Origin of the sequence: Pectobacterium cacticida, from assembly GCF_036885195.1 — a bacterium.
In the GTDB taxonomy this organism is placed as follows: domain Bacteria; phylum Pseudomonadota; class Gammaproteobacteria; order Enterobacterales; family Enterobacteriaceae; genus Pectobacterium; species Pectobacterium cacticida.
The window spans coordinates 1,614,802-1,672,472 of sequence record NZ_CP133656.1 but is presented as its reverse complement, the minus strand read 5'-3'; the positions used below and the strand labels follow the sequence as shown (position 1 = coordinate 1,672,472).

Below are 57,671 nucleotides of genomic sequence, written 5' to 3'. Positions count from 1 at the left end.
GAACGGCGGACTGTTAATCCGTATGTCACTGGTTCGAGTCCAGTCAGAGGAGCCAATTTAGAGAAAGCAGACGTTCGCTGACGTCTGCTTTTTTGCTTTTTATCAATTGGTTATCCCCTTCTTCAGGTTCGCCCTCGTCCACTAAAAAACACTCGAAGCCATACCCTTTTGCTGGTAAAAATACTGGTAAAATCGGTTTACCGTGTGGTATCGAAAGCCGCGGCGGAAACCGCACTGGATGAACTGGAAGCCCGCTGGGGTCAGCAGTATCCGGGGGTTATCCAGTCGTGGCGTCGGAAAGGGGAAAATCTGTCGGCGTACTTCCGCTATCCCGCAGATATCCGCAAGGTTATTTACACAACCAATGCCATTGAGTCGGTGCACCGTCAGTTCAGGAAACTGACGAAAACCAAAGGCGCGTTCCCTAATGAAAACAGCCTGTTGAAGCTGCTTTATCTGGGGCTGCTGAATGCGCAGGAGAAGTGGACAATGCCTATCCAGAACTGGAATTTGACATTGTCGCAGTTAGCCATCTATTTTGACGGGCGGCTGAATAGCGTGATTACGCTGTAATATTTTTACCGTGACACAGAATTCTGAACGCTCCCTACGGTGGCAGTTAGTCGGATAAGAGAGCCGCATTTCTGCGACTCCCTCTCCTCAGAACCGTGCGTGCAAGTTTCCCCGCACACGGCTCAGCCCTTCATAAAGCCAGATTACTCTGACCCGGCAACCTCCTGCTGTGGAGGATATTTCCGCATTCGCTCTTTAAAGTAATCAAGGTATTCCACATCGTAGGGATTGGCGGCTGAACGGATTTGTCGGTGACGTCGTACTGGCGTTGCTGAGGCTTGTTTCAGGCTAATTATCCTGCTTTCGCCACTCTTCACCTGATAGACCGAGTGAAATATCCAGCGACGCATCCCTCTGTTACCGTAATACTTTCGGTAAAGCCAGCCCTTTGATTTCCTGCTATGTTTTCGCCTTATCATGCGATAAAGAGCCCAAAAGATGGCGGTGTCGATTTTACTGAAGACCGCTTTTGCCACCACATGATGATAATAGTTTACCCAGCCTGTTATTTTACGGTTGAGCAAGCCTATTAACGAAGCTGTAGGTAGCGCAATGCCTGCTCTGATCTCTTTTCTGATAACATCAAGGAAGGATTTGATACTGCTTTTCGCAGGTTTAATCAACAATTTACTGCCGTACTTGCGTACATTAAACCCCAGAAAATCGAATCCCTGAGTGATCGATACGATCGCCGTTTTCTCTTCAGATAGCGTCAGCCCTCTTTCCCTGAGGAAGCCTGTTACCGCCGGTTTGATGATGTTTTCCAGTTGCTCTTTCGAGCTACCGGTTATCACAAAATCATCGGCGTACCTGACCAGGTGCACTTTGTCTGTGGGTTTTGTGATGCTTTTCAGCATCAATTCCATACCGTCCAATACACCATTAGCCAGACAGGGGGAGATGATGCCACCCTGTGGCGTTCCTGCTACGGTGGAGAAAAGCTGTCCTTTCTCGACAAAGCCTGCCTTCAGCCATTGCGCAAGTATCTTACGCTCGATGCGAAGATGCCTTAACATCCAGTCGTGGCTGATGTTATCAAAGCAGCCTTTAATATCCCCTTCGAGGATCCATTGTGCTGATGATCTTTGTACCAGCACAACAAAACACCGCTCTATTGCGTCTGCGGCTGAGCGTTTTGGTCGAAAACCATACGAATGGTGATCGGCTGTGCTTTCCGCCACGGGCTCTGTTGCTAACAGAAAGAGTGCCTGCATGGCGCGATCGTGCATAGTAGGGATCCCCAACGGCCTTGTTTTGCCGTTCTTTTTGGGAATATGGATACGTCTTAGAGGCTGAGCCTGATAACCCCGACAGGACAATGCCAGAGCGGCCTGCCACTTTTGTTGCGGGTTTATCCATCGCGTTCCGTCGATGCCCGACGTGTTACGTCCCCGGTTAGACGTCACGCGCCTTACAGCCAGCAGCTTCGCCTGATGGGATCGGGTAAGAAGTCGCTGGAGCACACGCACTTTATTCCAGCGTTGTGCTTTGGTTGCCTTGGCGATACGCATCTGAAATCGAAATACATTATCTTCGACCTGTCGCCAGTCGATCGATGACCACAGAGATGATGCTGAAGGCGCACCGCACTGGCTTGTGGCCTGCGTCATTTGCGTTCCCTCATAACGTCGATATTCCAGACTTTCTCGCCAGAGAAGACCCACTGGACGTCAGCTCCTTTTCAGGTCGGTAAAAAAAACCGTATATCAGCCATTACAACCGATCATTCGCTTCTTCCGGCGTCCCATTCCCGCACAACCATGGCTTGTCCTCATGAACTCACTACCTGACGGAGTTGTACGGGGTTACCACGTTCCGTTCCTGTAACTCAAGGGGTTAGGTCCCCCGTTAACACCGGCGATATAACGCTCACGATGCCCCATCTGTGAGAGGACATACCTGATCGCGTGCCTTTTGGCTGAAGCCTGACAGCCGCTTTGGCTCCTTAAGTATTACGATGCTTATCGGGGTTTGCTTATGCTGACCATACCCTTATCCCTTGCGCCTTGCGCCTTCACCACCTGCGGCTGGCAGTTTCAGATTGAACCTCACGATTCGCTCTTACGGATAATCCGTGGCTACGTTGTCCCCGACGCTTTGCACCCTGAAATTACTCTCAACGCACAGTCGGGTAGGGAACTGCTGGTGAGACAGCAGGTTTCTTTGCACTTAATTACTACATACTGGCTGAAACAATCACAGGAACAGCCTCGTGTCGCACCACAGAATTATTTACAGGGTCGAAACTTTGCTTATAGACATTAATTATGCACACAGCTATTTAACCTTTACATCTGACAAGTACGAAAACTAAATTTCAAGAATTAAATAGTCCAAACAGTTCACTTCCAGAAATTTTCCTATATATTGATGACATCCATATGAGGAGATAGCCACCATCATTTTTTCTGATTAGTTCTATCGTAGTAATGGGCATTTTCCCATATTATGTCCCCATCCTCTCTTTGTTAACGATTAATACGCAATGCCTAACTTTATTATTAGAGGTTTGTTATTATGCTGCATTGTTCTCCAACCATAAAAAACAACTCTTATTTAACACGCCAAACACTGAGTGATGTTTTTAGTCGTTATGGATTTGTTGAATGCCATACAATGAGAGTCTTTCTTGAATTGGTTTGTGATGCCACCCTGGGGGAGTGTGAAATGGCCTATATTAGAGATAAAACAGAAGAATGTTTAAGAGTACATGATAACAAAAGTGACTATTTTGCGGAGTTAAGGAAAGTCGCTATGGATATTAACTACTTTCTAGCATCTCAACGTTAATTATTTTTATCTTATTGTAATCGTACTCACCTTATCAAGGTAGAAAACGTATTCATTATTTATCGCATTAGCACCCCTAATTCGGTAATGCATCCAATTAGTAGAACATGTAATTTTCGATAAACGTTCCGATCACTTTTTCATGAAGCTCAACTGAGCGTGAGAAGCAGATTGTTTTACGAGCCAACCGCTTAATGCGGGTGCGGAGCGTCAGGCTATTACGCTCAATACGTTGGGTGAATATTTTATCGGTCAGATGCTTATCCTTCGGCACCTCCCGTCCATAGCTGCCCCAGTCGCGGGTGATCATGCCGATGTTGAATGGTGTAAACCGTGCCAGCAACTCCCGGCAGGTTTCATCGGTTCGGGGACCAAACGTGTAGGCCCGTACACCGCCAGTTTTGGTGTTTTACGCGTACCAGAGCCAGTGCTGCCGGGCTTTACTGCCAACGAAACTCCATCGCTCATCAAGTTCGCAGATAAGCGCCACCTCAGCATGGGCAACAGGCGAAGACGTTATTCGCTTTGGCGCGAGTTTTTTAAAGCCCAGATGACGGTGTTGATGCCAATTTTCAGTGTTCTGGCGGTATCGCGAACCCCGGCACCATTGAAGGCCATTTCAGCGATCTGCTCTTTAATCTATTGACCGCGGCAGCGTATGCCACAATAGAAGCGGGGATGAGCCGTAACATAAAGCCTCCGCAAAAGCGGAGGCGTCCCTTTTCGTGACAAGGCATACTAAGCAATTACCGCCCTATCCTCCATGGCTTTGCGCCAGCCTCCCAACCAGTGAGACCGAGCATTGATTGACTGATAAGGGCAGAATTCTTTCGGTCTACCGACAATACCCGCTTGATAACCCCGAGAATGCGCCCGTTCCAGGCGATCGCGTTTCTGTCTTTTCATGCCTTATTTCCCTCATTATTTGTCTGGTGGAAAGGAAACAATGATTACTTTATAAGCAATCACAGGCTATCAATACCTATTCTGTCAACGAAGGTCAAGGCACAAGACTCACGCCAGAGTCATATTTGTGATCCATCATCGATATTTTTTCAACCTAAAGCTCAAAAAGGCATAATTGTTTGAAAAACAAGGGAATGATAAATTGGTAACACGGTTATCGTATTACCAATTTAGGAATTTGACGTGTCAGTAAGCGGTATTCCGCCACCCGTTTTAGCGTAAACGGGTGAGGACTGGGTGATAAAACGATTATTTCAGCAACAAGATCTGCTGTGCGATCGACTGAGAGACGTGTTGCCACCCCTGCGCCAACGCTTTTACCAGCGCATCATAGCCATCGTCTTTCTGTGGTAACGCCACGTTAAAAGCGCGTTTAACGACATTCCCCTGATAGCTCATCACCCATTCGCCACGCACGATAGCATAGCCATCATAACGGCCATGAAAACCGGTAACGACCACACTCAATGTGGCCTGATCGCGCCCCTGCGGCTGCGCGGTTACCAGCCAACCAGGAAGTTGGTTCCCAAGACGGGTTACCAACGTCTGTTGCAATTGTTGATCCAACGCGCTCGCCCATAGGTTGTTACTGGCAATCACATACTGCACATCATTAGTTTGGTAGACCAATCCTGCATTACTAAGATAATCCGCCACGCTGATATGTTCCACCCATAACGAACGCGCCTGGTTTGGCGCAGAATGCGCCACGCTAACGTCCACGTCTGTTGGAAGTTGGTAATAGGTTTTCTGCGTAGTGCTACTGCTACAGGCGCTCAATACCAAGGCCAGAACCAGTATCCATGCTTTTGTCATTGTTTTGCCCTCTTGGGTTGAGGATCCGGATTCCCTGAGGCTTCGAAAACCAAGGCATTACTTTTCTCATTCAGGGTTCGTAGCACAGGCTGTAACTCCCGTAAAACCTGATCCAACCGCTGCATATCCGCCACCATTTTATTATAGGCGGGTGAACCCGGCTGGAAACCTTTCATACTGCGATTCAGTTCAAGCAGCGTTTTTTGCATATCTGCCGGCAAATCCTGCATCGCTTTGCTGGATGTCAATTTATTGAGCGTTGCCAACGTTTTTTGCATTTCGCGCAACGTCGCCTGACTTTCCGTCAGCGTCTTCGTTGTGGCATTAAGCAGCGGATTCAACGGCAGATTATTGACCTTATCCAGCACCGCCATGAGCTTCTGCTGAATCTGTGACAGACCGCCGTCAATCGTGGGGAGAACAGGATAACCATCAAGAACATAGAGCTTTTTATCTACTTTCTCTTTAGGATAAAAATCGAGATCGATATAAAGCGCGCCCGTCAGGATATTCGCCGTTTTCATTGAGGCACGCAGCCCCAGTGATTGGGCCTGAACGAGATAACGTTCAAAGTCAAATGACCCACCTATTTTCTTTTCGAACCTATCGGGTTCAATACGAATCAGCACCGGAATACGGTAATCATTGGCCAGATCCTGCTTCATATTTTTCGGGAAGAATGGCGCTTCAGCCACCGTCCCCAACCGAATACCCCTGAATTCAACGGGTGCTCCGGCCTGTAAACCCCGAATTGATTCGCTGAAGAATAACAAATACTCTTTATACTCCGTATACAACGAATCCTGGATGCTGCGCTGACTATCAAAAAGTCTATACTGCGCCATTGTCTTGGCCGCTTCGCCCAAATCCCAACCTGTTGGCACATCGAAGCTGACACCACCGCTGAATAACGTGGCTAACGACCCCATTTCGACGCGCATTCCCTGCGCCGACATTTCAAACGACACCCCGCTTTCCTTCCAGAAACGGACGTTCGTCGTGACCAAACCGTCATAAGGGGCGGAGATAAACAATTGATAGCGCATCCTGCGCGCTTTTGGATCGAATTCGCTGGTTTCCACCGACCCCACACGATAGCCACGAAACAGAACAGGATCACCTGCATTCAACTGCCCGGATTGCTCGCTATCGAGTATGACTCTAATGCCCTTCGCATCCGGCGAGGCCAGCGGCGGCGCGTCCAATAGCCTAAATTCACGCTGCTCTCCATTATGAACGCCGGGTTGCAGCTCGATATAAGCACCTGAAAGTAGTGTCCCCAGGCCAGAAACCCCTTCCCGACCGATCTGCGGTTTTACCACCCAGAAGGCGGTGTCCTGCTTTAGGAGTTTCTCCATACCGTCATGCAGGCGAGCCTTGATTTCCACCTGATGGAGGTCGTCACTGAGCACGACACTCTCGACGACACCGACATCAACGCTACGGCTCTTGATCGCGGTCTTTCCCGCCTCAATACTTTCAGCGTTGCTGGTAATCAGCGTAATTTGCGGCCCTTGATGGCTAAAATGGTAAAACAGTATCCAGGCGCCGATCAGCACCGTAACAATGGGTACAATCCAGACTGGCGACCAGCGTTTGATCGTTTCTACCTTCGCAACAGCATGGTTATCGTTCGCCAACGGCCGACTCCTTATGAAGAACATCATTGCGACGATCCCACAATAAACGGGGATCAAACATCATTGCGGCAATCATGGTCAATATCACCACGGCCGCGAACAGAACCGCGCCAATAGCGGGGTAAATACTCATTAGGTGGCCAATTCGTACCATCGCGGACAGAACGGCAATCACAAACACATCAATCATCGACCAACGCCCAACAAACTCAACCATTTCATAGATGACGTGCATCCGTCCACTGTCTGCTTGTTTTGAACTTTTCCCGTTTGCCTGCCAGCATAGCCAGCCCAGCGCAAGCATTTTTAGCGATGGCACCATCACGCTGGCAATAAAAATCACCAGCGCGACAGGGTAAGATCCCATCCCCCAGAGCAGAATCACCCCCGACATGATGGTCGACCCCATCCGATCGCCAAAAGCTTCGGTCACCATAATCGGTAGCAGATTTGAAGGGATATAGAGCATGACGGATGTCAACAGCAAAGCCAGTGTCCATTGCAGACTCTGCTTCTTACGCGCATATCCTCGCGAGTGACAACGCGGGCATACCAACTGATTGACGGGCAGGATCGCGGTACAACATGAGCATGAACGTAAGCCTTGCGAAAGCCCGCTCGCGCCCAGAGTCGGCGACGCGGGTAATGCTGGGGGCGGCACAATGTCATTCCATAACCAGCGTCGATCGAGACTTTGGAATGCCAGCAATTGCAGCAGACAGAACAAGATAAAAGGTATGAAACTGTCACCGATGCCAATGTCGCCATAAGCCATCAGTTTGACGAAGCTGACCAGCACCCCAGCCAGAAAAATCTCCGCCATTCCCCAGCTTTTTAAATGGAACAGTATGTTCCCCATGCCCTTCCTCAATGCCAACGGCAGCGAGACGTGCAGACAGAGCAGAATTAGCATCACCATGCTAAGAGCCGGAACCAACTGGACAAACAGCACAAACAGCGTGGCAACGCTGGCATAATTTTCCGCCACCATTACCTTTGGGATCTGCATCAGGGTAATTTCGCTGGAGATCCCCGCCACACGCATCGAAACGAAGGGGAAAAGGTTAGCCAGCAATAACATGAATAGCGCACTCGCCGCATAACCGACGGGCCGCCTGCGTGGTTCGGCCTGTCGACTGGTAAGCGCCGTATGGCAGCGTGGGCAGGTCGCCTTTTGTCCGTGCAACAATGTCGGCAATTCCACCAAAAGATCACATTGCGGGCAAAGCATATAGTCATCATGATGATGCTCATGCTCTTGGTCGTGCCTATGAACAGGTTTATGACGCTCGTGATGGGAACACACGCATATTCTCCTTCGAAGTCGTCAGCATCTGACCTAAATCCCCCAAATACAGGGGGAACACGCTTCTATTAAAACGGCAATATTAACGCTTGAATCAGCTGTTTTTCTGGGCTTCCAGCGCTTCCCAGCGAGCAAAACAGCTTTCCAGCGTATTTTCCGCTTCCGCCAGAGCCGCCATAACCGGCTGTGTTTCATCATATGGGCGGCTAAAGAAATCAGCGTCACTCATCTTCGCTTGCAGCAACGCAATCTCTTGCTCTAGCTGCTCAATTCGCAACGGTAACTGCTCTAGCTCGCGCTGCTGGTTATAACTTAACTTCACGACATGACGTTTAGCGGGCGGTGCGATATTTGCCGCTGCCGCCTGAGGGGTTACCGCCGACGCAGCCACCGTCTTCAGCGGCGTTGCCGCGGCACGCTGCTGCTGCGCGTCGAAATAGCCACCAACAAAGCGAGAAATCTTCCCCTCACCTTCAAAGATCCAACATTCGGTTACTGAATTATCAACGAACTGGCGGTCATGGCTGACCAGCAAAACGGTTCCCTGATAGTTTTCGATGAGTTCTTCCAGCAACTCCAGCGTTTCTACGTCCAGATCGTTGGTCGGTTCATCAAGAATCAGCAGGTTGCTCGGCTTGAGGAATAAACGCGCCAGCAACAGGCGGTTACGTTCTCCTCCCGATAATGCTTTTACCGGCGTCATTGCCCGTTTGGGATGGAACAGGAAATCCTGCAAATAGCCCAACACATGGCGAGAACGGCCGTTCACCATCACTTCCTGTTTACCCTCGGCCAAATTGTCCATGACGGTGCGTTCGGGATCGAGCTCGGCGCGATGCTGATCGAAATAGGCCACCTCCAGCTTCGTACCACAATGCACACGTCCACTGGCGGGTTTTAATTCTCCTAACATCAATTTTAGCAGCGTGGTTTTACCACAGCCATTCGGCCCGACTAGCGCGATCTTGTCTCCGCGTTGCACCTGGGCAGAAAAGTGGCGCACCAGTGTTTTATTATCCACCTGATAGTTAATATCTTCCAGTTCAAACACTATCTTGCCGGAACGCGTCGCCTCTTCCACCTGCATTTTCGCCGATCCCAATACCTCTCGACGTTGCGCCCGCTCTTGACGCATCGCTTTCAACGCCCGCACGCGGCCTTCATTACGAGTACGGCGTGCTTTAATCCCCTGACGGATCCACACTTCTTCCTGCGCCAGCTTACGATCGAACTCCGCGTTTTGCAGATCTTCCACCCGCAGCGCTTCTTCTTTTCCTGCCAGATATTTATCGTAGTTGCCCGGCCAGGAAACCAGCTTGCCGCGATCGAGGTCGACAATGCGGGTCGCCATATTGCGAATAAACGATCGGTCATGGGAGATGAAAACGATGCTACCCTGAAACGTTTTCAGAAAGGTTTCCAACCAATCAATCGTCTCAATATCCAAATGGTTGGTCGGTTCATCTAACAACAACACGCGTGGCGAGCTTACCAGCGCCCTGCCGAGAGCCGCTTTACGCAGCCAACCGCCAGAGAGCGACGCCAGCGGCGCATTAGCGGACAAGCCCAGTTGTTCCAGCACTTCATGAATGCGGCTTTCCAGTTGCCACAGCCCCTGATGTTCGAGAACCTCTTGCAATGCCGCCAACTGGTTCAGGTGTTTTTCGCTGGGGTCACTTTCAACCAAACGCAGCATGGCGTGATAGTTCTTCAGGTAATCCGCTTGCGCGGCAACGCCTTCGGCGACAAAGTCAAAAACGCTACCGGCAACATTACGCGGAGGATCCTGCTGCAGGCGCGCGACGATCAGATCCTGCTCATAGGTAATTCTTCCATCATCAAGAGGGATCTCTTTGGCCAGAATTTTTAGCAGGGTCGATTTACCCGCACCGTTGCGACCAACCAGACAAACGCGCTCATTCTCTTCGATATGAAGTTCGGTGTTATCCAACAGCGGCGCATCGCTAAACGACAGCCATGCACCTGAAACACTGATTAAAGACATCGGTTACTTTTCCTCGTTGGCATGAGTGAGCAGCCAACAGTTATGAATCTGACGATTTCGGGCAAAATCCGGAGATTGGGTTTGGGCGGTAATTTCTTTGGCGCTGAGCCCTAGCGCAGCCAGGCCGTCTCTATCCATCTGGAAACCGCGTTTGTTATTCGAAAACATGATAGTACCGCCACGACGCAATAAGTGTTTGAGATCTTTCATCAACGCTAAGTGATCGCGCTGGACATCAAATGAGGCGTCCATCCGTTTTGAATTAGAGAAGGTCGGCGGATCGATGAAGATAACATCAAACTGTTCATTCGCATTGCGCAGCCATGATAAGCAATCCGCCTGAATCAGGCGATGTTGGCGCCCTGTCAGGCCATTCACCCGCAGGTTTTTTTCTGCCCATTCCAGATACGTTCGCGACATATCGACGGTGGTCGTTGAGCGCGCGCCGCCGAGTCCCGCGTGCACACTCGCCGTACCCGTATAGGCAAACAGGTTAAGAAAATCTTTACCGCGGCTTATCTCACTCAGCATTTTGCGAGCGATACGATGGTCAAGGAATAACCCCGTATCGAGGTAGTCGGTCAAATTAACCCACAGTTTGGCCCCAAACTCTTCCATCAGAAGGAAGTCGCCTTTTTGGGCCAGTTTTTCATACTGATTTTTACCTTTCTGACGCTCACGCGTTTTCAGCACCAGACGGTTCGACGGTAATTCCAGCACGCTCAGCGTGGCATTGATCACATCAAATAGCCGCTGGCGAGCTTTTTGCGCATCAACCGTTTTCGGCGGCGCATATTCCTGAACCACGACCCAACTGCCGTAGCGGTCAACCGCCACATTATATTCAGGCAGGTCGGCATCATAGAGGCGATAGCATTCAATCCCCTGCTGCCGCGCCCATTTCTCTAGCTTGCGCAAGTTCTTACGCAGGCGGTTGGCGAAGTCTTCGGCGATTTGCCCAGCGGATTCGCCCTGCGTTTCTGCCAATTGATAATTTTTCTGTACACAGTCCAGTGGGCCATTTTTTGCCTTGAATTGGCGTTCAGCACGCAGTTGCAGGCAGCTTAGCAGCGCCGGCGATGCGCTGAACAACGAGAGCTGCCAACCGCCAAAGTCGCTTTTCATTTTTCGGCCCAGCATATTATACAAGGCGATTAGCGCAGGCTCGCTCTCAAGGCGTTCGCCGTATGGCGGGTTGCTGACGACCGTTCCTTTTGGCCCATCCGGTAAGGGATTCTGCAACTGCGCCGCATCTTTTACACCAAAGGAGATCAGCTCAGCGACGCCAGCGCGACGGGCATTCGCTTTAGCAATCTCAATCACACGACGGTCATTATCCGAGCCGAAGAAACGGGACGTGGCCGCCTGTAAGCCCTCACGCGCACGTTGCTGTGCTTCGCTGGTGAGTTCATGCCACAGTCCCGCATCGTGCTTTAACCAGGCGTTAAATCCCCAGCGTGTTCGATGCAAACCGGGCGCGCGATCGGAAGCTATCATCGCCGCTTCAATCAGTAGCGTGCCAGAACCGCACATCGGATCGACCAACGGCGTGCCGTTTTGCCAGCCGGATCGCAGCACAATCGCCGCCGCCAGATTTTCTTTTAGCGGCGCCAGCCCAGCCAGATCGCGGTAACCCCGCTGATGTAAGCCATCTCCGCTCAGATCCAGCGCAACGCTGGCCATATCGCGTTGCAGGAAAACATTAACGCGGATATCCGGCAGCTGTTTCGCCACATCCGGCCGCTGCCCGGTTTTGCGCGTGAAGCTATCGACAATCGCATCTTTGACTTTTAACGCGCCGTACTGGCTATTGCGGATATCGTCATTGGTACCGGTAAAATGCACGGCAAACGTGCTGTTAACGTTAAAGATCGATGGCCAATCAATCGCCTGCACCCCTAAATACAGATCCAGATCGCTGTGAACCTTGAATTCATTCAACGGCAGCAAAATACGCGATGCCAGACGACTCCACAGCAGGCTTCGGTACAGCAGACGGTTGTCCCCCGAGAAATGGACGCCCCCCTGCACCACCGCACAGGACTGCGCGCCCAATGATTCGAGTTCGCTTTTTAATAACTCTTCCAGTCCCCGCGCCGTGCTGGCAAACAAAGCATTCATGTTGTTACTATCACCAAATAGGTTCATAAAAGAAATTGAAGCGCATTATAGCTAATCCACGTCGCTTGTCATAAAGTTGCCGTTTTACTTTGGCGGGGGAAACATGCCGTGGTTGCGGTAACACGACTTTATATTCATCCGGTAAAATCGATGCGGGGGCTACAGTTGTCCCATGCCATGGCGTCTGTCGGCGGGCTGGCGCACGATCGCGCTTTCATGGTGACGGAGCCGGATGGCACCTTTATCACCGCACGCCAGTACCCGCAGATGGTATTGTTTACGCCTGCGTTATTGCCTGACGGGCTGTTTCTTGCCGCGCCGGATGGCCAATCGGCAACGATACGTTTTACTGACTTCGTTGAACCCCCTCAGCCAACAGAAGTCTGGGGAACACACTTCACCGCGCATGTCGCACCTGATGCAATCAACACCTGGCTAAGTCAGTATTTCCATCGCGCAGTGCAGCTTCGCTGGGTGGGCCATACACCATCACGGCGAGTTAAACATTATCCGGCGGTTCCTCTGGCATTTGCTGATGGCTATCCGTTTTTGCTGATTAACGATGCCTCGTTTCAGGCACTACGGCAACGTTGCTCGGCTGGAATAAAAATCGAACAGTTTCGTGCCAATGTGGTGGTCGCTGGCGCGGAAGCCTTCGCCGAAGATAGCTGGAAGGTCATTCGTATCGGCGAGATTGTTTTTGACGTGGTGAAACCCTGTAGCCGCTGTGTTTTCACGACTGTCAGCATCGAAGGGGGTCGGAAACATCCGACAGGAGAACCACTGGCAACCTTGCAATCTTTTCGTACCGCCGACAACGGCGACGTGGACTTTGGGCTAAATCTGGTCGCCAGAAATACGGGCATCATTCGTGTAGGCGATACGCTGGAGGTGCTGGAGACCCAACCGCCACGCCGTTATGGCGCTGGTCAGGAGGTCGAACGCCTGAATATTCCCGTCTCAACCGCACAGGCTGTCACCATCCACTATCAGGGAAAGTCGTTACCAGGAAATAATCAGCATATTTTGTTGGAGCAGTTAGAGCAACAGGGTATTCGCATTCCCTATTCATGTCGGGCTGGGCTGTGCGGCTGCTGTAAATTGACACTTGTCAGTGGTGAAGTGGCTGCACTCAAGCAAAATGCCATTCGTGCAAACGGTGAAATTCTTAGCTGTAGCTGTATTCCCCAGAGCGACGTTCATCTGCAATAGGAAAACAATGCACTGGCATTTAGGCTATGCCGTAGATTACACAACCTTAGCATACTCAAATGCCGATGCCTCTTCATCTGCCAGATATTCCTTCTGTGCGCCATGTTGTTGCACGGCTGGCATCAATCTATCGTGCATAATTTTTATCGCGTCGCCTAATCTCATGATTTTATTATTTAAGGACAACGCTTCTTGCGCCAGTAAACAGAGGCTGGCTTTTTCTCCTGCTTCTGCCACCAGGAAATAGGCTATTTCATCCGTTTCTGTCACTTGCACCTGCACAATGTCACCCGATAGTGGTAGAAACGGGCTCGCGCCTGACTGCTGCATGAAATACCAGCTTTTCGGCATCAACGGTTTCAGAAAGCGCGTTGCCACCAGCGCATTCAAAACTAATTCATTTTGACGGTCACGGTACAACGCCGTATTTTGGCATTTATCATGATAAATAAAAAATAATGCGGCATCATCAACGCAAAATGGACATGAGTTAAAGGCATCCGGCGTTAGCATTTTAGACGGGAAGCGAGAACGAAATAACATACCGTTAGCCAGATCCAGCATCAGCCGATCGTGATCCGTATCAAAATACCAGCGCCAGTTATCATCAGGTTTTAACTTCATATTATTTGTCCTTAGCCTGGGTAATAGAATTTTTAGAAATGGCTGGTCGTATTTCTTACCATGTTTGCGTTCTTTACATAGTTTGTATTTTCGACATGGTTTGTATTTTAGCCATAGTTTGTATTTTAGGCATAGTAATCATGGCGTCGCCTTGCTAGATAACCGTGCAATCAGCGCTAAAAATGACTAACGTAAACGAATAAAATATAGACTAGCTGGAGGAATAAATAAACCCCCAGCCAGGAATGGAAGGGCTTAAGGATTAAATATGAGTCACAATATCCTTAATCAGGCGAGGGCCATGGAAAATAAAACCAGAATAGATCTGCAATAAAGAAGCGCCTGCCGCCATTTTTTCGCGCGCGGCAATCAAAGAATCTATGCCGCCTACGCCAATAATGGGTAAACGCCCCGCGAGTTCCTGTGACAAACGACGGATAATTTCCGTACTGCGTGTTTGCAACGGGCGTCCACTTAATCCCCCCGTTTGCCCACAGTGGTTCAATCCCTGAATCAATGTCCTGTCAAGCGTTGTATTCGTCGCAATCACGCCATCAATGTTATGACGAACCAGGCTATCTGCAATTTGGATCAACTCCTCGGTAGAAAGATCCGGCGCGATCTTAACGGCCACAGGAACATATTTTTGCTGCTTTTCGCTTAATTCTGCCTGCTTATTCTTTATCGCGCGCAATAGATCATCCAATGCCTCACCATATTGCAGGCTACGTAATCCTGGCGTATTTGGTGATGAGATATTGATGGCAATGTAACCAGCGTGAGCATAAACCTTATCCATGCAAATCAAATAATCGTCTTTACCCTGCTCAACCGGCGTATCTTTATTCTTGCCAATGTTGATTCCTATCACACCGCCAAAATGCGTTTTCTTTACATTTTCGACCAGATAGTCCACGCCTTTATTATTGAAGCCCATCCGGTTTATTAACCCTTCCGCTTCCACTACGCGGAACAACCGCGGTTTATCATTACCGGATTGAGGGCGTGGCGTTACCGTGCCCACTTCAATATGACCGAACCCCATTGCGCCTAACGCATCAATGCATTCGCCGTCTTTATCTAATCCCGCCGCTAAACCTAATGGGTTTTTAAACGATAACCCCATGCAGGTCACCGGTTTAGTCGGAACGGATTGACGGACGAGAAATTCAAAAGGCGTGTGGGTAATACGACGTAATTGTTGGAAGGTCAACTCATGTGCACGCTCGGGATCGAGTTGAAATAGCGCTTTTTTAATGACGGGATAGAACATATGGTCTCCTGAGATCCCTACCGCAAAGGTATCTTGTCTACGCTGAAAGCCAGCAATAGCGGATTCCAGCAATCGCTGGATTATAGTTTAACTCACGACCGCTGATGGTAATTCCAACGCTGCGGAAAGTAAAACGTTTGCAGGTAAGAGGAAACGGTGATACCGGTATCGCCACGCGGTAGCAACTCCGCGTGGCGATAGGCATCATAAGGAAGGATTAATCCTGTAGTGCTTTGCCGATCTTTTCAAACAGATCGCCCGACAGATTTTCCAATGCCTTTAACTGCTCCAGCGCATTGCGCATTTGCGCCTGCCGTTGAGCATCATAGCGTTTCAGGCGGATCAAGGGTTCTATCATCCGGGCTGCAACTTGCGGATTTCGCGTATTCAGATCGGTAAGAATCTCAACCAGGAAACGATAGCCGCTGCCATCTTCGGCATGAAAAGCCGACGGGTTAGACGCCGCGAAAGCCCCGACCAATGAACGCAGACGGTTTGGATTATTCAGGCTGAATGAGCGGTGTTGCAGCAGCTCACGCACGCGAGTCAATACATCGGCTGCCGGACTGGTCGCTTGTAGCACAAACCATTTGTCCATGACTAAGCCATCCTGATGCCAACGCCGATCGAATTGCGCCAGCAATTCATCACGTGCAGGTAATTGAGCCTCTACCGCCGCCGACAGCGCGGCCAGCGAATCCGTCATGTTATCAGCCTGACCGTACTGCGCCCGAACCAATTTATCCGCCTGTTCCGCATCGCCGAATGCCAAATAATGCAGACAAACGTTGCGCAGGGCGCGTTTCCCCATATCCTTATGGTCGATGCGATACGCTGGGGTATGATTCGCATGGTAAACCGCCAACCACTCATCCGCCATCTCTTGCGCCAACGTGTGAGTCATACTTCTGCGCACGGCAGCGATCGCCGTCGGATCGATAATATCAAATAGCTCAGCCATCTCGTTTTCACTGGGTAACGTCAGAATTTGAGATGCGAGCATTGGATCCAGCGTTTCGTCCAGCAATACGCCCCGGAAAGCATCAACCACATGCATTGGGACGGACAGAGATTGCTGTTGCTGATAGCGGGACACATTCAGACGAATATAATTGGCTAATAGGCTCTGTGCCGCATCCCACCGCGAGAACGCATTGCTGGCATGGCGCATCAGAAATGTCAGTTGTTCATCGCGCCAGTCATAATTCAGCTTCACCGGCGCGGAGAACTCCCGTAGCAGCGACGGGATCGGACGACAAGGCACATTATCGAAAATAAACGTTTGTTCAGATTCGGTCATACTCAATATTGACGCAAGCTGTTGCCCGTCTTTCTGCAACGGAATCACCTGCCCTTGCGGATCGTAAAGTTCAATATCCAACGGAATATGCAGCGGCAATTTCGGCTGTTTATCTGCGCCAACGGGCGTCATCTGACTCACGTGCAATGTGTATTGTTGCGTCTGCGGATCGTAATCATCGCGTACGGTCAACACCGGTGTACCCGATTGGCTATACCACCGGCGGAACTGTGTGAGATCGACGCCAGAGGCATCCTCCATTGCCTGAACAAAATCGTCGCAGGTTGCCGCACTGCCATCATGACGCGCAAAATAGAGGCGCATACCGGCTTGGAAACCGTCTTCGCCTAATAAGGTGTGCATCATGCGAATAACTTCCGCGCCCTTTTCATAAACCGTCAGCGTATAAAAGTTATTCATCTCGATGACCTGATCGGGGCGAATCGGATGAGACATCGGGCTGGCGTCTTCGGCGAACTGCGCACCACGCATCACACGCACATTATTAATACGGTTCACCGGACGCGACCCCAAATCGGAACTAAATTCCTGATCGCGAAACACCGTCAACCCTTCTTTCAGGCTAAGCTGGAACCAGTCACGGCAGGTCACACGGTTACCCGTCCAGTTATGGAAATATTCATGACCGATCACCGCTTCAATGCCGAGATAATCCTTATCCGTTGCGGTTTCCGCTTTGGCCAACACGTATTTGGCGTTAAATACGTTCAGCCCTTTGTTTTCCATCGCGCCCATGTTGAAGAAATCGACGGCGACGATCATATAAATATCGAGATCGTATTCCAGACCGAAGCGCTCTTCATCCCACTTCATCGCATTCTTCAAGGATGTCATTGCCCAATCCGCGCGATCGAGGTTGCCACGGTCAACGTACAGTTCCAACGCGACGTCACGACCAGAACGCGTAGTGAAGCGATCTTGCAAAACATCAAAATCGCCCGCCACCAACGCGAATAGATACGCCGGTTTCGGGAAAGGATCCTGCCACTCGACCCAATGACGACCGTCTTCCAGTTCGCCTTGCGCCATGCGGTTGCCGTTAGACAGCAAATAAGGGTAACGGGCTTTATCCGCCGTGATGCGCGTCGTGAATTTTGCCAGCACATCCGGTCGATCGAGATAATAAGTGATGTGGCGGAACCCTTCGGCTTCGCACTGCGTGCAGAGTGCATCGCCAGACAGGTACAATCCTTCCAGCGCGCTATTGGCGGCAGGATTGATTTCCGTTTCGATACTTAGCGTAAAACGCTCTGGTAATTGCGTCAGGGTCAGACCATTGTCCTGGAGCTGGTAATCCGCCCACGGCTGACCATCAACGTTCAGACTAATCAACACCAGCCCTTCACTATCCAGCGTTAAAGGGGCGCCCGCAGGCCCCTGCAAGACGACGTTGCTCACGGCTTTTACACGCGTCTTCTCAGCATGGAGATCGAAATCTAATGCGATGTCGGTAATCGTATAATCCGGCGCCCGGTAATCATGGCGATATTTTATTTGCGGCTGTTGATTCATATAAAAGTGTCCACCTCGTCATAAGCATCAAAGCGTTAGTCTAAGTCTGTTATCTTGATGTTACCACGACAAAATAATGTGGATAATTCTCGTACGGTGGTTCGCTCCCGCACGGTTGGCAATGTTGTCGTTATGTAATAAATAAATAATCAAGGTATACTGACCGGACGTTGCTGGCTGTCCCGATGGTGGATTGCATCTCACGAAGATGCTGAAACGCATTATGACTTTACACACTACCCCGATTCTACACTCGTTGCTGGACACCGATGCCTATAAGTTGCATATGCAACAGGCGGTGTATCATCATTATTATGATGTCGACGTTGCGGCTGAATTTCGCTGTCGCGGCGATGAGTTATTAGGCGAATATGCCGAAGAGATAGCCCATCAGGTGAGTCTGATGCATCACTTATCATTGCACGACGATGAGCTCGCCTATCTCGCTTCCCTGCCGTTCTTTCAACCGGATTATCTGCACTGGTTGCAGGGCTTTCGCTTCAATCCGCAGCAGGTCGTGATTAAAAATAATGCAGGTAAACTGGATATCCGCATTAGCGGGCCGTGGCGCGAGGTGATTTTATGGGAAGTTCCGTTGCTGGCGGTCATTAGCGAGGTCGTCCACCGGCATCGTTCGCCCGACATTACCGTCGCGCAGGCGCTTCGCCAACTGTCGACCACATTGGAGCATTTCCGCCAACGCAGCGCAGATGTAGATCTCAGTCAGTTCAAGCTGATGGATTTCGGCACGCGCCGCCGTTTTTCTCGTGATGTTCAGCAGGCGATTGTCACCACGTTGCAAGCCGACTTCCCCTACCTTATCGGCACCAGTAATTATGATTTGGCGCGCCGCCTGGGCATCACGCCCGTGGGGACGCAAGCGCACGAATGGTTTCAGGCGCATCAGCAAATTAGCCCGACGCTGGCGAATAGCCAACGTGCCGCCTTGCAGATGTGGCTGCGGGAATATCCCGCACATTTAGGGATAGCGTTGACCGACTGCATCACCATGGATGCCTTCCTGCGCGATTTCGATTTACCCTTTGCTCAGGCGTATCAAGGTTTGCGCCACGATTCTGGCGATCCCATTGATTGGGGAGAAAAAGCTATCGCGCATTATCAACGCCTGAACATTGATCCGATGAGCAAAACGCTGGTCTTCTCCGATAATTTGAATCTGGAAAAAGCATTAGCGCTATATCGGCATTTTTGGCAACGGGTGAATCTGGTCTTCGGCATCGGCACACGGCTGACATGTGATATTCCGGGCGTTAAACCGCTCAACATTGTCATCAAACTGGTGGAGTGTAACGGTAAACCGGTGGCCAAGCTCTCCGATAGCCCCGGTAAAACCATCTGTCAGGATCAGGACTTTGTCTGTGCGTTACGCAAAGCGTTTGACGTACCCCGCGTGAAAAAGGCCAGTTAACGCTTTCCTTATCTGCATTGCGTAACTTTGCAGCAGATTCTCCGTGAGGCGCGAAAACTTCGCGCCATTCTGGTGATTTCTGCTTGTGTCCTGTGGCATCGCAAGTAACATAGCGAATGGCTCGGTTTGGGCCATTTGGCGTTGCCAAGACGACACATTTCTTAAACACGATTAATTAAAAGAGAGAATTTTATGAGCGTAGTGCCTGTAGTCGATGTACTGCAAGGCCGCGTCGCCGTTGACAGCGAAGTCACCGTGCGCGGCTGGGTACGTACCCGGAGAGATTCTAAAGCCGGTATCTCCTTCATCGCCGTCTACGACGGTTCCTGCTTTAATCCGTTACAGGCTGTCGTTAATAATACTCTCTCCAATTATCAGGAAGACGTTTTACGCCTGACCACGGGGTGCTCCGTTGTTATTACCGGCAAGGTTGTCGCCTCGCCGGGTGAAGGCCAGCGTTTCGAGCTGCAAGCCACGCGTGTCGAGGTCGTGGGTTGGGTGGACGACCCTGATACGTACCCCATGGCGGCGAAACGCCACAGCATTGAGTACCTGCGTGAAGTTGCGCATCTGCGTCCGCGTACTAATCTGATCGGCGCCGTGGCGCGCGTGCGTCATACGTTGGCGCAGGCGATCCATCGCTTCTTCCACGAAAACGGTTATTTCTGGGTGTCTACGCCGCTAATCACCGCCTCCGATACCGAAGGTGCCGGTGAAATGTTCCGCGTATCGACCCTCGATCTGGAAAACCTGCCGCGCACTGAACAGGGTAAGGTGGATTTCAGCGAAGATTTCTTTGGCAAAGAAGCATTTTTGACCGTGTCCGGTCAGTTAAACGGTGAAACCTACGCCTGCGCACTATCCAAGGTATATACTTTTGGGCCAACATTCCGCGCAGAAAACTCGAACACCAGTCGCCATCTGGCCGAATTTTGGATGATCGAGCCGGAAGTCGCCTTCGCTTCTCTGGATGATATTGCAGGTCTGGCTGAAAATTTACTCAAATACGTCTTTCAGGCCGTGCTAAACGAACGTGCGGATGATATGGCCTTCTTTGCCGAGCGCGTCGATAAAGAGGCTGTCGCCCGACTGGAAAAGTTTGTCAATTCTGATTTCGCTCAGGTCGATTATACCGATGCTATCGAGATCCTACAGAATTGCGGGACAGCATTCGAAAACCCGGTGTATTGGGGCGTTGACCTGTCCTCCGAGCATGAGCGTTATCTGGCGGAACACCATTTCAAAGCGCCGGTGGTGGTCAAAAATTATCCGAAAGACATCAAGGCGTTCTACATGCGTATGAACGACGATGGTAAAACCGTTGCCGCGATGGATGTATTGGCACCGGGCATCGGGGAAATCATCGGCGGCTCCCAGCGTGAAGAGCGTCTGGAACAATTAGATCGCCGTCTGGATGACATGGGGCTGCGCAAAGAAGATTACTGGTGGTATCGCGATTTACGCCGTTACGGCACGATTCCCCACTCTGGGTTCGGCTTAGGGTTTGAACGGCTGATCGCTTATGTTACCGGTGTACAAAATGTGCGCGATGTTATTCCTTTCCCGCGCACGCCACGGAGCGTTAGCTTTTAAATAAAAATTTAATATAAGTAAAACAAATATGCAGGAAAGAGGGGCCGGATTTTCCGGCCCCTCTTTTTATTTTTTGTTAAGTCGCAAAAAGTTCCCTAATTTTTACATATTGAAACACAATTTTTCTATTTGTTACCTGATTGCGAAGTCTGTAGCATCTTTAGGGTGGATTAACGGGCGAGTGAATGGAAAACTGCGTTCAGACACAGGAAGACACCAAACTTTCAGTAATAGTTCCGTAAAGAATTATTTATGGCAGTGGCAGATGTCTGAACAACACCAATGAGGGTAATAATGATGAAACGCAACATTCTTGCAGTAGTAATCCCAGCGCTGTTAGCCGCAGGCAGCGTCAACGCAGCAGAGATTTATAACAAAGACGCGAACAAGTTGGATCTGAATGGTCGTGTACACGCAGGCTATGCATTCCAGAACAAGGATGCGGACAACGAAGATAATACCTATGCCCGTCTGGGCTTTAAAGGCCAGACGCAGATCAGCGATGATCTGACGGGCTATGGCACTTTTGAATATGAATTCAATGGTACTGAGAATGAATCTGATTCCGGCTCGAAAGGAAAAACCCGTAAAGCCTTTGCCGGTTTAAAATTTGGTGATTTCGGTTCTTTCGACTACGGTCGTAACGTAGGCGTTGCCTATAACGGGATGGCCTATACTGACGTTCTGCCGGAAAACGGCAACGACAGCGGCGTCACCGATACTCTGACGGGTCGTATTGGTAACGCAGCAACTTTCAATACTTCTGATTTCTTCGGTTTGGTTGATGGTTTAGGCTTTGCTCTGCAATATGTTGCTGAAGATAACAACAATAAAGTGTCACAAAAAGACCATGGTGACGCATGGGCAACATCTTTGTCCTATGACACAGACTTTGGTGTAGGTGTTGTAGCTTCTTACGGTTCTTATTCACGAACGGAAAACCAACGTAATTCTAGTGCTAAGGGTGATCGAGCTGATGTATGGACAGCAGGTCTGAAATACGATGCAAATAACATCTATGTTGCCGCTGTTTATGGTGAAGCACACAATTTCTATGAAACTGGTGCTGATAAAAGTTATCCGAAATATTCGTCCACTGATCTCGCTGATGAAAGCAAAATTTTCGAAGTTGTCGCACAATACAATTTCGATTTCGGTCTAACACCAACTATCGGTTACGTTTCTCGTAAAGATAAAGTAGCAAATGTCGCAAATGAATTTGCGGTTAAATATGCCAGCGTTGGTGCTACTTATGCATTCAACAAAAACTTCTCTACCTATGTTGAGTACGACATCAGCTTGTTGGATAAGGACCAAGACAAAAACTGGGGTAATGACAAAAATGATCGCGTCGACGTCGGCGTTATCTACCAGTTCTAAGTTATTGGCGCATCGCCTAACGAGCTAATCGTTTATCTTGCGTGAAAAGCAGAGCTTCGGCTCTGCTTTTTGATTTCAGCAGTACCTTCTGGTGTATGTGTTATTCGCGCTTTTATCCCTTCTCTTTTGCCTTAGCAATATTTCCCCTTCTTTTTGACAACAGCGGTTGGCAAAGCCATTGACTGACGGTACTCTGGGCATCCTTACTTCATTTCAGTTATGGAACATTCTGGCAATGTTTGAAACTATCTCTGCCGCACCGGCCGATCCCATTCTCGGGTTAACCGACCTTTTCCGCGCCGACGATCGCGCGAATAAAATCAACCTGGGTATTGGCGTCTATAAAGATGAAACCGGCAAAACGCCGATTTTAACCAGCGTAAAAAAAGCAGAACATTATCTGCTGGAAAATGAAACCACCAAAATCTATCTGGGCATCGACGGCCTGCCGGCATTCGCCCAGTGCACACAGGCGCTGCTGTTTGGCAAGGAGAACGCAATCATTGCCGATAAACGCGCCCGCACGGCACAGACACCGGGCGGAACAGGTGCATTGCGCGTTGCGGCAGATTTTATTGCTAAACAAACTTCGGCTAAACGCGTTTGGATTAGCAACCCGACCTGGCCAAATCATCACAATGTGTTTTCCGCCGTTGGTTTAGAGACTTGCCAATACGACTATTACGATGCCGCGAACCACGCGCTGGATTTTGATGGCCTGCTGAACAGCCTAAATGCGGCGCAGGCGGGTGACGTGGTGCTGTTCCACGGCTGCTGTCACAACCCTACCGGCATCGATCCTACCGCTGAACAATGGGCGACGCTGGCTGACCTGTCGGCGGCGAAAGGTTGGCTACCGCTGTTTGACTTCGCCTATCAGGGCTTTGCTCGTGGTTTAGATGAAGATGCAGAAGGCCTGCGACGCTTCGCCGAGAAGCACGATGAACTGATCGTATGTAGCTCGTATTCTAAAAACTTCGGGTTATACAATGAACGTGTCGGCGCCTGCACGCTGGTTGCTGCCAACGCGTCAACGGCAGACAAGGCATTCAGCCAGATGAAGGCGGCGATTCGCGCCAACTACTCGAACCCGCCGGCGCACGGGGCGGCCGTCGTGGCGACAATTCTGGGCAACGACGCGCTGAAAGCCATTTGGGAACAAGAATTGACGGCAATGCGTGAGCGTATTCAGCGTATGCGCCAATTATTCGTTAATACTTTGCAAGAAAAGGGCGCTGAACAGGATTTCTCCTTCATCATCAATCAGAATGGCATGTTCTCTTTCAGTGGCTTGACCAAAGATCAGGTGCTGCGCCTGCGTGATGAATTCGGCGTTTATGCGGTGAATTCTGGCCGTATCAATGTTGCAGGCATGACGCCGGAAAATATGGCGCCACTCTGCGAAGCCATCGTTGCCGTGCTTTGATCGTTAGGCGATCAAAAAAGCCGACATACCAAAGTGTCGGCTTTTTGATTCCGGCGTGTACGCTGTGAAAAACGCGATTATATCGTGGCGTCTTCACGCAGAAACGGGTTAGTTTTGCGTTCATGGCCTAATGTCGACATTGGGCCATGGCCGGGAATAAACGTCACATCGTCACCCAGCGGTAGCAGCTTATTTTTGATGGACGCTATCAGCGCCTGATAGTCTCCCTGCGGGAAATCCGTGCGCCCTACACCACCATTAAAAATCACATCACCGACCTGTGCCAGCCGCCCCTGAGCATCAAAGAAAATAATGTGCCCCGGCGTGTGGCCAGGACAATGGAAAACCTTCAGCGTCGTCTCGCCTACGTTAACCTCGTCACCTTCCTGTAACCACCGCGAGGGCGTCAAGGGCGCACAGGTTGCCAGACCAAACATCTGGCTTTGTGTCGGCAACGCATCCAGCCAAAAAGCATCTTCACGCTGCGGGCCAATAATCGGCACCTGATAGTGTTCGGCTAATTCCGCCGCCGCGCCGACATGATCCAAGTGGCCATGCGTTAACAGAATCTGCTTAACCGACACGCCGAGTTGCTCCACAGCATGTTTGATCTTTTCAGCCTCGCCGCCGGGATCGACAATCGCGGCTTCATGGGTTTTTTCACACCACAACAACGTACAGTTCTGGCTAAACGCCGTCACCGGGACAATTTGATATTTCATAAGACTCCATGTTAAACGAGCGCAACGGGGCGTTTTTAAATCAACTATCTCAAACGGTCATGCCGCTAGCGTCATGCCGTTAACGTTAGTGTGCATGTAGGGGGACGCGGTGATGGGAATCCCGCAGAATGCCTGGCGCCACGACCACCACTGTATTTCAATTCGTTAACGATCGGCAGTAGTGCGACTACAGGCGCTTACCAGGTGCGTACCGGGCCGGTATCGATATGAACAAAATTGCTGCGCGGATAATAACCCACGCCACCTGCGCGCATCGTTACGGCGGCCTTACGAATGTGAGCCAGTGGCACACCTTCAATATGGAAATCCATTGCCTGCCCTTTGGTATGGTAACTCTGCTTTGCCACACCGCGATTATGCGCACGTAATTTATTGTTGGTGTCAACCGCACGATACCCGGAGATCAGCTGTATCGGCTTATTCGAACCCAACATAACCTGTAAACGATAAAGCTGATCGAAAAGTGCCGGGTCAATGGTTTTGATTTTATTCGCACGGTAATCGCGGAAGAAATGATTCAGGCGGGAAAGTTCGGATGGGTTATAGCGCTTACCATCAAAAAATTCGGTTTTTAACCGCTCTCCGGTATTTAGATTATTCAACGTCAAAATTCGGGGGCGTGGCGTGGATAAAGTTGCAAATGCCTGACCGGGGAGTAGCGCGATGCCCAACGCGGCACCACCAAACGCAAGCCACTTGCGGCGCTGATTGTCAATGTGTTCCATAAAACAAATACCCTGACTTAAAAACGGGATAGGAGAAAAAATGCACTACCTTGAACCATAACCGCCAGACAAAAATGAGTCAACCCGCTTTGCCCACGGCTGTGCGGGGGGCCGCATCTCTCCGATGCGGCACGCTAAAAGACCTCACCCGCTAATGTCTCGATTTTCAATGCTTATAACAACAATTGCCCCGCTCTGGATAGCACCTTCATCCCCGATTGTGCAATATCATCATAATTGTAAATATCTGTGCGGAACTGTGCTCTGCCATCTTCGGCGACCCATGCCGTCAAATAATAGAGATTGACTGGAATCCGCTGTTTCATCGAAACAAAAGTCGTATTCCCCTGGTCCAGGGTAGATGAAATGCGGTTATTATTCCAACCCGCATCCTGCAATAGCATGTTAGCCAACTCCGACGCCTTGTTAACCCGTACACAGCCGGAGCTCAGCGCCCGGATATCACGCTGGAACAGGTTATGGTTCGGCGTATCGTGCAAATAAATCGCATCCGAGTTCGGCATATTAAATTTATAGCGCCCTAACGCGTTATTCGCACCTGGAGCCTGACGCAGGCGATAGGGAAAGCGTGCGGCAGACACTTCCTGCCAATCAATCATTGTGGGGTCGATCGCCTCCGCATCCTGACTCCAACCAGACAACACCGTGTAGCCGTGACGTTGTAAATAGCCGGGGTCACGTATCACTTTAGGAATGATGTCCTGTCGGGTTAGCGTCGTCGGCACATTCCACGGCGGATTGACCACCACATTATATAACGAACTACTCATCAGCGGCGTCTTGCGTTTGGGTTGCCCCACGATGACGCGCGACGATAAACGCTCTGCGCCATCCTGATAGTAAACCAATGAATAATTAGGAATATTGACCAAAATCCCGGTGTGAACCTTGTCCGGCAACAGGCGCAGGCGCTGGATATTCAGTGCTAATAGGGTCGCACGCCGTTGTGGTGACACATTAAGCCAATAACGTGTACGTGCGCCTATAACGCCATCATCGCTTAATCCTTGCCATTGCTGAAAACGCTTGACCGCGTTGACCAGTTCACCGACGTAACGATCGTTCATCTCAACGCCACTATCGCTTTGCACGGGCTGCGCTGCCGCTAACGTCGTCACAGCCGTATTTTCAACGCCTGTGGCGCCATCCTCTGACGATAACATCCCAGTGCGTTGCAAAATTTCACGCAGTGCTGGCAATTCCTGGCTTTGCTGCCCCGGACGTAGCGTCTCCGTCAGCGCCAGACGTGGCCACGGGCGATTGTCCGCCATCATATTCTTTAATGCGGCATGCATTTTGGCGTACTGCGAATGCTGAGGCGCCAACGCAATAACAAAGGCTGCGCTGGTGCCGGATTCCACGGCCTGCTGCCATTGAGAAACGAGAGGTAATGCGGGGGATTGCAAACGATAAGGCACACGTCCATATAACCAGTCATTACCGTGGCGCTCGACGCCAGATATAAATTGCAAATAGCCCAGCATCGCATCCGATAGCACAACATCTCGCGCAAACCCCACCAATTGCGGATCGGTCAGCCAGGTTACCCAAGTGGTAAACTGAGGCTGTATGCCCGCAATCGCTAATTCCGCCAGTTGCTGCTGAAACTGCTGCACCGCGCGGGTATCCTCCCACATAGGCCGCATCTGATTTCTAGCATAAAGCGATGATAAATCAGAGAGATAATGTACAGATATGCCATGTGGCAGCGCGGCAAGCAATTCCGAACGGCGCTGTTCTAGTGAAACAGAGGCCGAATACGGTGATAAGCCGGACACCTGTGTCGGCGCTGCCGCCCACACCGAAAACGCAGGAGACAGGCTTCCAACCCCGAGACAACCTGCCAGTAACGACAACCTGACGATTTTTCGTTTATCTAACAACATCCGTTCATCCCCTGTACGCATTAATCACTCTGCTTCCACGACAATCCACATCAGATGTGGAAATAACAATAAACTGACTTCATCCATCTATAGCCCACTGGCGTAAGCCTAAATGCCCACGTTTATGACGCCGTTGACGAGAATAACCACATGCACCGCATTCTCTTTGCGACCGCCCTTCGTTTTATCGTCAGTATATAAAGAGAAACGTATATTTGCTTCTTCTTCTGGCTATTCTCTTTAGCGTGAGGTGAATAGATTCCCCATCCACGCGACCTTATCATTGATAATAACGTCGCCCGAAGGCCAATGCTGGCCACTTAGGTATGGGTTCAGGGGGGAACACGGTGATAAGGTTCTCGCAGAGATGCCTCACACCGTGGCCGCCCCCGGTATCTCGACCTTAACGATCGACATTAGCCCGAAGGCGGCTTTATTGTGATAGACAGGATTCAGACTCCGATTGGCAACGCGCCCTGCCACCGCTGACCCTATGAGGATGGCGTTTGCGTCTCATGCGCCTGGGCACCGAAGCCCCGTAAGCCAACGACATGCACATGCTCGTTATTCTCGTAGACCTTACGCACCAATTTATAGGTCGTTCCTTTCTCAGGGCTGATATTCTCCGGTGCGGCGATGACCAACTGCATTTCCAGCCGATCGCAAAGCTCGAACAACGTCGCAATCGATTTGGCATCCAATCGCGCGGCTTCATCGAGAAAGAGTAAACGACAAGGGATAATATCTTTACCGCGCAGTCGCTTAGACTCTTCTTCCCAGCTCTGTACCACCATGACCAAAATCGACATTCCGGTACCGATGGCTTCCCCGGTAGACAATGCCCCACTCTCGGCCCGCAACCAACCATCCGCGCCGCGGTTAACCTCCACTTCCATCTCAAGATAGTTTCGGTAGTCCAACAACTCTTCGCCGATAGTTTGTGGCGCACGTTGTCCCATATCAATCTCAGGATTGAGCCGCTGGTAGAGTTTTGCCAGTGCCTCCGAGAACGTCAGGCGATTGCTGTTAAACAGATCCTGATGCGTTTCCTGCTGTTCGGATAACACATTTAGCAGCGTAGTATGCGTTTCACGCACGTTAACATTGAGGCGAACACTCTTCACTTGACCAAACGCGACCGCTTGCAGCCCCTGGTTTAGCATCCTTATCCGATTCTGCTCACGCTGAATCGTTTTGCGAATAATGTTAGCCACGCTGCGGGAACTGATAGCCAACATCTGCTCACGCGCCGTCAACTCTTCCGTCAGGCGGTTAAGCTCAATCTCCATCTGTTCAATCGCTTCTACCGGATCATCGGTACGAATAATATCCTGACGAATGCGTTCACGCAGGTGTTGATAAACCGCGATGTAGAACTGGATCTTACGCTCTGGCCGCTTAGGATCTTCGGAAAGTCGTAGCACATCGCGCAGGTGTTCGTTATCCGCAACGGCCAGACGCAACGCGCCTAACGCTTTGTCCGACATGGAGCGTAATTCATCACCTTCCATATACGCCAATTCGCGACGGTGCAGCCGCCGCTCGACGCCATTATCTTTTACCAAACGCATCACCGCGCACCAGCCGGCTTTCGCGGTGACAACCTGCTCACGCATCTGATGATAATCACGCTCTAATTTGCGCAATTTCTTCTGCAAGCTGTCCATTTCCGCTTCGCAGAATGTGATCTGTTTTTCCAACTGATTACGGCGCGAGCGGTTGGCGCCTAAAGCCGCGTGCAGTTCATCACGGCGTCGGCGAGCGCGTTCCTCGGCGTCAGAATCCGCACGCACGCCGATATCCTGAAGCTCTTGCGTCAGCTCTTTCAACATATCCAGCTTGGCATCGTAGGCACTTTTCAGCGAGGCCTGAACCTGACTGTACTGCGTCAATTGCGTCTGGTGCTGACGTAACTGCTCGCGTGCTCGCGTTCGCTCCGCCTCCGCCTGTTCCAGACGCTGGCGCAGTTTGTCATTCAAATCGGCATTTTCCCCCAGCATGCCGGCTGAATCGGCATAGCTGAAGTGCGCGCGGCGTTGCACTACCTCGGTGAGGGCAAACGCCTGCTGTTTTGCCTGCCGCTGCGCGTTTTGCGCCTGAGCATAATCAGCCTGCAACTGCTCGTGCTGCAACGGATCGTTTTGCAGAACAGAAACCAGCGGTTCCAGCTTGGCCAGTGTCGTCCCGTGTTGCTGAATAAAACGCGCAGACTCTTCGGTTTCCTCCAGCTCAGCACGAAGTTCTTCAACGCGGTCTTGCAACGTATCGTCGCACAGCAGGCTAATGCGCGGGATTAATTTATTTAACTGCGCGCTGGCTTCCTTCGCCTGCTCAAATTGCTGACGCTGTTGCTGGTTATCAGCATCAAAACGGGTTATTGCGCGATCCAACTCACCTCGACGCGCGCTTAAAGCGCGAATCTCCGCTTCAGGATCTTCGTCAAAAGCGACCGCCACATGCGTCCCGATGAAACGACTAAAGGCCTGATGCAAACGCTGTATCTTCTGCACATCAAAGGATAGCGTCGCATAATGCTCGGCTAAGGCTTCCCGCTCATTGCGCAAGGTTTCCAGACGCATTTCCCGTGCAGCACGGCCAAATAACGGTACGTCGGGGAAGCGCGAATAACGCCACTGACGCTCAGCCACCTTCACGACAACCGCACGATCCAGTTCTTCTACGGCGAACACGCTGTCGTCAAATGACTGCGGATCGCCCTCGATCAAATACAGATCTTCCGGGCAATCTTCCAGACCCGCCAACTGATCGCGCACCAGGGAAAGATCGGGCACGACGATCGCATGGCGTGACGGGCCGTAGAGCGCCGAAAAATAGGGCGCGTCATCCAGCGTAACATCATCATAAATCTCAGAGAGCAACACGCCGCCAAAACGCTCCGCCAGTGCATTTAACCGCGGATCTTCAGACCCGCCAGGTTGGCTCAGCCGCTCAATCTGTGCGTCGACGTGGCGTTTACGCGCCGCGATCTCATCGCGCTCAACCGACGTTTCACGCTCGCGCTCTAGCAACTGCTGCATGAATTCCGTTACCTGACGACTCTCGGTAAAGGTTTCACCGCTTTGCTCGCTCAACTGTGTCAGCGTTTCCTGCGCCGCCAGCCAGACCGGTGCTCGCGCCGTCAACTTCTGAATGCGCTGCTGGATTTGCTCCAGTTCCTGGCGCAGCGCCATGCGTCGTTCACCGGCTTGCGCCACGAGCGATGACAGTGCCTCAATTCGGGCATCGAGTTCGTGCTGTAACGCCTCCAATTCTTCCGGCTGGTAATCCTGACCGCTACGCTTATTGAAATCCTGTAATAGTCGCTCAGCCTCCTGCTGTTCACGCAGACGCTGTTCTAGCTCAGACAGGCGCATCCTCAGCGGTTGCACGCGTTCCGCCTGATAGCGTTGCGAAGCGCTATCGCGTAATAGCTCGCGCGCCACCTGCCAGGCGTCGCTACGATTGACCGCCCCGGCGATCTTACTCACTAACTGATAGGCCTGTTCAAACTGCCCGTGCGCCGCCTCAGCCACGCTGAGTTTCTGCTCCAGCATCAACAGGATATCCGTCGCTTCCTGCTCTTTCGCCCGGTAGCTATCCAGCCATTGATCCGCGTTTTCTGCTGTAAGATCCGGTAACTGGCACAGCGTGCGAGCGCGTTCCAGTGCCTGTTGCGCCTGCTGATACTGAATGGCGCGCGTTTGCTGAACGTCCAGCGCCTGCTGATAATCGGCAAGCTGGCTTTTTAGTTCATCCACTTCCAGCTCCGCAGCATCGGCGCGCGCCTCGTTTTCCGCCTGTTGCTCACGCGCCTCTTCCACCACCTCATTTTGTTCTTCAAGGCGGTAGTTCAGTTCTTCCAGATCGGCGTTATAACGTTCAATTTTCTCCTGCTGGCGCAGAGCCGTATGCACCAGGTTAAGATGATCGCTGGCCGCCTGATAATCTGCCTCTAAATCCCCTTCGGCACCGCTTTGCTCGGCTAACTCACGTGCCATTTCCACATGACGATATTGCTCGCTTGACAATTGCTTACGGCTGGATAACAGCTCACGACGCAGTTCCAGCGCACCATCCAGATGGATACGGCGTTCATTCGCATGTCGCATATAGTCAGCGGCCACATAAGCTGTCGCTTCAGAGATCAAATGCTTAAACAAATCGCGGTCCGACTGAGTGACGCGAATCGCTTCGAGCGTCATACGGTTTTCACGCAGTGCCGCTTCCATGTCCTGAAACGCTTTACGCACGCCACTGTTTTCCGGCAACAGGTAATCACGCAACGAACGCGTAATGGCGCTGGAGATACCGCCGTATAGCGAGGCCTCGATCAGACGATAAAACTTGCTGCGATCGGCCGCAGAGCGCAAGCGGCGCGGCACGACGCCCAAATCGAACATCAGTGAGTGGTAGTCGGTGATGGAGTTGAACTGCTTGAATTGAACACCCTCGATCTCTTCAACACGATCTTTCAATTCCTGCAAGGTAAGTACGCGCGCCTGACGATCGCCGACCAACTGCGTCAGAATTTGCGTCGGTTGGATGGTCGTTGGCAGCCCCTGAATCGTAAAAGGCTTGATATCGACTTTTCGATCGCGCCCAGCAACCTGCTGGAGGCGCACGCCAACCAGCACACGCTGATGGCGTGAGTTTATGACATCCAACGTGGAGTAACAGACGCCCGCTCGGAGTTTCCCGTGCAGGCCTTTATCGCGTGAACCGCTAGTGGCGCCAGCTTCGGTGGTATTTCTAAAATGCAGCAGCGTCAGGTCAGGGATGAGCGCCGTAATAAAAGCGGCCATCGTGGTGGATTTCCCGGCGCCGTTACCACCGGATAGCGTAGTAACCAGTTCATCCAGATCGAAGGTGCGGGCAAAAAATCCGTTCCAGTTGACCAGCGTTAGCGAGCGAAATTTACCGCGTTCAATCATTCCTGTTCATCCTCAACTATTCATCTTCGCTACGATCGTTCTCGTCGCTGTCATCTTTCAGTGACAACGTACCTTCAACAGGCATCGCTTCACCATCACGGATCATGCGTAGCTGGGCTTCACGGACATCGTCACCGCTACGGACGTCAGCGCCAAAACGGAACACCGATTCGGTAATCCTGAATTTGCTGCTGTCATTCCCCATAAAGTAAATCATCCCTAACCGACGTAAGCGATTAAGCGAGGTTCTCACTTTTTCTTGTAACTTTTGGCGATCCAGATCGGAGCCGGTTGAACGCTGGTTAACCAACTTCAACAGCTTGCTTTCATCAGCCAGACTCAGCAACTCCTCATAGAGTTCCTGCTGGCTGAAAATACCTTCGTGCGCTAAACGCTCCGGGCTGAGATAGAGATAGCAGAGAATTTTCCCTACCAGCATATCCAGCGCAGACAGCACGGAGCGCGGGATCAATGTGGTAGAACGGGGCCGCAAATAGAAAAAACCCTCCGGCGCACGGATAAGTTCCACATTATAGCGACTGTAGAATGCTTCCAGCTCTTCCTGGTAATCCATCAAAAACGCATGGTTTTCCAACTCTTCGATACCAATGTGACGCCCGGCGCGTAATTGGCTATCCAACGCGGGGAAACGGCTATTTGATAGCGCGCTTACCAGTTTACCTGACATTAATGGTTCAGTATTTGTCGATGACATGGGCCTGTACCTTGGCTCCGTACTCATTGATTGCCTGCCACAGCGCGGGCAATCCGGTGAAATCTGCTTCGGCTACGCCCAGGCGCACCGCCTGGTCGACCACGATTCGGGCAACATCAAAATGCCGTGCGCGCGGATATTGTGCGAGGTATTCACGCATCACCTCGCTCAAATCCAGCGGGATCTGTTGCTCTTTATATTTATGCAGCGCCTGTTCAATCAGGGCGATCAACTGCTCGCGTATTTCGCTAAAAGCCTCATATTCCAGCTCGGGCGGCAGTTCCCCTGTTACTTCCTCGCTACGCAGCGTGAGTTCTTCTTCGCGCATATCCAATAGGCGATCCGCATTCGCGACTGTCAGCGCCCAGGGATGATCAAAATAGCCCTGTACCGACTGACGCAAGCGCTGAGAGAAAACACGGTTTTTATCCATATCAATGGCGGTACGGATAAACTTATGTACGTGGCGATCGTACCCAATCCACAGATCTATTGTTTGCTGCCCCCAACTCACAATACGATCGAGCTTGTTTTGCAAATCGAACACCAATTTGTCGACAAACTCCAGATTATGCGGGTTATGCGCAATGGCATCCTGAATGCTCAACAAACTCGTCTGTAATTTGTCGCCCGCAGCTTCCAGCGTATCTTGCAATTCGCGCAACGTGGATGACGTTTCCGTCAGCAGTTGTTCACAGCTCCCAATCGCCACGCGCCAGTCCTGGGTTAATAGCGCGGCGATATCGTCCTTCACGCCCTGCTGCTGTTCATCCATCACTCGCTGTGACAGATCGATACTGTCAAAAATTTCAGCAACGGAATATTTCAGCGGAGCAAACACATTACGCTGCCAGTGAAACGCATCGCCGTCTTCTTCCGCTGCATCGGCGGCACGACTCAGTTCCTGGGCGACGATAGAGAGTTGCATGGAGAGTCGCAGCGTTGAGAATTCACGCTGTCGGATATAATAATCGGTAATCCCTACCCCTAGCGGGGTCAGCCGATAAATCGCATGACCTACCGCCTGTTCGCTGGTAAAGCGGTTCAGCAACCGCTGGCGAACCAGATCGTTAATCGCATTATTGGCGCGTATGGCGATCGTTTCATGTGTTTGATCAAACCCTTGGCTGACATGGCGGAATGCATCAATCAGCTCACCTTCACTCATTTCCCCATCCATCCGTTCACCATTGAGCGTCGCGATCGCCATCAAAAACGCCAGGCGCTCCGTTGGTAGGGAAATGAAGAAATCATTTTTTCGTGCCCAGGCGACCAGTTCGGGTACAGTCTGGGAAAAATCACTCATAGTGTATCCTTCAAATGGGGTTTATGCGCCATGACGTGGATATAACGGCCTAAACTCACAAAAGGTTCTTGTCGACAATAACGCTGTTCAAGTTCCAGGATGTCGGCAAAATTATCAATTTGCTGCTGCTTATTTTGCAAATAATCATGAAAAACGCGCACGCCCGTTTTCCCGCTAATGGTCAGCCCCACCTCGTCAAGCCAGCCATAAACCCTGTGCGGATCCAGCGGGTGATCCGGCGATAGAGAGCGCCGTTTACGCTTCGGCATACCCGCCTTAACATAATCGAAATTGCCCAGCACCATATTACGCATCAGCAACCCATGTTGATTAAAAAACATCAATGACAGGGCGCCGCCCGGCGATAGACAGCCAGACAAGATGCTCAACACCTGCTGCGGTTGTGCAACCCATTCGAGTACCGCGTGGAACAATATCAGATCGACCGGGCTTTCCATATGTTGCGCGATATGCTGTGCGGCACACTGCACAAAACGCATATTATGGATGACGCCCTGTGCCGCCGCTGCATTTTTAGCGCGTTGAATCATCTCATCGGAAACATCGCACAACAAGACCTGATGTCCTAAAGCTGCCAGTCGGCAGGCCATTTGCCCCTCCCCGCCACCGGCATCGAGAATACGCAATGGGCGGGCGGGAAGTTGGGTTAACAGACTGTTAAGATCTTGCCACAGCACCGCCTGACGAAGCTTTCCCTTCGTCGTACCATAGATATTCTGCGCAAATTTTTCGGCGATATCGTTAAAATTACGATCCTGCATCAATTCGGGTTCCGCACTGTATGACCGGGGATATCGTGCAGCACAAGACTGCGCGAGATGACTTTCACAATCTGCCATTTTGGCACAGGGTAGCCTAGAATAAATGACCTTACCCTATGATATCTTGCCAAATGCGGTTTTTTCACTCAAAAGGAACGTAGTGCTATGCTTTTCGCACTCAAAAAATTTGTTGGCAGCCTTTTGCAGCCGCTTCCCATGCTATTACTTCTTATCGGTATTGGCCTGCTGTTACTGTGTTTTACCCAACGACAACGTATGGGAAAAATGATAATCATGATCGGGTGGCTGACGCTGGTTTTGCTCAGCCTGCAACCGATCGCCGATCGGCTACTGCTACCGCTGGAATCACAGTATCCAACCCGGCGGCCATCGCCTCAGGCAAACTATGTAGACTATATTGTCGTGCTCGGTGGAGGATATACCTACAATGCGCAATGGGCGCCTAGTTCTAATCTCATCAACAATAGCCTCCCCCGCGTCACGGAAGGCATTCGTCAGTATTATGCGAACCCCGGCGCAAAATTGATTTTTACCGGCGCTGCCGCGCAGGGGAACCCGATCAGTAGCGCTCAGACGGCGGCGCGGGTGGCGGAGAGCTTAGGAATCCCCACGCGGGATATTGTCACGTTAGATACACCGCGAGATACTGAAGAAGAAGCGGCAGCGACCGCTAAGATTGTTGGTCATCGTCCATTCCTGCTGGTGACTTCAGCCAGTCACTTGCCGCGTGCCATGCGTTTCTTTCACGCTCAGGGCCTTACGCCGATACCTGCCCCGGCGAATCAAATGGCAGTTACCTCGGCGCTCAATCCGTGGGAAAAAATCTTCCCTTCCGCGTATTATTTATCTCACAGTGAACGCGCCTGGTATGAAACATTGGGGCGCCTCTGGCAGTCAATAAAGGGTACAGCAGCGCGCGACCCGCAACCATCGCCGAGTCATTCCAACCAGGGGGACAATTCGCGAGAAGCAACATCAAAGAGTTGACGGTCGAACTGGCCTGTATGTATATAGCGGGATACGGCTTCCCAAATAACATATAACCAGCGACGATAGACAAAGGACTCAGACACCGGCGCCCGCTTTAGGTAGTGATAGAGTAACTGCTGCGGCATACCAAATTCACAAAGCCGGAAGAGTTCATATTCTCTGGGAGCCCACAGGATCATGCCCGGATTAATCATTGCCAGTAGCTGATCGCTACGCGCATCTTTCAACATACTGCGTAACGAGAGATTGCCGTGCACCAGCACACAACCATCGTCAAAGCCTTGAAAGAGCTTGTCTAAACATTGGCGAGAACGATAAAGAAGAGTCCGGTCCTGTTGCGTCAATTGCGGAGCGCTAACATTGAGCAATGTAGCCCATAAGACTTCCAGACGTTGTTGATACCAGCTAACCCAGTCGTTGTCCTGCGCGCTGTCCACAGACCCCACACAACCGTGGCTATCAATCCGATGCCAGGATAATACGCTTTCAACAATCTGATCCATCAACTGTATCCAGCGCTGCCCGTTTCTCGGCGGCGCCTCCACAGATACCCCGCGCAGACGCTCAATTAACAGCAATTCTCGGTATGGCTGCTGCTGCGTGACAACCATGCCATAAACGGTAGGTAATCGAACATCCCCTTCGCGCGCCAACATCGACAGCTTATAGGCCTCCTGCTGAGCGACCCCCAGACAAACATAGCTTTTTGCTAATAAAGGAATCGCGTTGCCTTCTTTATCATATAAAGCATACAGATCCGCATAGGGCTGTTCGCTTATGCGTTCAAGCCGACTCAGTCTTTCCCCCAACACCGTGCTGAGTTCTGATTTCAACTGTTCCATAAACAGCGATACCTCCACTGAACCAAATAGCACTTTATTATCATGATGCGGCGCACAAATGATAAATGCCTCAACACAGATCAAAGAAAAATAGGATGAGTGACGGCAGTCAACACATACTGCCGTCGGTCTTACTGCGATATCTTACGCACATCAGCGGAAAATATCGTGAGTGGCGGGCTGGAATCTTAGGCCTTCATCGTTATTCGCGTTCAAATGCACCTAAGTCAGGGGCCGATCCTTTGTAGGGCAGCTTAACATTGCCCCCTTTATTGATCAGCTTGCTCCCTGCCGCGAGGTGCAGGCTCTTCAGTACCGGTAAGCTGCCATCGGCCTGCCGTGGCGCATCCCATCCGGTGACAGAAACGCTCTCGAAATCTGAATCTGACACCGTAATGTTCAGATCCCATGAGTTATAGCGCATATTCGCGCCGTCTGAGTACGACAAGTGTTTATTACCATGAGAAATGTTATTGCGTAACGTGCCCAACCCTATTGATTTTCCGTTGGCATCAATACCGCGAACGTTGAAGTTAGGGTTATTTCTATAACCCGTGTTGTTAAAGATATCATTCGCTACCGGATGATGATTAACATAAAAACCGGCCGCCTTATTCAAAAACGCCACTGAATTACGCACGGTATGCTTTGGTGCGTTTGCCACATAAGTGGCGCCGTAACCTCCAATTTTAAAACCGTTGCCATTGCCCGCCGCCAATGGTTTCGTGGTCCCGGGTAAATATCCGTGTAACCAGGCCCAGGAATTTTCAATTAACACGGGAGAATAGGCATTAATTAAATCGAAGCCATCATCCGAATTAGACCATGCACGGCAACCACGGAAAACATTGCCGGGTTGATTGGCCGGAATATGTGCGCCAAATCCATCGCCACTCTGCCCTGCTCCATTCGATGTCAAGGGATCGTAATTATGATGAGAGTCGCTATTCAATACCAGATTATGACCGCCGCGTTGAATAAATAAACCCGTACCCATAATATGGTGAATGTTTAACTGCTCAAATATATTATTACTGCCCCTGATCCACACCCCCCAAGATTCGTGGTTAAGGTTATTACGCTGTGGAACGCCCGTGATTTCTAACCCTTTGAGCGAAACCCAATCGGCAAAAACATTAAAGCCTTTGACGCGGCAATCATCTTGCATTTTACTGAAGTCAAAAACTGGAACTTCCCCATTATATGCCCAGTATTCAATGCGCTTACCTTCGGTGCCGCTCTTATTCAGCGTAATCGCATTCACCACATCAGTACGCGTTTTACAGACGTTCAATCCTTTGGTAAACACATATTTACCGCCACGAATCCATAGCCGGTCTCCAGGGTTGAGTGTTTTCTGTGCACGATCGATGCTTTTCCAGGGTGAGTTTTTACTACCATTATTCGCATCATTACCATTGGGCGCCATATAATATACTGCTGCGCTAGCACCTGCGGCCGCCCCCATTAATAAACTACCGAGAAAAAAATTTGCGATATAATGTTTAGCATTCATATTATTACCATCCTTAGTTGAAATAACAAAATAGCCATAAAAAAACATGGCGGATTGATAATAACACTTAAATTTGAAAATAAAAATTCAATGCAATGGCCACTAATTAAAAGTAAGAATAATATATTGATTAAATAGAGATAAACCGCGTCAAAACAAAAATCTCAAGAAAAAAAGACTAAAAGTCTATTCCAGTAGACGTCATTGGCACCGCAGTTTGGTCACGGACAGCACGCAGAAACCGGAGCGTACACGGAGTATGTGAGGATTTCGACACTGCCCAGGGTCAAAATAGCAAGTAAAATAGCGCTAATAGGATAAGTTCTAAGTTATTAATGAATAATTTTAATATTAATGTTATAGCGGAGAATATTTGATGGAGGAATCTATTTGGGAAAATAGATTCCTCCATTAGGTGCGTGTTGTTGCGCGACAATGCACCTTACCGGTGTGTCATGGCGTACCGCACCCTAGCCAAATCCTCCGGCGTATCAACCCCCACACTGGGGACGGATTTAGCCACCGCAACGTGGATCTTTTCGCCGTACCATAGCACCCGCAGTTGTTCCAGCAATTCGATTTGTTCCAGCTGGCTCGGCGGCCAACTCACATAGCGCCGCACAAAGCCCGCGCGGTAGGCGTAAATGCCAATATGGCGCAAAAAATAGTCGCCAATGGTTTCCCTTGACTGGGCAAAACGCGTCCTGTCCCAGGGAATTGCCGCACGGGAGAAATATAGCGCATACCCGTGCGCGTCGATCACCACTTTTACCGCGTTCGGGTTGAACGCTTCTTCACTGGTTTCGATCGGCACCGCTAGCGTGGCCATTTTCGCATCGCTGGCAGCTAGGTTCTCTGCCACCTGGCGAATGATCACGGAAGGTATCAGAGGTTCATCGCCTTGAACATTAACAATAATTTCATCATCGGCAAAGCGGTAGCGTTCGATAACTTCAGCTAGCCGCTCAGTACCGGAATGATGATCGACGCGTGTCAGACACACCTCTCCCCCCGCGTGCAGCACGGCGGCTTCAACATCAGGATGGTCGGTCGCGACAATCACACGCTGTGCCCCCGACTCCAACGCTCGTTCCATCACATGAACCACCATCGGTTTACCATTGATGTCGGCTAGCGGTTTTCCCGGTAGCCGACTTGACGCAAAGCGAGCAGGAATAATCACGGTGAACGTCATGGTGCAATCTCTTCAGCGCCGAGCTTGCGCGCCTCATTTTCCAGCAATACGGGAATATCGTCGCGCACCGGATAGGCTAGGCCGTCAGGCTTGCATATCAATTCCAGTTTTTCTTTATTAAAGTACAGCCGGCCATGACAAACGGGACAGGCGACAATCTCAAGTAAACGGTGATCCATGTTTCCTCCATCGATGATCGGCATTTTCTTTTCAGAATCGCGATCTAACACGTTGATACCCCTGGGGATACCTAAACCTAAACAGAAGGACGATTTACGTTCTGCTGACAGTATTCTGATTAATCACATAGGCTATTTTATCAAGCAATTGTGCGCTTTGAGGCTCAGCCAATACGGCATCAACGGGCAGATACCACCAGTTATCCTGCGCAAACGACTTACATTTTACGGCATCTTTTTCCGTCATGAGTAATGGTTGCGTCGCATCTTGCGTCAGCGATACAAGCTGTTCTGGCCGATATACCTGGTGATCGGCAAAGGCGACTTCGCGCGCCACACTAACGCCAGCATCCCGTAACGTAGCAAAAAAGCGAGGGGGATGCCCAATGCCCGCCATCGCCACAACATCATGAAACTGACTAAGTGCGCGCGACTCACCCGAAAGTACATTAACCGCCATACCTACGGTTAATGTCATACCTATTTCGTTCATTCTCGGCGTACCGCCATTAACAATGACCGCATCCACGGACGCCAGACGGCCTTCTCTCTCTCGCATCGGACCTGCGGGCAACCACCATCCGTTACCGAAACGTCTTATCCCGTCAACTACGACCAATTCAATATCTCGGGCTAACGCATAGTGCTGTAATCCATCATCGGCAATGATCACCTCTGGCGCATACTGCGCCAGTAATATGTTCACGGCATCCCGCCGACGGGGAGCAACCGCCACCGGCGCACCGGTGCGTTGCATAATCAACACCGGTTCATCACCCGCTTGCGCGGTCGTGACCGAGTCATCCAGCAATAGCGGGTAACTCGCCGCCTTGCCACCGTAGCCACGGGATACAACCCCGACACGATATCCTCGGCGTTGTAACTGTTCGACTAGCCAAATGACGACTGGCGTTTTTCCATTTCCGCCTGCCGTAAGGTTCCCCACGACAACGACTGGAACCGGAGACCGCCAACGCTTTCGCCACCCGAGCCGATAACTCTGACGGATCAAAAACGTTACGAAACCGTATAACCAGGATAACGGAAGTAACAGCCAATAGAGCCGCGACTGCCCAGACCAGATGCGTTCAATCATTCGCCAAACTGCATTCTATGGAGTTGCGCATAGGCACCATTTTTCGCCAATAACGCCGCATGATTGCCCCGCTCAATAATCCTGCCGTCTTCGACGACCAAGATTTCGTCCGCCTTTTCAATCGTTGAGAGGCGGTGCGCAATCACTAGCGCAGTACGATCTTTTTGCAATTCATCTAATGCCGCCTGAATCGCACGTTCAGACTCCGTATCCAGCGCCGATGTAGCTTCATCCAATATCAGAATCGGGCTATCCCGCAGTAACGCACGGGCAATCGCAATACGCTGCCGCTGTCCGCCGGAAAGCATCACGCCATTTTCACCAATCACCGTATCCAACCCCTGCTCCATCTTATTGATGAAGTCCATCGCATACGCCATGGTTGCCGCGCGCTCAATTTCCTCACGGCTATAGTGTTCATTTCGGGCGTAAGCGATATTGTTAGCTATCGTGTCATTGAAGAGATGGACATTTTGAGAAACCAACGCCACCTGATTACGTAGAGAAGACAGACGATATTCCCGAAGATCGTGGCCATCGAGAAGAATTTCGCCCGATTGAATATCGTAAAAGCGTGTGATCAAACTGGCTATCGTTGATTTTCCTGATCCAGACCGACCAACCAGCGCGACCGTTTTACCCACCGGAATATGCAAATTGATATTCTTTAACGCCAGGTTTTCTCTTCCCGGATAAGCGAAGTTAACCTGACGGAATTCCAACTCACCTTTAGCGCGCTCGACCTCAAGAGTCCCCGTGTCGCGCTCCTGCTCCATATCCAGAATAGCGAATAATGTCTGGCACGCCGCCATGCCGCGCTGGAACTGCGCATTCACATTGGTCAGTGATTTTAACGGCCGCATCAGCGCAATCATGGATGAAAACACCACCGTGATTGTCCCGGCGGTTAGCGTTTCCATCACACTAGGAAAGCTGGCGGCATACAGCACAAATGCCAGCGCCAGTGACGCGATCAATTGGATAATTGGATCTGTAATCGCGGAAGCGGAGACCATTTTCATCCCTTGCTGGCGCATCTTGTTGCTGACCTGAGCGAACCGTTTGGTTTCGACATCCTGACCACCAAACATTAACACTTCTTTATGGCCTTTCAGCATTTGCTCCGTGCTGGTGGTGACATGACCCATCGTATCCTGCATATTTTTGCTTATATTGCGGAACCGTTTGGACACCATGCGCATGGCGATCGACACGATTGGCGCAATTACTATCAAGATGATAGACAGTTGCCAACTGTAGTAAAACATCAGGATAAATAACCCGATAATCGAGGCACCTTCTCTAACGACCGTAATCAAAGCCCCGGATGATGATGCCGCCACCTGTTCCGAATCATAAGTAATGCGAGAAAGCAGCGTGCCGGTTGATTGCTGGTCAAAGAACGCCACCGGCATCCCCATAATGTGGGAGAACAGACGGCGCCGCATATTCATCACCACTTTGCCTGAAACCCAGGCGACACAGTAGCTGGAGACAAAACCAGACACACCTCTTACCAACATCAATCCAATAACGGCAAACGGCATCCAAATCAACACGGAGCGTTCAGCCTTGCCAAATCCTTCATCCAGCAGGGGTTTAAGCAAAGAGAGCATTAATGTATCGCCAGCAGCATTAACGATAAGGGCAATTGCAGCAACAATCAGACCTGCTTTGAAAGGAGAGATCATCGGCCAGAGGCGTCGGAAGGTCTGCCAGGTGGAGAGATCTTTATCATTCAGCATGGAATAAACCTGAATCGGGAAGAAATAGCCGACCATTTTACTCATTATACCGCGCTACGCCAAACCACCGATGATACCAACGGGGCGATATGTGATCCCTGAACCCTAGAATATGCCATGAATCGTTGAAAAAACGCGTGCTTAACTGACCGAATAATGCCGTATCAAGCCATGAATAGCCATATTGTCGATATCGTTCGACAATACTCACTGAAGGCAGGCGCCACGGGTTATAGCGCGAGGCAGAAGCCATGACAACCTCGGCATTAACCGCCCGAATGAAGGGGGGAGACGACGATGTCTTACTGCCATGATGTGGAATTTGTAACAAATTTGCATGCAAGGCGCTGCGATCTAATTGAATCAACGCTTTTTCGGCCGCTGATTCCAGGTCGCCTGTCAGCAAGACGCGATATTTCCCTGCATCAATGCGAACCACGCAAGAGTCATTATTTTCCGCTCGTTCTACGGGCGCTAACGGCCACAAAACGGTAAACGAAAGACCTTGCCAACGCCAACGCTCGCCGCGTTGACAGACGTGATGCCCTTGATGCTCAATTGCGCTATATATCATCGCGTTGGGAAACGCTGCCTGTAGCGTTTCCAATCCACCAATATGATCCATATGGCTATGACTCAGGATGATTTTTTCTACATCCAGACCACGCCAGCGCAAATAAGGCAGAATCTCTCGCGTCGCCATATCGCCACCGTCCCAACGATTTCCGGTATCGTACAGCACGGCCTTACCATGCCGCTCGATCACGACGGCCAAACCATGACCGACATCTAACATGTCCACACGCCAATCCGGCGCATTATTTTTAATGCGAAAAACCAACAGTACGAGAATGAAGACACCGACGCTGGCGGGATAACTTCGCCACCAGCTAAAACGCCATATTATTACTGCCCCCCATCCTGCGACACTCACTAACAATAGCGAAGCATCAAGATAAACCCATCCTGTCTGTAAATAGGTTAATGGGGCGAACACCACACGCAACGAGATATCCGCTAGCCACCAGAGCAAGTCACTCAGCGGCGCAGAGGTCATGGTTGTTAACGCCAGTAAAATGAGTGGCGTCGTAACGAAGGTGACCAAAGGTACAGCCCAGAGGTTTGCGGGCAGAGAAGTGAGACTAACGCCGTGGAAAATATGAAGTTGTAAGGGCATTAATAGCAGCGTAATACCGGTCTGCAAATGGATCCAGCGTAGCAAAAACCACCGGCGCCGCGTTCGTAGCCGATGAGGAAGTGGCGCCCACTGAAACCAGAAAATAAGCGATGCCACCGCAAGACAAGATAACCAAAAACTGTCTGACAGCACGCTCAGTGGATCACCAACTAAAATCAGTGCAATACACCATAGCCAGACCTGCCAGGTAGAACAGGACACACGCCATACTTTTAGGCATACCCACACGCTGAGCGCCAGCGCAGATCGCACTGCCGGCGGATTCCCGCCGGCAAGCCAGACATAACCCCAGGCCACTACGACGTTCGCCAGCAATGGGAACCGGTAGCCGATCCAGTGCACCGGAAAACCGTATTGTAATATCCGCGCGACTCCCCCGCCGACCAACCCGGCAAGCACGATATGGAGGCCGGATATCGCCATTAGGTGCATCGTTCCTGTATTCTGAAGGAGCGCCTTTAGGGCCGGACTCACTGTTTTCATCTCACCAAATGTCAGCGCCAGTAAAATAGCGCGCCAGGTCAGCCCTTGTACCTGCTGTTCCGCTTGTGCAATGGTGCGCTGGCGAAAATCACAACGATCGTCAAGCACATTTGCTGTCAATACTCGTCCCGATAACGGCTGGCGTTTAGCGATAGCCCAGCGCTGGCTATCAAAACCGCCCTCATTGAGACGGCTATGAATAGGACGAAAATTGCCCGTGATTGCCCAACGTTGCCCCCCGCACCAGTTGTCCATCGTCGATGGCAAGGTGATCTGAGCATACAGCGGCGGAAAAATCCGCCGCTGATTTACCGCGTCCAGACGTACCGCAATCGTCTTGTCGTTGTGTTCGTTGAATCGAATACTGCTAATTGTCGCGACGGCGTGAACCCTCCCCTGCGTCAATTTGTCGATCTGAAACAGCAGCGTTTGGGCATTCAGTACGGCCCAACAAAAACTAACGGCGACAAGGGCAACAATGCGTAGCGACACATAACGATAGCTTACCAATGCCAGGCTGATTGCTAGCCCCATTATCCACCATAGCCACGTTTGCGCCGGTAACTGCGGTAAAAAATGTAGCGGCAGAATGCCCAGTACGCCGCCCCAGGCCACGCCATTTACAGACATCGTCCTTGCCATAGCATTGATTCCCTTCCCTATCGTTTGCATTGACAGGTTGCAACAACTTAACCACAGGTAACAGAGCCAAAAACGCAGTCGGGGAAGCGCCACGTAAAAATAGGAAGAAAGCGCAAAGCGTGGCGGGCAATATGTGAACAGGCTTCCAGATATCTGGAGAATTGGCGTGTTTTTACGTTGGGATGTTAAGGGCGATTGACAATAAATCGTATAAAAAAAAGAACCGCAGCAGCGATTCTTTTACAGAAAAAATAGGTTATATCATCGGAAAAACGCCAGGGCTTACTTAAGCTCGCCCATCGCTTTCAACTTTTTCGACAATTCGCGGCGTTCTTTCGACAGATCGGCATTCTTGATGATGTAGTCATCAACGCGATCTTCGTAATCACTACGCATATTGGCGATGATATTTTGCACATCCTCTATCGACATCCCCGGTTTCAGATATTCACTCAGGTTGTCCAATAGCAGAACGCGCTTCTGATTATCACGGATTTTCTTTTCATTATCGGCTATTTCGCGTTGAAGCTTGTTTTTCCGGCGAAACATACGCACGAACTCCAGTACATCCTGGAAACACGGCTTAGTGTCCTTATCCATCATTTCCCCTTACCTTAAGTCATATATAAATTCGTTATGGCTTAACCATACAGGTTATACCCAGCGTCTTTCAAGCGGCGGTGACGCCCTTTGTGTTGACGATCCGCTAAGTGGACGATCCGTCATCACACCTTTAACGGTAATATACCGCGATACGCTGCTCACGTACTTCTTCAATAGCCACTTCCGTGTCGAAAATATCTTCCAGCACCTCGGATACCATGATGTCTTCCGGTTTCCCGGTATAGATAATTTGCCCCTTGCGCATCGCAATAATGTAGTCCGAGTAAGCGGAAGCAAAGTTGATGTCGTGGATAACCAGCACGATCGTTTTACCTAACTCATCGGCAGCCCGACGAATCTGTTTCATCATTGCCACAGCATGCTTCATATCGAGATTATTCAGTGGTTCGTCCAGTAACACGTATTCCGTGTCCTGACACAGCACCATTGCGACATAGGCGCGCTGCCGCTGGCCTCCAGACAGTTCGTCCAAAAATCGATCTTTCAATTCGGTGAGATTAAGAAACGCGAGTGCAGCGTTAATGCGCTCACGATCGTCCGCGTTCAGCCGACCTTTGGTGTAGGGGTAACGACCAAATCCTACCAGTTCAGCGACCGTTAGGCGGCTGGTGAACTGGTTTTCCTGCCGCAGCACGGACAAACACGTGGCCAGTTTATCGCTTGGCGTGGTCATGACATCCATGCCGTTAACACGTATTTGGCCTCGATCCGCATCAAGCAATCGGCTGATGATAGACAATAACGTTGATTTTCCCGCGCCATTCGGGCCGATGATCGACGTGACACCACCACGCGGTACTGTGGCTGTGACATTGTTTAATACCGTAACATTATTATACGTTTTTGTTACATTATCGATCTCTATCACACGGAAACCTTTCTCAGTAGCAACACGATAAACAGCGCCCCTCCGACAAATTCTATAACAACCGACAGCGCTCCAGACATATCCAGCAAATGTTCAAGCACCAACTGCCCGCCAACCAATGCAATCACGCCCAGCAGAAAAGCGGCTGGCAGCAATAAACGGTGCTGGCTTGATCGTATGACTAAATAAGCCAGGTTAGCGACCATAAAACCCAGAAAGGTGAGCGGTCCAACCAATGCTGTTGAAATAGCAACCAATATGGAAACCAATAGCAGAATGACCGTCACACTCCGTTTATAGTCAATACCCAGGTTAATGGCATTATCGCGGCCTAGCGCCAGAACATCAAAACGGTATCGCATGCGCCAGATGACCACCGCGACCACCAGCGTAATCCCTACCGACAGTGCAACCAGCTCGGGGACGGTACGGGTGAAAGTGGCAAACATTCTCCCTTGGACAATGGCGAATTCACCCGGCGTCAATAGGCGTTGCATTAATCCCGCCATACTGCGAAACAGCGTGCCGCAGATGATACCGACCAGCAAAACCAAATGCAGGTTATTACGGCTACCGGTAAATAACCAACGGTACAATAACGCAGAGAAGAGGATGAGCAACAATGCCTCAAGGATAAATTTGCCCTCGGTGCCTATTCCCGGGATACCACCGACACCAAACACAAACACCAACGATGTCTGAATCAGAATAAACAGGGCTTCAAATCCCATAATCGACGGTGTCAACACGCGATTATTCGTTACCGTTTGGAACAAAACCGTCGACGCGCTGGCGGCAAACGCCACCAGTAGCATGGTTGTCAGCATTAGCCCGCGATGCATCAAGATATAGCTTAGGTTACTGCCCAGATTAAGTGACATAAACAGCACGATCGTTATAACCGCCGCTATTGCCAGCCATAACAAGCGCTGCGTTGGCGACAAAACGACACGTCGTTCACTGACGGCTCTGGTCAGCACCGTATTAGGTTCATTGACTGACATGGCGTTTCTGACTTAGCAATAAAAGGAGGAAAACAGCAGCGCCGATGACGCCAAGAATCACACTTACCGGAATTTCAAAAGGATAACGGATGACGCGGCTGATGATATCACAGCACAGCACCAGCCCCCCGCCCAACAGACATACCCATGGAATGGTTTTGCGTACATTATCACCCAGCACCATGCTGATCAGATTCGGCACGATCAGTCCGACAAAGGGCAGATTGCCGACCACAACAACTACTACACCGCTGACAATGGCAATGATGCTCATCCCCATCAGCATGACCTGCCGGTAGTTAAGGCCGACATTGACGGAAAATTCACGGCCCATTCCAGCTACCGTGAAACGGTCAGCGACCCAGCACGCTAGTAGCGTTAATACGCCCACTAGCCATAACAACTCATAGCGCCCCTGTAAAACAGCGGAGAAATCACCTGATTCCCAACTACCGAGCGCCTGCAATAAATCGAAATACATCGCGCCGAATGTCGTGATTGCACCAATCACCGCGCCTAGCATAATACCGACTAGCGGCACCACCAGCGCAGATTTCAGTACAATTTTTTGCAGCAACATCATAAACAGAAACGTGCCTGCCAGCGCAAAGAGGCTTGCCACAATCATTTTGGTAATGACGGTCGCGCCAGGTGCGGCAATCATCACCACCAGCAAACCTAAACTCGCCGATTGCGTCGTCCCGGCCAGAGAAGGTTCAACGAAACGGTTTTGCGTCAGCAACTGCATGATGAGCCCGGCAACGCTCATCGCGCTGCCAGCTAAAAGTAACGCCGTCGTGCGGGGAACGCGACTAATAAAGAAAATATCGCGCATATCGGAGTCGTCCCAGACGGCTCGCATCGTTAACTGCTCAGCGCCAACAAATAAGCTGACGGTTACCATGCACGCCAGTAACAATAGGCCTAGCACAAAATAACGTGACTTCATGGGTTACGCCGTCATCCGCAATTATTTGTTGTTCAGCGCGTCGTTGACGGTGCCCACCAGGTTCTGATAAGTCTGTAGCCCTCCGGCAATATAAAGCGATGCAGAGTCCAAATAGACCACATGATTATTTTTCCAGGCATTAGTTCTGTGAATCAATGGGTTATCTAATACCTGTTTTGCAGATTCCCCACTGGCGCGGCCAATTGCGCTGTCACGATCGAGAACAAACAGCCATTCAGGATTCACACTCAGTAAGAACTCTGAGGTCACCACATTACCGTGGCGACCCGTATCGGGAAATTCAGTCGCCGGTTGAAAGCCCAGTTCATCAAACACGAAACCAAAGCGAGATTTAGGGCCGTAGGCAGACATTTTCCCACCGCTGATCATCAAAAATAGCGCATTACCCGCGTTTTGAGTCTTCTCTCGCGTTTGCGCAATTTGCTGTTTTAGATCGTTAATCTGTTTTTTGGCTTCATCTTCCTTACCAAAGATGGTCCCCAGTTGTTCTACGCGCTGGGCAAAACTCGCCATAAACTGATTCTCATCCACTTCCATAGAGATCGTCGGAGCAATGCCGCTCAACTTATCGTAAGCATCATGCGTGCGCCCCCCCGCGATAATCAAATCAGGCTTAGCGCTACTCAACGCTTCATACGCGGGTTCAAATAGCGTTCCGGCATCAAGATAAGCATCGCTGTTATATTTTGCTAAAAATGCGGGCAACGGCGTACTGCTTTTGGGAACGCCAGCAATCCCGTCGACTTGCAATACGTCAAGCGTATCCAGTACCGCGGGATCAAAAACAATCACTTTCTTCGGCGGCTGCGGAACCTGCGTAGTCCCTTGGGCGTGTTCGATGCGCACTGTGTGACCACCTTCTGAAGACGATACCGACTGATCGCAGCCCGCTAAGGCAAGCAGTGAAGCGAGTAATGTCGCCTTCACGGCAAAAGCCGTATTTAACCGCATCGCATTTAACCGCATAAGTGTGTACTCCATTTCGCTATTTTTATGTCTGAACGCCGTCCCGTAGCATGTTCTGCGGAACAGTATAGAATTTAATTATCATTCGCATTAGTGCGAAAAGTGTAACCGAATTGACACAGTCATGCCTAGCGATTATCTCCCCCCAGCCATTAGGCGATTCAGGAAAGCGCAACAGAAATGTCGATTCGATGTTATTCTTGCCATCTCCTGATGAAATAACCTGATTTCACACTCAGCGTACACGTAGCTAACAGCACCTATGGCCGAGAAAATACAACCCACTTTTTTGATCCATGACTATGAGACCTTCGGTAAACACCCGGCGCGCGACCGTCCTGCGCAATTCGCGGGTATTCGTACCGATATGGATTTCAATATTATCGGCGAGCCGCTTGTCATTTATTGCCGCCCGTCTGATGACTACCTACCAGAGCCGGAAGCCGTGATGATTACCGGTATTACGCCGCAGGTCGCGCTAGCAAAAGGCGTCAACGAAGCTGAATTTGCTCGTCAGATCCATGAAGCATTCAGTGAACCTGGCACCTGTGTGATGGGCTATAACAACATCCGCTTTGATGATGAAGTCAGTCGCAATATTTTCTATCGTAACTTCTATGATCCCTACGCTTACAGTTGGCAGAATGGAAATTCTCGCTGGGATTTGCTGGATGCCTTGCGCGCCTGCTATGCCTTGCGGCCAGAAGGGATTGTCTGGCCCGAAAATGATGATGGCTTACCCAGTTTCCGCCTTGAGCACCTGACAAAGGCCAATGGGATTGCGCACGAGCAGGCGCATGATGCAATGTCCGACGTTTATGCCACCATCGCGATGGCAAAGCTGTTTAAGCAGGCACAACCCAAGCTATTTGCCTACCTGTTCGCGCTGCGTAATAAAAATAAAGTTTCCGCGCTAATCGATATTCCGCAGATGAAACCGCTGGTGCATGTTTCCGGCATGTTTGGTGCAGCACGAAGCAACACCAGTTGGGTCGTGCCGCTCGCCTGGCACCCGGACAACCGGAATGCGGTCATCATGTGCGATCTGGCCGGTGATATGACCTCACTCCAGTCCTTAGACAGTGAGGCGTTACGCGAGCGATTATACACCCGTAAGGAGGCGCTGGAGGGCGGAGAAAGTGCTGTCCCGATTAAGCTGGTACATATCAATAAATGTCCGGTACTGGCGCCCGCGAATACATTGCGACCAGAGGACGCGCAACGGTTAGGCATCGATCGTCAACGTTGTCTGGACAATCTCGCGCGACTACGTAGCGACACCAGCATCAGAGAAAAAGTGGTAGACTTGTTTGCCAATGCCCCGGCGTTCACCGCCGCTGAGGATGTCGATTTACGGCTCTATGATGGCTTTTTTAGCGATGCAGACCGCATGGCGATGAAAATCATTCGAGAGACGGCCCCGCAGAATCTTCCAGCATTGGACCTCACCTTTTCCGATCCTCGTTTGGAACCGCTCTTCTTCCGTTATCGCGCCCGCAATTTCCCCGGTACATTGGATGAGCGCGAACAGCAACGCTGGCTGCAACATCGGCGAGCGGTCTTCACGTCAGAACGTTTACAGTCTTACCTGTCGGCCCTTAACGACCTCTATCAAATTCATGAGGAAGATAAGGAGAAAACGACACTGCTTAAAGCCCTTTATGCCTATGCGCAGCAACTGGTGCAATAACCGACAAAACAGCAGCGGAGCCCCAGGGCTCCGCGTAATGCTTATCCACTTACACCGCAGGAACGTATTACACCGGCTCTTCGCTACACTGCGGAACGGGCTGACGGAAGCTACGCGTCACAACCGCCAGATATAACACCCCGATCGTCGCCCAAACTAGCCCCAGCGTCATTGACGTGGTTTCCAGATTCACCCACAGCGCGCCTACCGTCAGCGCGCCCAGCACGGGCAACACGAGGAAATTCACGGTGTCTTTCACTGTGCGATTGCGCCGTTCGCGAATATAAAACTGGGAAATAACCGACAGGTTGACAAACGTAAATGCCACTAGGGCGCCGAAGTTAATCAATGCCGTAGCCGTTACCAGATCAAATGACACCGCAGACAACGCAATCACACCGACCAGTAACACATTTAACGCCGGCGTGCGCCATTTCGGGTGAACGTAACCGAAGAAACGCTCAGGGAAAACACCATCGCGCCCCATCACATACATTAGGCGTGAAACGCCTGCGTGTGCGGCCATACCGGAGGCCAAGACGGTGACGCAGGAAAAGACCAGAATAATCGATTGGAAAAATTTACCCGCGACATACAGCATGATCTCAGGCTGAGAAGCATCAGGATCTTTAAAGCGAGAAATATCCGGGAAATACAGTTGTAGAAAATACGCCACGGCGACAAAAATCACGCCGCCAATCAGCGCCGTCAGGAAAATGGCTTTGGGTATCACTCGACCGGCATCCTGCGTTTCTTCCGACAGTGAGCTGATGCCGTCAAAGCCCAGGAAAGAGAAACAGAGAATAGTGGCACCGGTAATCATCGGCACGACATGGGCGTTCTCCGACCAAAACGGACGCGTACTGGCCAACGTCCCCGCACCTTCCCCAAGATAAACGCCATGGATAACCAACCCCAGGAACACCGCCATAATGGCAATTTGCACGACTACGATAACCGAGTTCAGATTAGCCACCAGACTAATGCCGCGCAGGTTAAATAGCGTCATCAACCCAACCAGCGCCGCGACAAAAATCCATGATGGCACACCTGGGAAAATCGCTTCCAGATAGATTTTAGCCAGTAAAATATTGATCATAGGCATGAACAAATAGTCCAATAATGACGACCAACCGACCATAAATCCGACATGCGGACCGATCGCCTTTTGCGCATAAGTATAGGCAGAACCGGCAGAGGGAAAACGTTTCACCAATTTGCCATAGCTGAGCGCCGTAAACAAAATCGCAACTAACGCAAATGCATATGCGGTCGCCACATGACCATCAGTCAGGCCAGAAACAATGCCGAAAGTATCAAAAATCGTCATTGGCTGCATGTACGCGAGACCCATCATAACTACAGGCCACAGCGTGAGTGTTCTTTTTAGCTGAGGGCGTTTTGCGCTAGTTTCAGGCAGAGGGATATCAAGCGACATCTTCGCCTCCTATTGCGGCCGAGCCACATGCACTGGACATAAGAAAACGGAGACAGGACCTGCCTGAATCACGATGAGAAGAGGTTGCTGAGACAGCACCAGAAATAACCTGCGACGACGTCTCGCCATAACCAATGCCTCTGCCGCTAAACCCAGCGGGCACCGGTGTGAAACAGATTGATTGCCCCATTTTTCCTTTCCTCACTGTGCACATCGGCACACGCAAAATTATCTATCCGGATCGTCGTCCGGCCTCTTATATTGAAGCCCTTATGCCCTTCACACCGACGCCAAAGATCGGGTAAGAACCCCACAAGATCTCTGTAGCACGAAGTATGACGGGCATAAACGTAAAAAAATAACCGACGCGTTTAAACGTCGGTTATTTTGCAAGGCGCGTATTCTGCACCAGACACTATCATCTGACAAGATGCAGAGAACGTTGGAAAGCATTTATTTATCTATGTCATATTTTGGTAATATTTTTGCTTAATTCAGGTAATGCCAAACCATCTGTAATAAAAACCGTTGCTGTAATGTTGCTATAATAAAGTCTAAACAAACCGCTAGGGTTAGGGTTATAACGCTTGAAAGCGCTTTTTCTTTTCGTTTTGCACTCTTTCCAACTCAAAAATCACCTGCTGAAGATCCCGTTCTTGTTCGGCACTCAGCGAAATAAACTTGAAACTTAAGCGCGACATCATCTTCAGCTCGCCCTTGTTATCAACAAGCTTTACCTTTGCCTGACCGACAAACGCTAAATCCACACAGTAAACGCCGTGTTCGGCCAGATCCATTTCTACGCGACGAATAATATCCCCTTCGGCCAGTAGGCCAGTCGTATCCTGATCGGTATACAGACTCAATCCTCCAAGCGAGAGATCTTTGATCGTGAACTGGAAAGTGCTTTCATCCGGCAATTCGCCACGACAGGTCAACGGTGGCCACAACGGCGTGTTGATGCGGAAATAGGTTCTACGCTGGATAAGATAAAGACGTTCAGGAATCAGTGCACTGAAGGCGGGTAAACCATCGTAGGTTATGGTTTTCAGAATTTCTGCGTTAAATTCAACTTTTGCACCGGCCGGTTCGGCCAGAAAGGACAGTGTGCCCGCGTATAATGCGCGGCTGTTTTCTCGTTCAATGCCGCCTAAATCAAAGATAAACAGATTATTATCAGGTTCAACATCAAGAATTTTGCTGATGAACTGACCGCGAGAATGATGAACCATCAGAGAGGTATCATTCTTCTTTAATTCCCGTAACGTTGCGCAGATAGCTAATTTATTGCGCTTAACATACTGCTCTTTCAAATCATCATTCACCGCTCTCATCCTTACTATTGTACCAATAGCGTAATTGGTGCATGCCTCTCCGTTATCTTCCACGACCCATGCGTGCTGGCACAGCTGCACTGTGTTAGCCAGATATTGAAATCGATGACGTGAGCGCACGAAGTTGCATGATAAAAATAGGTGAAAACGGTATCGACAAATTTTCCACCAACTTTAGTCAAAAAAGCGGAAAATAACTACGCGCGACGAGATAATAGGCACTATCGCCAACGCTACAGCGCCTTAAATATTCTCGCGCTTCACTCAATAGGATAAAGGTGCAACAACCAGGTTAATGCCAGCAAATCGGCACTGCCCCCAGGGCTAAGGTTTCTGGCAATCAGCGCTTCATCCATCTTGGCCAGCGCGTTCCGATCCAGTGGCGCCATCAACAATTGCTGTGCATAACGTTGCACAAACACCAACCCCTCCATACCGCCGCGGGCAACGACATTGGTGTCAGGGTTGTGCGCCATCAGGGCAACCAGCGTCTGCAACAATGCGGTTTCCTCCTCCCCGGCGGCTATAGCCCGTCGCAACGTAGGCAAAGCGAACTGACATACGGTGTTAAAACCACTGGCCGCTTCTCCCCTCGCCCCCGTCAGGCCATACCGCTGATAGATAGATTCCCCCGCAGTCACTGCATCACAACCGATCTCTAGCTCACTGCGTACCAGATCGTGACACATGCCGGCAACGCTGTCGCACAGGCTGTGCTGCGTGATGCGCTCCCCCCGACCCGCCAACCAGCCTGCAGCCGAACACAGCAAACCAAATGCAAAGATTCCGCCTTTATGGGTATTCACACCTTTCGTGGCGGAAAACATCGCCTGTTCGCAGGCAACGCCAATAGGACGCACCAGAGACAATAATTGCGTTAACGCTACATCAGCGTACTGATATCCCGCTTCGGTAAACTGTCGGAACCAGGGCGCAATCGCCTGAATACTTGCCTGAAACAGAACAATGTCCATGTCGCGATGGGAACCATTATTCGCGCGATCTACGAGACCAGGCTTTGGCGTCAACATCACTTCCATCGTCAGCGCCTGCGCCACTCGCTGGTCAATATCCGGTAACGAATGGCGTTTGTTATTCCTAATCGAGATGACACGAGGCGGCACGCCTGCCCGGACCCGGTCAAACTGGCGCAAAGTAATCATTAGTCATGTCCTCAATGTGCTTCAGCAATTCGGGCAGCGCATGACGACGAGAGCGGCTACAGGCATGGGCCTCTTGTTCGCAGACCAGGCAACGGCGCCCACGGCGCGCCAGTCTCGATCGACCGAGCAGCCCCTCTTCACGGCTGAAGATGTCAAAATCCCATAGCCGCCCCAGCGCATGGCTATCTTCCAGCGCGGCGGTTGCGGCTTTCACCGACAGCGCGTCGTCAGAGAGCGCCCACAGCGCTTCTGGCCCCGTGACCAGCCAGAATGTCTGCTGCGCCAACACCGTCCAACCTCGCGCCTGACATAGCGAGGCGAAAGACGCGATAGCTTCAGTCATCACCTGCCGATAGCGTCCGCTATCTTTTATCGGCCCCGGCGTCACTAGCGTCAGTGACACCAGCGTTGCGCCATGTTGCGTAAGCCACGCTTGTTGACGCACTGCGCGGCGATCCTTCGCCGCGAGTAGCGCTGCCAACGAAATGGAAACGGCTTCCGTCATCGTTGATTCTCTCATGCGTTTGCTCTTTATTCGTCGGCGTCTTTAACCTGGCGCACGACGTCAATCACACTGCCGTCGCGATAGCGAATAACGCCAACGATACGATCGTGAAACGCAATAGCGCGTGGTTCCCCCACCAGCGCGATGGCACGTTGATACAGTGCCTCAATTGGCATGACATTTAGCCCAGCCTGTTGCAAACGTTCTGCGACCTCTGGACGAGTCGGATTGACGGCAATGCCGTGATCGGTCACCAATACATCGATACTTTCTCCCGGCGTCACGCGCGTTGTGACTTGGCGCACCACGGTCGGGATACGGCTGCGGATCAATGGCGCAACCACTATGGTCAGATTCGCTGCCGTCGCAACATCACAGTGCCCACCGGAAGCCCCACGCATCACGCCGTCCGAGCCGGTAATCACGTTAACATTAAAATCGGTGTCGATTTCCAACGCACTGAGAATCACCATATCCAACCGATCGCAACAAGCCGCTTTCGAACTGGGGTTGGCATAAACGTTGGTGGAAATTTCTACATGATGGGGATTCCTTGCCAGCGATGCGGCGGCATTAGCGTCAAAACACTGGGTATCCAACAGTTTCTCAATTAACCCCTTCTCATGTAGATCGACAATGCCACCAGTGATGCCGCCGAGAGCGAAGCTTGCCACGATATTTTGTTGGCGCATTCTTTCTTCAAGAAAACGGATACAGGCGGTCGAGGCCGCACCGGAACCGGTCTGGATAGAAAAGCCGTTTTTAAAATAACCAGCATGCTCAATCACATCAGCCGCGGAACGGGCAATCAGTAATTCACGCGGGTTGCTGGTCACACGCGCCGCTCCCACGCTGATTTTGGCCGGGTCGCCAACTTCATCGACCTGAACGACACTATCCACCTGATCCTGGACGATGCTGGCAGGCATGTTAGGGAATGGCACCAGCGCTTCGGTCAGCAACACCACATGGCGGGCAAACTGCGCGTCGACCATGGCATACCCCAGTGAACCGCAACTGGATTTGCCAACGATACCATTAGCATTACCAAATTCGTCACTGCACGGCACCCCCAGAAAGGCGACGTCGATGGTCAGTTCACCGCTTTGCAGCAAATGCACTCGACCACCATGAGAATGAATGTGTACCGGTTCTTTCATTACCCCGTGAGAAATGGCATCAGCCAGTTTGCCACGCATTCCCGAGGTATAAATCCGCGTGATCACACCGGTTTTAATATGCTCGATCAGCGGCGCGTTACAACTCATTAAGGAACTGGAAGCCAGCGTGAGATCGCGAAACCCCATGCGGGCCAGCGTCTCAACTACGCGGTTGATCACTTTATCGCCTTCGCGAAAGTGGTGATGGAAAGAGATGGTCATGCCATCTTTTAGTCCGCTGCGACGAATCGCTTCTTCCAGATCCGCGCAGCATTTACGTTGATGCTTTTGTACTACATCATTTAGCCACGGCGTATGCTGATTTGCGTGCGTAAAAGGGTGCAGATGGCGTTGTTCGGGGTACTGTCTTTGTAGTGCTTCAATAAAGTGACTCATGATCTCATCCTGTGATTCCTGAAAGCAACGATTGCGGTGTCATCACGCAATGGCTATTTGCGTACGCCAGAGGCCTGAGCACGTTTCAACACGCTCTTTGCGTGGTCGATAATCGGCCCATCGATCATTTTCCCATTCAGGGAAATCACCCCCAACCCCGCGCGTTCGCCCTCTTCCGCGGCCTGAATGACCAAATGGGAATAGTCGACTTCATCTTGAGTCGGCGCGTAGGCGTTGTGTAATAGTTCAATCTGGCGTGGATTAATCAGGGATTTGCCGTTGAACCCAAGTTTGCGGATCAGTTCAACTTCTTTCAGGAAACCCGCATCGTCATTGACATTGGAATAAACCACATCGAAAGCATCAATCCCGGCGGCGCGAGCCGCATGTAGCACGGCGCAGCGCGCATAAAACAGTTCCGTTCCGTCGCCGCGTTCCGTTTGCATATCCATAACGTAATCAAACGCCGCCAGGGCAATCCCAATCATGCGTTCGGAAGAACGGGCGATGGATACGGCATTAATCACGCCCACCGCCGATTCAATCGCCG

43 protein-coding genes, 1 tRNA gene and 2 pseudogenes (2 of these 46 only partly in view) are annotated in these 57,671 nt (G+C 50.8%); 10 read left to right on the top strand and 36 right to left on the bottom strand.

The features are described 5' to 3' along the window. Positions 1-55, top strand: a tRNA-Asn gene (locus RFN81_RS07885) (it extends 21 nt beyond the left edge of the window). Positions 56-186: 131 nt separating this feature from the next. Next, positions 187-573, top strand: a pseudogene (locus RFN81_RS07880) (transposase); the annotation flags it as partial. Between the two features lie 143 nt (positions 574-716). On the opposite strand, the gene ltrA reads toward RFN81_RS07880, so the two are convergent. Next, positions 717-2,183 carry a group II intron reverse transcriptase/maturase gene (ltrA, locus tag RFN81_RS07875; RefSeq protein ID WP_264498547.1) on the bottom strand — a complete coding sequence of 489 codons (1,467 nt, stop codon included), beginning with the start codon at positions 2,181-2,183 and terminating at the stop codon, positions 717-719. A gap of 907 nt (positions 2,184-3,090) precedes the next feature. On the opposite strand from ltrA, the gene RFN81_RS07870 reads away from it, so the two are divergent. Then, entirely contained in the window at positions 3,091-3,363 is a 273-nt protein-coding gene (locus RFN81_RS07870) for a hypothetical protein (protein WP_264498546.1), read from the top strand. A gap of 97 nt (positions 3,364-3,460) precedes the next feature. Here RFN81_RS07870 and RFN81_RS07865 read toward each other — a convergent pair. The 7 genes and pseudogenes from RFN81_RS07865 to rlmKL all read right to left on the bottom strand — a co-directional run. Next, positions 3,461-4,002: pseudogene (locus RFN81_RS07865) on the bottom strand (IS1 family transposase); the annotation flags it as partial. Positions 4,003-4,101: 99 nt separating this feature from the next. Continuing rightward, positions 4,102-4,269: a ribosome modulation factor gene (gene rmf, locus RFN81_RS07860; protein WP_264498545.1), complete on the bottom strand. Its 168-nt coding sequence runs from the start codon at positions 4,267-4,269 to the stop codon at positions 4,102-4,104. A gap of 309 nt (positions 4,270-4,578) precedes the next feature. After that, a complete protein-coding gene (pqiC, locus tag RFN81_RS07855) occupies positions 4,579-5,145 on the bottom strand; it encodes a membrane integrity-associated transporter subunit PqiC (RefSeq protein WP_264498544.1) in 567 nt (188 codons plus the stop codon). After that, the gene (pqiB, locus tag RFN81_RS07850) at positions 5,142-6,785 is read right to left on the bottom strand and encodes an intermembrane transport protein PqiB (RefSeq protein WP_264498543.1); all 1,644 of its coding nucleotides are present in this window, start codon (positions 6,783-6,785) and stop codon (positions 5,142-5,144) included. Before pqiB ends, pqiC begins: the two co-directional genes overlap by 4 nt. After that, positions 6,772-8,091 carry a membrane integrity-associated transporter subunit PqiA gene (gene pqiA / locus RFN81_RS07845; protein WP_264498542.1) on the bottom strand — a complete coding sequence of 440 codons (1,320 nt, stop codon included), beginning with the start codon at positions 8,089-8,091 and terminating at the stop codon, positions 6,772-6,774. Before pqiA ends, pqiB begins: the two co-directional genes overlap by 14 nt. 94 nt (positions 8,092-8,185) lie before the next feature. After that, positions 8,186-10,096: an ABC transporter ATP-binding protein gene (locus tag RFN81_RS07840; protein ID WP_264498541.1), complete on the bottom strand. Its 1,911-nt coding sequence runs from the start codon at positions 10,094-10,096 to the stop codon at positions 8,186-8,188. Positions 10,097-10,099: 3 nt separating this feature from the next. Further along, entirely contained in the window at positions 10,100-12,217 is a 2,118-nt protein-coding gene (gene rlmKL, locus RFN81_RS07835) for a bifunctional 23S rRNA (guanine(2069)-N(7))-methyltransferase RlmK/23S rRNA (guanine(2445)-N(2))-methyltransferase RlmL (RefSeq protein WP_264498540.1), read from the bottom strand. A gap of 108 nt (positions 12,218-12,325) precedes the next feature. Between rlmKL and RFN81_RS07830 the strand changes: the two genes are divergently transcribed. Further along, positions 12,326-13,429: a YcbX family protein gene (locus tag RFN81_RS07830; RefSeq protein ID WP_264498539.1), complete on the top strand. Its 1,104-nt coding sequence runs from the start codon at positions 12,326-12,328 to the stop codon at positions 13,427-13,429. 36 nt (positions 13,430-13,465) lie between these two features. Here the strand turns inward: RFN81_RS07830 and RFN81_RS07825 are convergent, their stop codons facing one another. The 3 genes from RFN81_RS07825 to pepN form a co-directional block, all read right to left on the bottom strand. Further along, complete coding sequence (locus RFN81_RS07825) at positions 13,466-14,053, bottom strand: cell division protein ZapC (protein ID WP_264498538.1); 588 nt, start codon at positions 14,051-14,053, stop codon at positions 13,466-13,468. Positions 14,054-14,315: 262 nt separating this feature from the next. Further along, on the bottom strand, positions 14,316-15,326 hold the full coding sequence (gene pyrD / locus RFN81_RS07820) for a quinone-dependent dihydroorotate dehydrogenase (protein ID WP_264498537.1): 1,011 nt from the start codon (positions 15,324-15,326) through the stop codon (positions 14,316-14,318). A 217-nt stretch (positions 15,327-15,543) separates the two neighbouring features. Continuing rightward, on the bottom strand, positions 15,544-18,159 hold the full coding sequence (gene pepN, locus RFN81_RS07815) for an aminopeptidase N (RefSeq protein WP_264498536.1): 2,616 nt from the start codon (positions 18,157-18,159) through the stop codon (positions 15,544-15,546). A gap of 223 nt (positions 18,160-18,382) precedes the next feature. Between pepN and pncB the strand changes: the two genes are divergently transcribed. The 4 genes from pncB to RFN81_RS07795 all read left to right on the top strand — a co-directional run bounded on the left by pncB (position 18,383) and on the right by RFN81_RS07795 (position 23,987). Continuing rightward, positions 18,383-19,588, top strand: a complete 1,206-nt coding sequence (gene pncB, locus RFN81_RS07810; protein WP_264498535.1) for a nicotinate phosphoribosyltransferase — start codon at positions 18,383-18,385, stop codon at positions 19,586-19,588. A gap of 192 nt (positions 19,589-19,780) precedes the next feature. Beyond that, a complete protein-coding gene (asnS, locus tag RFN81_RS07805) occupies positions 19,781-21,181 on the top strand; it encodes an asparagine--tRNA ligase (protein ID WP_264498534.1) in 1,401 nt (466 codons plus the stop codon). Positions 21,182-21,475: 294 nt separating this feature from the next. Further along, on the top strand, positions 21,476-22,561 hold the full coding sequence (locus RFN81_RS07800; protein ID WP_319800195.1) for a porin: 1,086 nt from the start codon (positions 21,476-21,478) through the stop codon (positions 22,559-22,561). Positions 22,562-22,796: 235 nt separating this feature from the next. Beyond that, positions 22,797-23,987: an amino acid aminotransferase gene (locus RFN81_RS07795; RefSeq protein WP_264498533.1), complete on the top strand. Its 1,191-nt coding sequence runs from the start codon at positions 22,797-22,799 to the stop codon at positions 23,985-23,987. 77 nt (positions 23,988-24,064) lie between these two features. Here RFN81_RS07795 and RFN81_RS07790 read toward each other — a convergent pair whose 3' ends face one another. The 7 genes from RFN81_RS07790 to cmoM all read right to left on the bottom strand — a co-directional run bounded on the left by RFN81_RS07790 (position 24,065) and on the right by cmoM (position 35,096). Then, entirely contained in the window at positions 24,065-24,709 is a 645-nt protein-coding gene (locus RFN81_RS07790) for an MBL fold metallo-hydrolase (protein WP_264498532.1), read from the bottom strand. A gap of 197 nt (positions 24,710-24,906) precedes the next feature. Next, entirely contained in the window at positions 24,907-25,455 is a 549-nt protein-coding gene (locus RFN81_RS07785) for a YcbK family protein (protein WP_264498531.1), read from the bottom strand. A 173-nt stretch (positions 25,456-25,628) separates the two neighbouring features. Beyond that, positions 25,629-27,362, bottom strand: a complete 1,734-nt coding sequence (gene ldtD, locus RFN81_RS07780) for a L,D-transpeptidase (protein ID WP_264498530.1) — start codon at positions 27,360-27,362, stop codon at positions 25,629-25,631. Positions 27,363-27,853: 491 nt separating this feature from the next. Beyond that, on the bottom strand, positions 27,854-32,293 hold the full coding sequence (gene mukB / locus RFN81_RS07775; RefSeq protein ID WP_264498529.1) for a chromosome partition protein MukB: 4,440 nt from the start codon (positions 32,291-32,293) through the stop codon (positions 27,854-27,856). 16 nt (positions 32,294-32,309) lie between these two features. Beyond that, positions 32,310-33,008 (bottom strand): chromosome partition protein MukE, encoded by a 699-nt coding sequence (gene mukE, locus RFN81_RS07770; protein WP_264498528.1) that lies wholly within the window; start codon positions 33,006-33,008, stop codon positions 32,310-32,312. Next, the gene (gene mukF / locus RFN81_RS07765; protein WP_264498527.1) at positions 32,989-34,314 is read right to left on the bottom strand and encodes a chromosome partition protein MukF; all 1,326 of its coding nucleotides are present in this window, start codon (positions 34,312-34,314) and stop codon (positions 32,989-32,991) included. Before mukF ends, mukE begins: the two co-directional genes overlap by 20 nt. Continuing rightward, positions 34,311-35,096 carry a tRNA uridine 5-oxyacetic acid(34) methyltransferase CmoM gene (gene cmoM / locus RFN81_RS07760; protein WP_264498526.1) on the bottom strand — a complete coding sequence of 262 codons (786 nt, stop codon included), beginning with the start codon at positions 35,094-35,096 and terminating at the stop codon, positions 34,311-34,313. Before cmoM ends, mukF begins: the two co-directional genes overlap by 4 nt. A 165-nt stretch (positions 35,097-35,261) precedes the next feature. Between cmoM and elyC the strand changes: the two genes are divergently transcribed. Continuing rightward, positions 35,262-36,104 carry an envelope biogenesis factor ElyC gene (gene elyC / locus RFN81_RS07755; RefSeq protein ID WP_264498525.1) on the top strand — a complete coding sequence of 281 codons (843 nt, stop codon included), beginning with the start codon at positions 35,262-35,264 and terminating at the stop codon, positions 36,102-36,104. Here the strand turns inward: elyC and RFN81_RS07750 are convergent. The 12 genes from RFN81_RS07750 to RFN81_RS07695 all read right to left on the bottom strand — a co-directional run bounded on the left by RFN81_RS07750 (position 36,056) and on the right by RFN81_RS07695 (position 49,420). Further along, positions 36,056-36,949: a YcbJ family phosphotransferase gene (locus RFN81_RS07750; RefSeq protein ID WP_264498524.1), complete on the bottom strand. Its 894-nt coding sequence runs from the start codon at positions 36,947-36,949 to the stop codon at positions 36,056-36,058. The genes elyC and RFN81_RS07750 overlap by 49 nt on opposite strands. Before the next feature lie 202 nt (positions 36,950-37,151). After that, positions 37,152-38,465 carry a pectate lyase PelN gene (pelN, locus tag RFN81_RS07745; RefSeq protein WP_264498912.1) on the bottom strand — a complete coding sequence of 438 codons (1,314 nt, stop codon included), beginning with the start codon at positions 38,463-38,465 and terminating at the stop codon, positions 37,152-37,154. Positions 38,466-38,907: 442 nt separating this feature from the next. Next, complete coding sequence (gene kdsB / locus RFN81_RS07740) at positions 38,908-39,660, bottom strand: 3-deoxy-manno-octulosonate cytidylyltransferase (RefSeq protein WP_264498523.1); 753 nt, start codon at positions 39,658-39,660, stop codon at positions 38,908-38,910. Further along, the gene (locus RFN81_RS07735) at positions 39,657-39,839 is read right to left on the bottom strand and encodes a Trm112 family protein (RefSeq protein ID WP_264498911.1); all 183 of its coding nucleotides are present in this window, start codon (positions 39,837-39,839) and stop codon (positions 39,657-39,659) included. The genes kdsB and RFN81_RS07735 overlap by 4 nt, the downstream gene beginning before the upstream one ends. Before the next feature lie 94 nt (positions 39,840-39,933). Next, positions 39,934-40,935, bottom strand: a complete 1,002-nt coding sequence (lpxK, locus tag RFN81_RS07730; RefSeq protein ID WP_264498522.1) for a tetraacyldisaccharide 4'-kinase — start codon at positions 40,933-40,935, stop codon at positions 39,934-39,936. Continuing rightward, complete coding sequence (gene msbA, locus RFN81_RS07725; protein ID WP_264498910.1) at positions 40,932-42,680, bottom strand: lipid A ABC transporter ATP-binding protein/permease MsbA; 1,749 nt, start codon at positions 42,678-42,680, stop codon at positions 40,932-40,934. Before msbA ends, lpxK begins: the two co-directional genes overlap by 4 nt. Positions 42,681-42,717: 37 nt before the next feature. Further along, complete coding sequence (locus tag RFN81_RS07720; protein WP_264498909.1) at positions 42,718-44,991, bottom strand: ComEC family protein; 2,274 nt, start codon at positions 44,989-44,991, stop codon at positions 42,718-42,720. A 294-nt stretch (positions 44,992-45,285) separates the two neighbouring features. Further along, positions 45,286-45,603 (bottom strand): PTS system regulator TmaR, encoded by a 318-nt coding sequence (gene tmaR, locus RFN81_RS07715; RefSeq protein ID WP_264498908.1) that lies wholly within the window; start codon positions 45,601-45,603, stop codon positions 45,286-45,288. A gap of 133 nt (positions 45,604-45,736) precedes the next feature. Further along, the gene (locus tag RFN81_RS07710; RefSeq protein ID WP_264498521.1) at positions 45,737-46,495 is read right to left on the bottom strand and encodes an ABC transporter ATP-binding protein; all 759 of its coding nucleotides are present in this window, start codon (positions 46,493-46,495) and stop codon (positions 45,737-45,739) included. Then, positions 46,492-47,499, bottom strand: coding sequence for an iron chelate uptake ABC transporter family permease subunit (locus tag RFN81_RS07705; RefSeq protein WP_264498520.1), 1,008 nt, complete (start codon positions 47,497-47,499; stop codon positions 46,492-46,494). The genes RFN81_RS07710 and RFN81_RS07705 overlap by 4 nt, the downstream gene beginning before the upstream one ends. Further along, complete coding sequence (locus tag RFN81_RS07700; protein ID WP_264498519.1) at positions 47,486-48,448, bottom strand: ABC transporter permease; 963 nt, start codon at positions 48,446-48,448, stop codon at positions 47,486-47,488. The genes RFN81_RS07705 and RFN81_RS07700 overlap by 14 nt, the downstream gene beginning before the upstream one ends. A 21-nt stretch (positions 48,449-48,469) precedes the next feature. Continuing rightward, the gene (locus tag RFN81_RS07695; protein ID WP_264498907.1) at positions 48,470-49,420 is read right to left on the bottom strand and encodes a siderophore ABC transporter substrate-binding protein; all 951 of its coding nucleotides are present in this window, start codon (positions 49,418-49,420) and stop codon (positions 48,470-48,472) included. Between the two features lie 277 nt (positions 49,421-49,697). On the opposite strand from RFN81_RS07695, the gene sbcB reads away from it, so the two are divergent. After that, entirely contained in the window at positions 49,698-51,125 is a 1,428-nt protein-coding gene (gene sbcB, locus RFN81_RS07690; protein WP_264498518.1) for an exodeoxyribonuclease I, read from the top strand. A 67-nt stretch (positions 51,126-51,192) separates the two neighbouring features. Here sbcB and RFN81_RS07685 read toward each other — a convergent pair whose 3' ends face one another. The 6 genes from RFN81_RS07685 to citE all read right to left on the bottom strand — a co-directional run. Beyond that, entirely contained in the window at positions 51,193-52,563 is a 1,371-nt protein-coding gene (locus tag RFN81_RS07685) for an APC family permease (RefSeq protein WP_264498517.1), read from the bottom strand. Positions 52,564-53,141: 578 nt separating this feature from the next. Continuing rightward, positions 53,142-53,897 (bottom strand): flagellar brake protein, encoded by a 756-nt coding sequence (locus RFN81_RS07680; RefSeq protein ID WP_264498516.1) that lies wholly within the window; start codon positions 53,895-53,897, stop codon positions 53,142-53,144. 260 nt (positions 53,898-54,157) lie between these two features. Further along, on the bottom strand, positions 54,158-55,060 hold the full coding sequence (citG, locus tag RFN81_RS07675) for a triphosphoribosyl-dephospho-CoA synthase CitG (RefSeq protein WP_264498515.1): 903 nt from the start codon (positions 55,058-55,060) through the stop codon (positions 54,158-54,160). Continuing rightward, positions 55,038-55,565, bottom strand: a complete 528-nt coding sequence (gene citX / locus RFN81_RS07670; RefSeq protein ID WP_264498906.1) for a citrate lyase holo-[acyl-carrier protein] synthase — start codon at positions 55,563-55,565, stop codon at positions 55,038-55,040. The genes citG and citX overlap by 23 nt, the downstream gene beginning before the upstream one ends. Positions 55,566-55,591: 26 nt before the next feature. After that, complete coding sequence (gene citF / locus RFN81_RS07665) at positions 55,592-57,121, bottom strand: citrate lyase subunit alpha (RefSeq protein ID WP_264498514.1); 1,530 nt, start codon at positions 57,119-57,121, stop codon at positions 55,592-55,594. A gap of 53 nt (positions 57,122-57,174) precedes the next feature. Further along, positions 57,175-57,671, bottom strand: partial view of a citrate (pro-3S)-lyase subunit beta gene (citE, locus tag RFN81_RS07660; RefSeq protein ID WP_264498513.1) — the 3' portion only. It continues 379 nt past the right edge of the window; 497 of the gene's 876 nt are visible here — the last part of the coding sequence; the start codon falls outside the window, past its right edge; it ends in the stop codon at positions 57,175-57,177.

Coding starts and splice junctions, on each gene's coding strand:
- RFN81_RS07800 (WP_319800195.1), top strand. CDS start 21,476: ATGATGAAACGCAACATTCTTGCAGTAGTAATCCCAGCGCTGTTAGCC.
- RFN81_RS07750 (WP_264498524.1), bottom strand. CDS start 36,949: ATGGAACAGTTGAAATCAGAACTCAGCACGGTGTTGGGGGAAAGACTG.
- RFN81_RS07720 (WP_264498909.1), bottom strand. CDS start 44,991: ATGTCTGTAAATGGCGTGGCCTGGGGCGGCGTACTGGGCATTCTGCCG.
- citF (WP_264498514.1), bottom strand. CDS start 57,121: ATGAGTCACTTTATTGAAGCACTACAAAGACAGTACCCCGAACAACGC.
- pqiC (WP_264498544.1), bottom strand. CDS start 5,145: ATGACAAAAGCATGGATACTGGTTCTGGCCTTGGTATTGAGCGCCTGT.
- RFN81_RS07700 (WP_264498519.1), bottom strand. CDS start 48,448: ATGAAGTCACGTTATTTTGTGCTAGGCCTATTGTTACTGGCGTGCATG.
- citX (WP_264498906.1), bottom strand. CDS start 55,565: ATGACGGAAGCCGTTTCCATTTCGTTGGCAGCGCTACTCGCGGCGAAG.
- tmaR (WP_264498908.1), bottom strand. CDS start 45,603: ATGGATAAGGACACTAAGCCGTGTTTCCAGGATGTACTGGAGTTCGTG.
- RFN81_RS07825 (WP_264498538.1), bottom strand. CDS start 14,053: ATGAAGTTAAAACCTGATGATAACTGGCGCTGGTATTTTGATACGGAT.
- ldtD (WP_264498530.1), bottom strand. CDS start 27,362: ATGTTGTTAGATAAACGAAAAATCGTCAGGTTGTCGTTACTGGCAGGT.
- RFN81_RS07795 (WP_264498533.1), top strand. CDS start 22,797: ATGTTTGAAACTATCTCTGCCGCACCGGCCGATCCCATTCTCGGGTTA.
- RFN81_RS07695 (WP_264498907.1), bottom strand. CDS start 49,420: ATGCGGTTAAATACGGCTTTTGCCGTGAAGGCGACATTACTCGCTTCA.
- pelN (WP_264498912.1), bottom strand. CDS start 38,465: ATGAATGCTAAACATTATATCGCAAATTTTTTTCTCGGTAGTTTATTA.
- RFN81_RS07735 (WP_264498911.1), bottom strand. CDS start 39,839: ATGGATCACCGTTTACTTGAGATTGTCGCCTGTCCCGTTTGTCATGGC.
- citG (WP_264498515.1), bottom strand. CDS start 55,060: ATGATTACTTTGCGCCAGTTTGACCGGGTCCGGGCAGGCGTGCCGCCT.
- pncB (WP_264498535.1), top strand. CDS start 18,383: ATGACTTTACACACTACCCCGATTCTACACTCGTTGCTGGACACCGAT.
- mukB (WP_264498529.1), bottom strand. CDS start 32,293: ATGATTGAACGCGGTAAATTTCGCTCGCTAACGCTGGTCAACTGGAAC.
- msbA (WP_264498910.1), bottom strand. CDS start 42,680: ATGCTGAATGATAAAGATCTCTCCACCTGGCAGACCTTCCGACGCCTC.
- RFN81_RS07870 (WP_264498546.1), top strand. CDS start 3,091: ATGCTGCATTGTTCTCCAACCATAAAAAACAACTCTTATTTAACACGC.
- elyC (WP_264498525.1), top strand. CDS start 35,262: ATGCTTTTCGCACTCAAAAAATTTGTTGGCAGCCTTTTGCAGCCGCTT.
- cmoM (WP_264498526.1), bottom strand. CDS start 35,096: ATGCAGGATCGTAATTTTAACGATATCGCCGAAAAATTTGCGCAGAAT.
- RFN81_RS07705 (WP_264498520.1), bottom strand. CDS start 47,499: ATGTCAGTCAATGAACCTAATACGGTGCTGACCAGAGCCGTCAGTGAA.
- RFN81_RS07785 (WP_264498531.1), bottom strand. CDS start 25,455: ATGGAACACATTGACAATCAGCGCCGCAAGTGGCTTGCGTTTGGTGGT.
- asnS (WP_264498534.1), top strand. CDS start 19,781: ATGAGCGTAGTGCCTGTAGTCGATGTACTGCAAGGCCGCGTCGCCGTT.
- pepN (WP_264498536.1), bottom strand. CDS start 18,159: ATGAATCAACAGCCGCAAATAAAATATCGCCATGATTACCGGGCGCCG.
- kdsB (WP_264498523.1), bottom strand. CDS start 39,660: ATGACGTTCACCGTGATTATTCCTGCTCGCTTTGCGTCAAGTCGGCTA.
- RFN81_RS07790 (WP_264498532.1), bottom strand. CDS start 24,709: ATGAAATATCAAATTGTCCCGGTGACGGCGTTTAGCCAGAACTGTACG.
- mukE (WP_264498528.1), bottom strand. CDS start 33,008: ATGTCATCGACAAATACTGAACCATTAATGTCAGGTAAACTGGTAAGC.
- mukF (WP_264498527.1), bottom strand. CDS start 34,314: ATGAGTGATTTTTCCCAGACTGTACCCGAACTGGTCGCCTGGGCACGA.
- RFN81_RS07680 (WP_264498516.1), bottom strand. CDS start 53,897: ATGAGAGCGGTGAATGATGATTTGAAAGAGCAGTATGTTAAGCGCAAT.
- sbcB (WP_264498518.1), top strand. CDS start 49,698: ATGGCCGAGAAAATACAACCCACTTTTTTGATCCATGACTATGAGACC.
- pyrD (WP_264498537.1), bottom strand. CDS start 15,326: ATGTTCTATCCCGTCATTAAAAAAGCGCTATTTCAACTCGATCCCGAG.
- RFN81_RS07685 (WP_264498517.1), bottom strand. CDS start 52,563: ATGTCGCTTGATATCCCTCTGCCTGAAACTAGCGCAAAACGCCCTCAG.
- ltrA (WP_264498547.1), bottom strand. CDS start 2,183: ATGACGCAGGCCACAAGCCAGTGCGGTGCGCCTTCAGCATCATCTCTG.
- rmf (WP_264498545.1), bottom strand. CDS start 4,269: ATGAAAAGACAGAAACGCGATCGCCTGGAACGGGCGCATTCTCGGGGT.
- lpxK (WP_264498522.1), bottom strand. CDS start 40,935: ATGATTGAACGCATCTGGTCTGGGCAGTCGCGGCTCTATTGGCTGTTA.
- RFN81_RS07840 (WP_264498541.1), bottom strand. CDS start 10,096: ATGTCTTTAATCAGTGTTTCAGGTGCATGGCTGTCGTTTAGCGATGCG.
- rlmKL (WP_264498540.1), bottom strand. CDS start 12,217: ATGAATGCTTTGTTTGCCAGCACGGCGCGGGGACTGGAAGAGTTATTA.